Consider the following 40665-nt stretch of genomic DNA (forward strand, 5'->3'; position numbering starts at 1 on the left):
TGCGCATCGACAAAGCCCGGGGAAACCAGCATGCCGGTGATATCGATGCGGGCGTCGCAGGACGTGGCGTCGAGGAACGGCTCTACGGCGACAAAACGCCCGTCCGCGCCGACTATGATGTCGCTGACCGCTTGTGAACCATCGGCAGTGACGATTGTCCCGCCGGTGAGCGCAAAGGGCCGGCCGGGCGACAGGTGTGCGAGCGAGACAGTTGGATTATCACGTGCCATTTGTCCCCACTTTCTTGTAGTAGCGGAAAACTAAGCATGGAGGATTAATTAAAACAAATTCATTATTTCAATTGTTTGATAAAATATTCGCAATAATGGCGAGCGACAGAGTCGTTGGAAGCTGCAAGATATCAATTGAAATCAACGATATGAGACACTGGGCCAATTCGATGGGCATGGCACAGGCCCTTTCAGCTGGTCAGTGCCGATATTGCGGATCTTCCGCATCGAGCTGTCGGCGGATAGCGGCTAGATGGGCCCGGGCGGAGTCTGCGTCGCCCTCGCGCATCTGCCGGTAGGTGGCCTCGGCAATCGCCGGATCGACGGGGGAAACCGTGCGGCCCGTCGACATGGCGAGCGCCTGCACTTCGGCGGCCCGTTCGAGGTAGTAGAGGTCGTCGGCGCGAGCACCAGCACGCCATGGTGCTTCATGAAGACGATATCGGCATCCCCCGCGGCTTCCGCGATGCGCGCGCCCTCGCGATTATCGAGCGCCAGGCCGTTGTAGTGCTCATCTACGGCGGTGCGACCGTAGAATTTGAGGGCCGTCTGACCGGCCCAGATCAGCGGCGGACCGTCGATCATGGAGAGCGCTGTGGCATAGCGCATGTGCGTGTGGAAGGCGACCTTGGCGCGCGGCAGGCGGCGGTGGATTTCGGCGTGGATGTAGAAGGCGGTCGCCTCAGGCGCGCCGTCGCCCTCGATGACGGTGCCGTTGAAATCGCAGATCAGCAGCTTCGAGGCCGTGAGTTCGCGAAAGGCGTAACCGTAGGGATTGACGATGAAGAGATCGTCGTTTCCCGGCACGACTGCGGAAAAATGGTTGCAGATGCCTTCCTCAAAACCGTTGCGCGCCGCCATGCGGAAACAGGCGGCGAGGTCTTCCCTCGCGGTGCGGATGGCGGCGGTGGAAAGGTCGGGGCGGTTCGGCCGGTCAGGCACTTCGGAATGCGCGGCGCGGTCTGTCAAAGAGTGAGCCATGGGTGCTCCTGTCTGTGTGGCTGGGAGCGGCGGTTTGACCGGAACGCGCTGGCGTTGGGCTCCGCGCACAACAAGCTCCTTTGAGGCTGCTGCGCCCTGCCTGCCCGCGCACCGCGCAGTCCAGCAGCGCCACCAGATAGCGCGGAAATTTTTGCGAGGTCAACCTCGGAGCGGTCGCAATTTCGGGCACAAAACCGCAGCGTATTTGCTGGAATTGCCTAGTTTAGTGCACCGACTTGAGCAGGAAATCACGGAAGCGGCGGGCGGCGGGGGAGAGGGAGCGCGCCCGTTTCTGGATCACGCTGACCTCGCGCTTGATGTGTGGTTCGGTCGGCGTTCGCACAATGAGGCCCATCGAGGTTGCCAGCCGCACCACTGCCGAAGTCATTATCGCAACGCCGAGGCCGGCTTCGACCATGCCGATGATCGTCAGTGGCAACGCCACCTCCTGCATGGCCTTTTGGAGCGGCAGGACGATGCCGTTGCGAGCCAGTTCGTTTTCCAGCCGGTCGCGAATCGGGTTGCCGCGCTGCGGGCCAATCAGCTTGCGATCAACAAGGTCGGTCCAGCGCAACTCGGAAAGTCTGACCAGCGGGTCTTCGGAATGCAGCACTATGAGGAACTCGTCAGTCGTGAGCCGCGTGCCGACGAGTTCCGTGTCGTCCTCCGGCACAGTGCCGACGCCAAGATCCACCGATCCGTTCGCGACCTGCTCCAGCACGGTTTTCTCGGCCACATCGTGCAGTTCGACGGTCACCTCGGGATGCAGCCTGTTGAAATCGTTGATGAGCGGCGGCAGCAGAAGCGCCGCCTGCACGGTGCCCGCCGCGATCGAAACTTTCCCCCGTCGGAGCGCGTTCAGCTCGCGCGAGCTTTCCACCATGCCCTCGATGTCGGCGACCGCGCGGGCGGCAATCGGCAGGATGTCCATGCCCGCTTGCGTAAGGCGAAGAAGGCGGGTGTGCCGGTCGAAGAGACGGAGGTTGAGATTGTTCTCCAACTGCCGGACCAGTGTGCTGACGGCGGATTGCGAGGAGCCGAGCTTGTCGGCGGCCAGCGTAAACTGCCCGAGATTGGCTACGGTGACGAAGGCGCGAAGCTGTTTAAGCGTGATATCCATGCCAGGCAATTCATTCAGTTACTGGTTGAATTAATATTATTATGCTGGTTGTTTGCTGATTTGACCAGCCGCATGATGCTCCTCGTACGGCGTGCGGTGTCAACGACGAGGCCATGAAAGCCCCTACCGCGCCGGAAGCTGTTCGCTGGGAGGAAAGCGAATGACCAATCCCACGGTGGCGGATCCTGTAGAAAAAACGTATCCCATCCCGAGCCTCATGGCTTTGGGCCTGCAACACGTCCTTGTCATGTATGCCGGAGCGGTCGCCGTGCCGCTTATCGTCGGCAATGCGCTTCACTTACCCAAGGAACAGATTGCCCTGCTCGTCAGCGCGGACCTGTTCGCCTGTGGCATCGTCACCATCATCCAGGCGCTCGGCATCTGGAAAATCGGCATTCGCCTGCCCATCATGATGGGCGTCTCGTTCACCGCGGTGCCCTCGATCATCGCGACGGGCACCAATCCTGACCTCGGCATGCCCGGTATTATCGGGGCTGTCATCGGATCCGGCGTCTTCACCATTTTGGTCGCGCCGTTCTTCGGACGCTGGGTGCGTTTCTTCCCGCCGATCGTGACCGGCACGGTCATGTTGATCATCGGTCTCTCCCTGATGCGCGTCGGCGTGAACTGGGCGGCGGGCGGGCAGCCGATGATCAAGGGACCAGATGGCATGATCCCGAACCCCGCCTATGGCGCGCCCTTCGCGCTTGCCGTTGCGGCCGTCGTGCTGCTTTCGATCCTACTGCTCACCCGTGTTCTCAAGGGGTTCCTCTCGAACCTTGCCGTGCTGATGGGAATCGGCATCGGCTTTGCCATCGCCATTGCCGCCGGCAAGGTCGATTTCCATGGCGTGGCGGATGCCGACTGGGTGCGCGTCATTCACCCGCTCGCCTTCGGCTGGCCGATCTTCGAATTCTGGTCCACCCTGTCGCTCTGTGCCGTCATGACGGTCATGATGATCGAATCGACCGGGCAGTTCCTGGCCGTCGGCGAGATGACGGGGCGCAAGATCACCCAGCGCGATCTCACCCGCGGCCTGCGCACCGATGGCGTCGGCAACATCATCGGCGGCCTGCTGAACACCTTCACCTACACGACCTATGCACAGAATGTCGGTCTGCTCCAGATTACCGGTGTGCTCAGCCGCTTCGTGGTCGCCGCAGGGGGTGCCATCCTGATCCTGCTGGGTGTGCTGCCGAAGGTGGCCTTCGTCAGCGCGTCGATCCCGAGCTACGTCGTCGGCGGCGCCGCTATCGTGATGTTCGGCATGGTCTCGGCGACCGGTGTGAAAATCCTATCAAAGGTCGATTTCGCTACCAACCGGTGCAACCTCTACATCGTCGCGGTCAGTGTCGGCCTCGCCATGGTGCCGGTCGTTGCGGAAAACATCTTCGATCAACTGCCTGCCACGGTTGGAAAATTCCTGCACAGCGGCGTGCTGGTCGGCACCTTCGCGGCGGCATTGCTCAACATTCTCTTCAATGGCGTGCCGGCGAAGGAGCCGCAAGACACTGAGCAGCAGAGCGGTGTGCCCGCGGCCGACCCGCCTCAAATGGCAAGCAATACTAGTCCGGCGGCCTAGCGCCGCCGGAGCCCCGAACCCCATGAGGACTGCCATGAGGCGCTTTGAATATCATCGGGCGGACACGCTGGAGCAGGCGTCCCGCCTTCTCACCGATCTTGGCGATGACACCTTTCTGTTCAACGGTGGTACGGACCTTCTGGTCGAAATCCGCGAACGACTGCGCCGCGTGCGCAACGTCGTCGATATCAAGCAGATCCCCGGCCTCTCCGACATCACCTATGATGAGACCCGCGGCCTGACTTTTGGCGCGCTGGTGACCGTCGGTCGACTGGAGCGCCTGCCCCTGGTCTGCCAGCGTTATCCCAACCTGCGTGCGGCCTTCGCCTCGCTGGGCTCCATCCAGGTTCGCAATCGGGCCACCGTCATCGGTAATGTCTGTCGAGCCTCCCCGTCGGCGGACACGATCCCTCCGCTGATGGCCGACGGCGCCTTCATCCATATCTACAGCCGCACGAACATGCGTGTCGTGCCGCTTGCCGAATTTTTCACCGGCCCTGGCAAGACCGTGCTCGCCAGGGGCGAGATCGTCACCGGCATCACCGTGCCGCCCGCCGGCGACAACACCGGCAAGGCCTATCTCAAGCACGGCCGTCGCAAAGCGATGGAGCTTTCCACCGTCGGCGTCGCCGTCAGCCTTTGCATGGACGACGGCGTGTGCAGCGACATCCGCATCGCGCTCGGCGCGGTCGGTGCGACCGTGCTGCGGGCGCCGGAGGCGGAAGCCATGCTGCGAGGCACCCGGCTCGACGCGGCAACCGTCAAGAGTGCTGCCAACAAGGCGACGGAAGAGTGCACTCCGATCAGCAACGTGCGGGCCAGCGCCGATTACCGCCGCGACATGGTCGGTGTGCTGACCGGCCGTGCGATCAAACAGGCATTGGAGGCTTTCGCGTGAAACGGATCGTCGAACTCACCATCAATGGCGAGCCCCGCGACATGACGGTGGATACCTGCCGTTCGCTACTCGACGCGCTGCGCGACGATGTCGGCCTTACCGGCACCAAGAAGGGCTGCGACGTCGGCGACTGCGGCGCCTGCACCGTTATCGTCGACGGCGAACCGGTCAATGCCTGTCTGATGCTCGCCGTCGAGGCCGAGGGCCGGACGGTCGAGACCGTGGAAGGGCTCCAGCCCGGCGTCGATACGCTACATCCGCTGCAGGATGCCTTCATGCGGCACGGCGCCTCGCAATGCGGCTTCTGCACGCCGGGCATCCTGATGATGGCCAAGAAGCTGCTCGACGACAATCCACGCCCGACGAACGAGGACATTCGCTTCGGCCTCAGCGGCAATATCTGCCGCTGCACCGGGTACACCAAGATTTTCGACGCGATCAAATCCGCCGCGCTCGAGATGGAGGCAGCAAGATCATGAACGTGACGGCCCCTATCGAAGAGCGGGAATTCAAGATCGTCGGCAAGAGCGTCAAACGCGACGACGTGTTGGAAAAAGTGACGGGCGAGGCCGAATATACCGGCGACGTCAAATTGCCAGGCATGCTGCACGGCAAGATCAAGCGCGCCGCCACTGCGCACGCCCGCATCAAGAGCATCGATGTCAGCAAGGCGCTCGCCTATCCCGGTGTGAAGGCTGTGCTGACCCATGAAAACGTGCCGCGCGTGCTGCATTACGGCTCACCGCATCCGCGCTCTGCCTCTTGCACCAAGGACCAGTATATCCTCGACGACAAGGTGCGGTTCTGGGGTGAGGGCGTCGCCGCCGTTGCGGCCATCAGCGAAGAGATCGCCGACGAGGCGCTCGATCTGATCGAGGTCGAATACGAGCCCTTGCCGGCCGTCTTCGAGCCGGAAGACGCAGCCCAGCCCGGCGCGCCGCTGATCCACAATGTCGGTCCTGGCGGCAACCTGGTACTCGATCCGGTGCGCGTCAATCGCGGGGATATCGACGCCGGTTTTGCCCAGGCGGATTTCGTACTTGAAGGCACCTTCTCCGGCGGGCGGCCGCATCCGGCCTATATGGAGCCGAATGTCTGCATCGCCGACTGGGACGGCTCCAACAAGCTGACTTTCCGGACCTCGACGCAGACCGCCTTCATGGTGCGCGGCATCCTGGCCGAAGTGCTCGGCCTGCCACTCACCAAGGTGCGCGTCCTCGTCGACCACATGGGCGGCGGCTTCGGCGCCAAACAGGACTGTTTCCAGCACGAATTCCTTTGCGCACTTCTCGCAAAAGAAACGCGCCGGCCCGTGAAGATGGAATTCACCCGCCACGAGACCTTCGTCGCCGGCCGTTCGCGCCACCCCTGCAAGGTCTGGTTGAAGCAGGGCTTCAAGAATGACGGCACGCTCGTGGCGCGTGACATGAAGCTTGTCTATGACTCCGGCGCTTACGGCTCGCATGGCCCGGGCGTGACCATCGTCGGCACCAATGCCGCGACCTCACTCTATCGCTGCGAGAACGTTCGGCTAGAAGGTCGCTGCGTCTACACCAATACGCCGATCAACGGCGCCTTCCGCGGCTACGGCGTGGTGCAGAGCTATTATGCGCTGGACATCCAGATGGACGAGGCGGCTGAAAGGCTCGGCATGGACCCGGCGGAACTGAAGCTGAAGAACGTGGTGCGCGCGGGCGATATCGCCCCGTCCGGTCACCCGATCCTCGGCCACGGCCTGGAAATCTGCCTTCAGCACGGCATCGATGTGCTCGACTGGAAGAAGCTGCGCAACCGTGACCGCACGCCGGACCCGAAGCACCCCCATATCAGCAAGGGCTGGGGCATCGGCTGCGAAATGCATGGTTCTTCAGCCTATCCGGGCATCAAGGAACAGGGCAACGCGACCGTGAAGGTCAACGAGGACGGCACGGTGACGCTGCTCACGGGCGCTGCCGGTCTCGGCACCGGCGCGCATACGGCGCTGGCACAGATCGTTGCCGAAGAACTCGGCGTGCGCTTCGAAGATGTCGGCATCATCCATGGCGATACGGATGTCGTGCCGTGGGACATCGGCGCCTTCGCCAGCCACACGACCTATCTGGTCGGCACCGCTGCCAAGATGGCGGCCACCAAGGTGCGCGGGGCCGTTCTCGAGCGGGCTGCGATGAAGCTGCAAGTCACGCCCGGCGAGATCGACCTTTCCGAAGGCCGGATCTTCGTCACGGCCGAGCCGGGCCGCTTCATGACGGTTGCCGAGGCGATGGGTCCCTCGCGCGGCATCCCGGCCGCCAACATCGTGGCCAATGGCACCTACGAGCCGACGAAATCCTATTCCTTCGCCGCGCATTTCACAGAAGTGGACGTGGATACGGAAACGGGCATCGTCGAGGTCAAGCGCGTTATCCCGGTGCACGATATCGGCCGGGTCATCCACCCGATTGCGGCGCAGGGCCAGATCGAGGGCGGCATCCAGCAAGGCATCGGCCACACGCTGACCGAGGACTACATCATCGACAAGAAGACCGGCCGGTCGCTGAACGCCGGCCTCGTCGACTACAAGATGCCGCTCTCCATGGACATGCCCGATATCGAGACGATCATCCTCGAAGCCGCGCCCGATCCGGGCGGCCCATGGGGCGCCAAGGGCGTCGGCGAAGACCCGATCATCGCCATCGGCCCCGCCATCGCCAATGCCATCCACGACGCCATCGGCGTCCGCTTCCATCACTATCCGATCACCCCCGAAGACATCCTGAAAGCCTTGAGGGAGAAGGGCGCATGAACATGCATATCGAGCCGGCCAACAAGAAGCTCCCGATCACGATCCTCACCGGTTTTCTGGGATCGGGAAAGACGACGCTGCTCAACTACATCCTCACCGAGCGCCATGGCCACCGCATCGCCGTCATCGAGAACGAGTTCGGCGAAGTGGATGTCGACAGCGACCTCGTGCTCGCCTCCGACGAAGAGATCTTCCAGATGCAGAACGGCTGCATCTGCTGCTTCGTCGACGTTCGCAACGACCTCATCGACGTGATGAAGAAGCTTTTGAGCCACAAGGACAAGTTCGACCATATCATCGTCGAGACCTCTGGCCTTGCCGATCCGACTCCCGTCGCTACCGCCTTCTTCGTCGACCGCAGCGTCGCTGAGGAAGTCGAACTCGATGCCGTCGTGACGCTGGTCGATGCCATGCATATCGACCAGCATCTCTACGATCCCGTGCTCGACGGCAGCGACAACCAGGCGGTCAACCAGATCGTCGCCGCCGACCGCATCCTCGTCAACAAGATCGACCTTGCCTCCGAGGAAGCGCTCGGCTCGCTGGAGGGCTCGCTGCGCAAGCTCAACCAGACGGCGCCGATCCTGCGTTCAACCTACGGCAAGGTAGACCTGTCCAACATCCTCGGCGTCAACGGCTTCCGGCCGTCCTATGTACGCGAGCGGGCGGAAATCCTTGACATCGACATGGATGATGACCACGACGCACACGGCGATCATCACCACGAATGCCATGGCGCGACGTGCGATCATCCGGACCATGACCATGGGCACCACCAGGATCATCACCACGATCACGGCCATGATCGTGCTCAGGCAGCCACGCTCCGCCCGCACCACCACGATGCGACGGTGAAATCCCACTCCTTCGTCTATCCGCAATCCTTCGACGGCGAAAAGCTCGCGGGCTTCCTCAAGAATTACCTCAGCGAGTATGGCGACGACATCTTCCGCACCAAGGGCATTGTCTCAGTGGCAAACGACGAGCGCTTCTTCGTGCTCCAGGCAGTGCACAAGCTGGTCGATTTCCGTCCGGATCACTCCTGGGGCGAGGATACTCGCAAGTCGAAGTTCGTCTTCATCGGCCGCAATCTCGACCGTGACGGCATCGACAGAAACTTACGCGCATGCTTGGCGGCCTAGCCGCGCTTCTCCCGTCGCTTGATGCTTGGCCCAAGTCCTCCGTCTGAACCGCCGGCGCATCCTCCAGCGCGGGCGGCGGTGAATGCCCGTTTTTCAAAAAATGTTATAAAACAACCGCTTAGAGTGACTATTTTGTTGACAAAAAGCCCGCCCCATGGTTCCTTTGGCGTCGAGTAGAAGCACCGACAATTGCTCACCGTCTCTTGGAAGATGAGGCTGCGATGTCGATGCTGACTACGAAAGGAACATCCGCCGTTTGTGCCCCGTTTGAGGCCCCGGCCGTTCTTCTCCGTCATCGGCGTTTCCTGAGTTCGCGGATCCACGCCCGGTGTTTGCCGGCATGGCGTTCATCGCGCGGCCCCACATCGACCGGACCCTCTACGACAGGAGAACAAGAATGATAATTGACCTAAGCTGCTACCCCACCGACCTGGTGGACCTGGCTTGGCGCCACGATGGACCGCCCTTCACCGGCGACAAGCTTTTGAAGATGATGGACGGCCCGTATTATGTGAACGGCAAGCCGCGCCGCATCGACAAGGCGTTCATCCAGCCGCCGCAAGGCAACACCATCTACACCCACGAGGTCATGGACCTGGAAGGCAAAGCCGCCATCCGCCAGTACATGGCCTATACGGAAAAGATGGTGACGGAACATCCCGACCGTTTCCTCGGCTGCTTCGTCTACAACCCGCGCTACGGCACGCAGAACGGCGCCGAAGAGATCGAACGCTATGCCAAGGAATTCGATTTCAAGATGGTGCAGCTGCAGGCAAACATGCACGCCTACCGCCCCGACCGCGCGCTCGACTGGCTGCAGCCGGCCTTGAAGAAATGCGCCGAGCTCGGCCTGATGGTGAAGGTACACACCGGCGACGGTCCGTACTCGATCCCGACCGAGTTCTACCCGATCATCCGCGAGTTCCCGGAAGTGAACTTCATCCTGGCGCATTTCGGCGTGCAGACCGGCGGCGTCTACGTGTTCGAGCCGATGCAGATGGCGCTCGACACGCCGAGCGTCTACGTCGAATCCGGTTGGTGCCTCCAGTCACGGATCGTAGAGTTCGCTAAAGTGCTGCCCAAGCACAAGATCCTCTTCGGCTCCGACACGCCGCCGAACGAGCCGGGCATGTGGATCAACCTTCTGGAAGTGCTCTGCCACGAGCCACCCCAAGGCCTCAATCTCGATGAGGATACGCTGGAGGATTACCTTGGCAACAACACCGCCCGCATGATCGGCCTTGAGGCGACCAAGCCACCGGCCACCGTCGCGGAAGCCGAGGCGTATCTGCGCCAGCACGGCGTCGCGCTCGCAGCGTGAATTTGAAGGGAGTGAACAATGATCATCGATACCCATCTTCACCCGACCAACCTCGTGGACGAGGCCTGGCGTCATACCGGTGAGCCCTTCAACGGCGAGCGTATGCTCAAGTTGATGGACGGTCCCTACATGATCAACGGCAAGCCGCGCCGGATCGATATGGGCTTCATCCAGCCGCCGCCTGGCAATACCGGCTACCGCGACGGCAACCGCAAGGGCCGCGACGGCATTCGCGACTACATGGCCTATTGTGCGGAGCTTTGCCAGAAGTACCCGGATCGCTTCATTGGCAACTTCAACTACAACCCGCGCTGGGGGCCTGAAAACGGTGCGGCGGAGCTGGAATTCCACGTCAAGGAATACGGCTTCAAGATGTTGAAGCTGCACGCCAACATGCATGGCTATCGTCCCGACCGCGCATTGGACTGGCTGCGTCCGGCGATGAAGAAGTGCGCCGAACTCGGCGTGGTCGTGCTGATCCACACCGGCGACGGCCCGTACACGATCCCGACGATGTTCTACCCGATCATCCGCGAATTCCCGATGGTCAACTTCATCATCGGCCATTTCGGCATTCAGACGGGCGGCAACTATTCGTTCGAATCCTTCTGGATGGCCATGGACACGCCCAATGTCTATTGCGAATCCGGTTGGTGCTTCCAGTCGCGCATCGTCGAATTCGCCCAGCAGCTGCCAAAGAACAAGATCGTCTTCGGCACGGACAGCCCGCCGAACGATCCGGGCATGTGGCTGCGCGAACTGGAAGTGCTTTGCAAGGATCCGCCGCACGGCATCAACCTCTCGGAGGACGATCTGGAAGGCTATCTCGGCAACAACATCGCCAAGCTCGTCGACATCAACCCGTCGCCGCCGCCACGTGATCTGAAGGATGCTCAGGCGCGCCTGAAGGATTCCTACGCCGGTGTCGATCGCGCCACCGGCAAACATCTGGAGCTTGCCTGATTTGACTAGGGCGGCGTCTTTCGGGGCGCCGCCAACCCCCGCAGCATCGAGAGCGAGACATGACGCACCACAAGCAAGACGTCCGCCGCTTCCTGACCGACTATCGTGAAAAACATCCCGAGGACGTTATCACCATCGACCGACTGGTCTCGGACGATCAGGACGCGACGGCACTGATCTGGAACCTTGCGGACAAAGGCAAGCATCCGATGCTGCATCTGACCAATGTCAGTGGCATCGGCAGTCAGGTGCTCTGCAACATCTTCGCCTCGCGTGACCGTATCGCCCGTCTTCTCGGCTCGACTGCCGAAAACCTGCACAAAGCCTATCAGGCCCACTCCAACCGCCCGTTCACACCGGAGCTTCTGGAAAGCGGGCCAATCACCGAGGAGATCACTTCCGGCGATGCCGTCGATCTCCACGTGCTGCCGATGCTGAAGCATTTCGATACCGATCGCGCGAAATACATCACCAGCGGAATCATCATCGGCGAGCATCCGGAAACCGGGGCCGGCAATCTCAGCTACCACCGTGCGATGATCCATTCGAAGAATTCGCTGGCGACCTCGCTCCATTCGCGCGGGCATCTCTGGCGCCTGATGAACATGGCGAAGGAGAAGGGCAAATCCATGCCGGTCGCCATGGTGATCGGCGGCCATCCGCTCTTCATGCTCGCCGCCTCCGCGCGTCTTGCCTTCGGCGAGGACGAGCGCGACGTTGCCGGCGGGCTAATGGGCGAACCTTTGCAGGTCGTGCTGACGCCGAAGTACGGCATTCGCGTTCCCGCCCATGCCGAGATTGTGCTGGAAGGTGTGTTGGACCCCGAGGCTCATGTTGAGGAGGGGCCGTTCGGCGAGTTTACAGGCTACTCCTCCGACCGCTCGACCAACAACCTCTTCACTGTCGAAACCGTGATGCGCCGACGCGATGCCATGCTCGTCAGCGTCGCGGGCGGCAACTCGGCCGAACACCTCAACCTCGGCCGCGTGCCGCGCGAGGCGGAGGTGGTGGAGAAGCTGAAGGCCAGATTCCCCTCGATCACCGCCGTGCATTACCCGTCGTCGGGTACCCATTTCCACGCCTATGTCGCGATGAACCAGATGCGCGAGGGCGAGGCACGGCAAGTCATGCTCGGACTGCTCGGCTGGGATCAGTACCTCAAGACCGTGGTCGTCGTGGATGCGGATGTCGACATCACCCGCGACAGCGAAGTGCTTTGGGCGCTCGCCACCCATTTCCAGCCGCACCAGGACGTCGTCATCATCGAGGGTCTGCCCGGCAATGCGCTCGACCCGTCGGCGAGCGGCATCGGCACGACCTCCCGCATGGGCCTCGATGCGACGCGCGGACCAAACTTCCATGGCGTTCGCGCCCGGATCAGCGATGAGGCCTCGGCCCGCGCCGCGGCGCTCCTCAAAAGCGTGGGATAGGGCATGACGGCGCAGCCAAGACGCATGATTGTCGGCATTTCGGGAGCTTCCGGAGTGGTCTACGGAAAGCGGATTCTCGAAGTGCTGCGCGATCTCGAAATCGAGACGCATCTGATCATGTCACGGGCCGCCTGCATCACACTTGCGGCCGAGGCGGATTTTACGAAGCAGGACCTTGAGGCGCTCGCTACGACCACTCATTCCAACAAGGACATCGGCGCCGTCTGCTCATCCGGCTCCTACAAGACGCTCGGCATGATCGTAGCGCCCTGCTCGGTTAAAACACTGGCGGAGATTGCAACCGGCACGACGGACAACCTCCTATCCCGCGCCGCCGACGTTGTCTTGAAGGAGCGCCGCCGCCTCGTTCTCATGCTGCGCGAGACGCCGCTGCATCTCGGCCACATCCGCAACATGGCACAGATCACGGAGATGGGTGGTATCATATATCCGCCGGTTCCTGCATTCTATACCAGACCGCAAACCCTTGACGACATGGTCGACCATACCGTCGGCCGTGTGCTCGACCTTTTCGATCTCGACGCCGGCATCGTACGGCGCTGGCAGGGAGCTGGGGAGGTGGAATAGGAAGCTTCGGCGTCGCCCGCCAGATGGTTCTCGATGCGGCTGGTGCTTGGTCAGGGGTTCGACCTCATGCATGCCGGGCGAGCATTGCAGCGTCACGATACTGAAATTTTTTAGATGCGCCTACGTCGAAGGCTCTGTGTTCCCAAAATACGATGCCTCCTCGACATCGGGCGTTAGACCGGCGGCGCCACGACATTCCGGATGTCGGCGCCGCCGGTCGGTTCGACGCAGTGCTCGGCGGAGCAGGATTGCGTGTTCGCCGATTCGCGGGCAGGTCCAGCACTGCGCTACAGCAAGAATCTAAGGCATTCGAACCGACGCCAATCCTTGCTGCCGCTGCCGATGCGGCTGATGGCAGGGCTTGCGATCCTGAAGAACACATTCGGCCTGTCGAACAAGGAGCAGTGCGCCCGCTGGTTGGAGAACCCTTAATTCCAGTATCTTTGCGGCGAGGACTTCTTCCTGTCGCTTGGCATATAAATGCGTTTGCCTGGACGGCCTCGGCAATGCCAGACTCATCCAGTGCCGACGAGGCGCCCCAGTCAGGCGAGAATGCACCCGCTCCAGTCGATACGCGACCCACGTCCGCCGTGCGGTGATCTCGCCAAGCCTCCGACCAGCGCGGGCGATCTGGATGCCGATCTTGGCGCCACTCTCCTGACAAAAGGAGACAACCGACTGGAGAGAGGGTGTGATGATCTTCATATAGGCACAATCGGCCGATCTCTGCCGAGCTCTCAATGACTGGAACTGGGACTATCAAACCTTCTTCAACGAAATCGATCCCCCCGCCCCCCACTGCACTCCAGAGCACGAAGCCGCACATGAGGCCGAAGGGCGTAGTCTGGCCTTACGGGTTCAGGAGGAGCGCCGTGACTTGACCGTGTTCGTTGCCGAGCCCGGCGGCGATCTGGTCGAGATAAGCGCATTTACTCGGGGTAGCGGTAGGCACCTATAGCAGCTCTTATGTCCTAATCTTCAGAAGGAAATTGCATATGACCAGGCCGTTCTACCGACTTCCCGCTATTGCTCTGGCCGTAGTTTTTGGCGGAACCTTGGGGCAACTTGGCTCCGAGCCTGGCAATGCGGCCGCCGCAACACCTTTTGTCCCACCAAACAAGTTGCGGTAACTCGATTCAATCCTCGCATTCGCCGTTTCGGAGCCCCGTACAACCGATTCTGAACTCGTGGTTCCCGTTACAGTCGACACGCGGTTTGTCGCTTGCACGCGCTGCTATCATGCTGATGGCGAACGTGGCGAGCGAGGGAGACGATCATGGACCGCAGGCAGGAACGGCTTGAGAAACAAAAGCGCTATCAAAGGGGATACCGTGCTCGGAAAAAGCAGGAGCGCGCCCCGGAACGCGACGACATTGCTCGGGCGCTGCTCCACTACGCCATTGTCGAGAACCTGGAGCATGGGCGTCATCGCGAACTTGCCCGGCTGATCGAGTCCATCTCGGAACGGCTTGAGGAGCAGGGTTTTTGCGCGTCAGGCACACGGCAAGCTTGGCGCGATCTTGTGGTCCGATACGGTGAAGGCTGGAACTTCCAGCGGAAGCTGCACCTGATGGTCGCCAGCGATGACGAGGACGGTTCTGTTGGCTAGGTCGCCAGTCATCTTGAGGTTGTGGTTCGAGACTGAGCTTCAGTCCGATTATCCGTAACCCGGACCCGTCGCCTGCCTTCGTATCAAACGCCGTTGTCTCGTTGGTTGGCGTTCTCCCCATTACTCCGCCAAACAGCGTTTGAGATATGTGCGATTCATCCGCGCCAGCGAGGCCCGTGCTGCAGGCGCCCTTTGCGGGAGAGGTAAACATTGCCTGCGCTGTCCCGCGGATGGCCCTGGCTATCTGGACGCGCCCACGCCCTGCACCGTCAAAAGCACGTCCTGTCACCTGCTTTCGTCTCGCAGAGGCAGAAGCGGTCCCGTTCGTCTCTCTCGCCCAGGGTGAAGGGCGACGTTCCGGCCGCCAACGAAGGGGGCTTGATCGCGCCATGAGCAGCGGTTCGGATGTGTGTTCGAAACGCGGGAACGGGGCCGTAAAGCGGACCGGCAGGTTATTTCATGCTAAAAATCGACAGCAGACTCTCATGAGACGGAAACGTCCCAATCATTGAATCATGAATCTTGAGCTGAACGGCAGGCTCGCCGCTCCCACGGCCTTCGGGCTGATGCTGACGCGCGCCGACAGCGCTTCGATGTCGGGGAATTCCCGGCCGATGTCGTCGCACAGCGCCGTGGCGATCTTCTGCGGTGCATAGCTGGAGAGCACGACCGTCCTGAATTCGACAAACTGGGTCAGCGCGGAGATCGACGCTTTCAGGCGGTTGGAGCATTCCCCGAGCCATGCGCTGTAGGCCTCGCCGAGGTCAGGCCATTGCGGGCTGCTGCTCCAGATGATTTCGGACGGGCGCCCCCGCAGGGTCAGTTCGCTCTCCAGGCGCACAAGCCCATGATCGAAACTGGCGCTGGAATTTCCCTTGTAGATCTGATGGTTGAGGATGAGCCTGCTCTGCAGCCGTGCTCCGAGATAGAAGAACAGAAAGTCGTTCAGCGGCTTTGCGACGCCGAACATGCTTTCGCCGCCGGCCGCCGCGGTGATGTCGTTCTGCACGAAAACCGGCAGCTTGCTCTGTTCCTCGATCTCACCCTGCAAGGCCTTCAGCGAGGTGCTCGATCCGTTGCGGGTTGCGGCGATGGAGTCGACGTCGTCGGGAACAGCCAGGCCGATGCCGGCGACCCGGCTGCGCGCCTCGACCGGCAAGCTGCCCATGGCTTGTCTGATCGCGCCCAGCAGATCGCCGCTTTGCGGAAAGGGATTGGCGTCATCCGCCGGCAACTGGGTGTGGAAGCGCACGGTGCCGATGAAGTCGATAAGCGCGATGTCGATCCTGCGCCGGCTGAAGCCGACGCCAACCGCATAGGCGCCCTCCGGGTTGAGCGAAAGCGGGATGGTGGGGGGGCCGACGCGGCCGCGCTGCGCCTCGCCCTGCGAGACAAGGCCTTCCTGCTCGAGCGAGCGGACGATGACCGAAGCCGTCTGCGCCGACAGGCCGGTCTTCTCGCCGATTTCCATCCGCGAAATGCCCTCGTTCTGGAGCAGCAGCGACAGCACCAGCCGCTCATTGTAGCTGCGGACGCTCAATGCGTTCAGCCCGCTCGCACGATCGGCGATGCGCAAGGGGTTGGGTGGTGCGAATCTCATGTCAGGCAAGGGTCGCCCCATCGGTAAGAGCGCGTTGCCCGGCGGCGGTAAAGGCGCTCATGTCGAGCGGCTCCAGCCGATGGCATCGACAGCGCGGGCCAGCGCCGTGCCCAGCATCCTGTGGGCGTCCTCATCGATGTGAAAGCCGTCCGCCTCGCTGCAGGACACCACCGAGCCGGCATCGAAGAAGTGGAGTTCGAGCGAGTCGGCCAGAACCTCGAATTCGAGCGCGAGCAGGCGCGATTTCTCGGGCGCGCCGGCGAAGATGGACTTCCATTCCTTGACGTCGTCTTGCATCGGCGGTGGCGCCACGATCATGATTTCGGGCGTGGTGCCGCTCGGACCGGGCGCCAGTTCCTTGATGTCGTAGACGAGGCAGCCGATACCCATCGCCACTTCCGACGGCGGCTTGTTGAAGCGGATCTTCAGGTCGTTGGTGCCGAGCATGATGATGACGAGATCAAGCGTCGCATGGCTCTGCAGACAGGGGCGAAGATAGGTCCGGCCGTTCTTGTGCGCGCCCTCGATCGGATCGTCGTGGACCGTGGTGCGGCCGCTCAAGCCCTCCTCGATGACATACCAATTGGGGCCGAGCTGGGCGCGCAGTATTCCCGGCCAGCGCGCATCCGGACCGTAGCGCTCGAGCGGCCCCTTGCCGGGGATCTGGCCGTGCGTGTTGGAGTCGCCGTAGCACAAGACTGATCGCATGTTTCTTCCCGCCGGGACTGACCGCGCGCCGACGCGGGCGAGCGCCCTTCATGATGGATAGCGGAGCGGTGAAAGGCAAGCAAGGGAATAGTCATTCAACATGACTAACTATTGACAGGCCAAATCCGCTGTGCTTCTAAAGTGCCCGGAGGAGTTCTCGGCCGTCATCATCGTCCAGCCCTGGTTGGACCTCGACACGCAGGTGTTCGGGGGCGGAGATCTGCGTGCATCGGTCGGTTTGCGACGACGAGCATGCATCGGGAGAGCGTCTCGCGGCCCGTGCGCATCCGTACGGCCGGAGCAACCACAAGGAGGAGTTCAATGTTAGGATTGCTGAAAACCGTCGGTCTGGGAGTGATCTTCGCGTCCGCGCTTGCCGCCACGTCCCTGGCGCATGCCGAAGACGTCAAGCTGATGGACGGCGTGACGCCGCGCCCCGACGACACGCGCATGACCGCGGCCGGTGCGTTCAAGAAAGATCCGCCCTGGGTCATCGGGATGAGCGACTTTGGCGTCAACGCGAACACCTGGACGGTGCAGGTGGCGCACGAGGCCGAGAATGCCGCGGCCAAGGACAAGCGCATCTCGAAATTCATCCTGCTCGATGCCGGCTTCGACCAGAAGAAGCAGGTCGCCGACATCGAGGACCTGATCGCGCAGCATGTCGACGCGATCATCGTCCAGCCGGTAACCAGCACGTCGGCCAATGCCAGCATCGCCAAGGCGGTCGCCGCCGGCATCCCCGTCATCCTTCATACCGGCCGCATCGATTCGGATGCCTACACCACCGAAATCCAGGGCGGCGCCGAGCATTTCGGCAAGGTGATGGGCGACTGGCTGGTGAAGACCGTCGGCGACAATGGCAAGATCTGGGTGCTGCGCGGCCTCGCCGGTCATCCGGAAGACACCAACCGCTACAACGGCCTCCTGGAATCGCTCAAGGGCACGCATGTGCAGATTATCGCCGAGGAGCATGGCGACTGGCAGTACGACAAGGCCAAGAAGCTGTGCGAGACGCTCTACCTGAACAATCCGCAGGTCGACGGCATCTGGTCGTCCGGCGCCGACATGACACGCGCCTGCGTCGATGTGTTCAAGCAGTTCGGCACGCCCATTCCACCGATCTCGGGCGAGGGCAACAATGGCTATTTCGGACAGTGGATCACCGACGGCTTCAAGTCGATCTCGCCCGAATACAGCCCCGCCCAGGGGGCAGCCGGTGTACGCGCCGCCGTTGCGCTGCTCGAAGGCCAGCAGCTCTACAAGCGCTACGTTTACAACCCCGACGGCTGGGACAAGGACAAGGCGGCCAAATACTATCGCGACGACCTGACGGCCAATGTCTGGTGGCCGAGCGAACTGCCCGAGGACAAGCTCAAGGAATACTACGGCAAGAAGTGACGGCGCCGGGGCCGGCGGGGGGTGCCACCAATCCCCCCGACGTTCCATGTGTTGAAGCCGGTTCGTTCGAGGATTTCGTGACCAATCTTATCGAGATGTCCCATATTTCAAAGGCATTCGGCGGGAGCAAGGCGCTTCACTCCGTTTCCCTCGATCTTAAGGCGGGCAGCGTTCACGCCCTGATGGGAGAGAACGGCGCCGGAAAATCGACGTTGATGAAGATCCTGGCGGGCGTGCATCAGCCCGATTCCGGCGAAATCTTCATGAACGGGGAGAAGCTCGACCTGAAGTCACCGCGCGCCGCGCTGGATGCCGGCATCTCGACCGTGTTCCAGGAGCATTTGCTGCTGCCCAACCTGTCGATCGCCGAGAACATGTTTCTCGGCCGGGAGCCGATAGGCCGGTTCGGCGCGATCGACTATCCCGCCATGAACAGCCAGACGGCCAAGGCCCTTGCCGAACTCGGTCTCACGCTCGACCCGTCGCAACTCGTTTCCAACCTGACCATAGCCGAGCGGCAATTCGTCGAGATCGCGCATTGCATCCAGGCCGATGCCAGCGTGCTCATTCTCGACGAACCGACGGCGGCGCTCAACGCGGCCGATGTCGATGTGCTCAACCGCAACATCCGCCGGCTGCGCGATAAGGGAAAGGCCATCGTCTACATCTCGCATCGCATGGAGGAGATCTTCGAGCTCTGCGACACGGTGACGGTGCTGAAGGACGGCGCACTGGTCGGCACAAGAATGGTGTCCGAGATCACCACCGACGAACTCATCGCCATGATGGTCGGACGCGAACTCCAGGACCTTTTTCCCGATCGCACGGATGACAAAGGCGACGAGATCTTGCGCGTCGAGAACCTCAGGATCACCGAGACATCGCAGCCACTGTCGCTGACATTGCACAAGGGCGAGATCGTCGCCCTGGCCGGGCTGGAGGGGCAGGGCCAGCAGCGCTTCCTGCGATCGCTGATCGGCCGCTATCACCCCTTCGCCGGGACGATTTCCATCAACGGCAAAGCGCTGCAAATGCCGCTCCCGGCATCATCAGGCGTTCGCCATTTGCAGCAGCTGAAGGTCGGCTTCGTTCCCGAGGACCGCAAGGAAGAGGGGCTCTTCCTCGCCTTGCCGATCGCCCACAACATCGCCATCGGATTGCATTCAAGGCGATCCGAACTCGCGCCGGCGCGACCGTATCGGAACGTCATCGCCCGCATGATGGAGGTTATGAACATAAAGGCGGCTGGGCTGTCGACTCCGGTCGGCTCCCTGTCGGGCGGCAACCAGCAAAAGGTCCTGCTCGGCCGCTACCTGGCCGCCGATCTAGATCTTCTCCTGGTCGAGGAGCCGACCCGCGGCGTCGACATCGGCGCCAAGTCCGAGATCTACCACCTGCTGCGCGACTTCACCCGCAAGGGCGGCGCCGTGCTGGTGCTGTCGCGCGAGACGATTGAACTGATCGGGCTTTGCGACCGCATCTACGTCGTCCACCACGACACGATCGTTGCCGAAATGCCGGCAGCGCAGGCGACCGAGCACAAGATTCTCGACGCGGCCCTGACGGGCGGCTCCGCGCGCCAGCATTAGGGGCTGCCATGTATCGTTCGCTTTTCAACATCCTGAGCGGCCGCAACACACGGCAGGGCCTGTGGGGCCTGCCGCTGCTGGTCGCCCTGCTCATTTCGCTGTGGCTGACCGTTCAGACGCGCGAGTTCGCGACGACCGAGAACCTCTTCAACCTGGTTGCCCAGGCGATGCCGCTGATCATCGCGGCGCTCGGTCAACTCGTCGTCGTGCTCATTGGCGGGCTCGACCTGTCGGTCGGCTCGGTCATCAGCTTCACCACCGCGGTGCTGGCGCTAGGCCAGCCGGCGATCCTGCTGATCCCGGCGGTCTTCCTGCTGGCCGCGATGATCGGGCTGATCAACGGCCTGGCGATCACCCGCTTCAACGTCCATCCGATCATCGCGACGCTGTCGACGCAGTACATCGTGCTCGGCATCACGCGCATCCTGCGTCCGGTCTCCGGCGGCGCCGTGCCGGGGATCGTCATCGATGCCGTCTCGGGCAGTCTGCTTGGCATCCCGTATCCGGTTTTCTGGGGTGCCGTCGTGATCCTGGCGGCCTGGAAGCTGCTCTACGGATCGCGCTACGGGCTGCATCTGTTCGCGATCGGCGGCGGCATCGCTTCGGGCGCCGAAAGTGCCGCCCGCAATTTCGGTGTCTCCGACCGCCGCAACATCATCCTTGCCTATGTCGTCTGTTCCTGTTTCGCGGCCGTTGCCGGTGTTTTTCTGGCCGGGCGCATCGTTTCGGGCGATCCGAATGTCGGGCTGCTTTTCGAACTCGACACGGTCACCGCCGTGGCGCTTGGAGGCACGCAGCTCTCCGGCGGCATCGGCAGCTTGCACGGCACTGTGATCGGCTCGCTGGTCATGGCGCTGCTGGCCAATGGCATGAACCTCGCCAACATCTCGCCCTTTGTCCAGACCGCGATCAAGGGCGGCATCTTGCTGGCGGTGGTCGGGCTGCAATCCCGCAAGAAAATGGGGCTCTGAGCGATGGCTGCCGTACTCGCAAATCCGATTGCCCGGCGTCTGCTGCGCATACCGCCGTCCTATTTGGTCTTCCTGGTGCTTCTGGCCACGCTGTGGATCGCGCGGCCGAACATGCTCAACCTCAACATCATGGGCATCTTCATCAGGCAGATCGTTCCGCTCGGCATCCTGGTGCTGGGGCAGCTCGTGGTCATGCGGGTGAAGTCGATCGACCTCTCCGGCGGCGGCATCATCCTCCTGATCAACTACTTCATCTCGTCGGGCAGTTTCCCGGGCGCATCGCTGCCCTTCTTCGTGGCGCTGGCGCTCGCCACCGGCCTCGCCATCGGCCTGTTCAACGGCTTCATGATCGGCAACCGCCGGGTGTCGGCCGTCATCGTCACGCTGGCCGTCAGCATCATCCTGGTCGGGCTGGTGCAGTTCCTGTCGAGCGGCAATCCGCCCGGCGACGTGCCGAAGCTGTTCAACGACCTCTACAATACGAAATTCCTGTCGGTTCCGACGCCGGTGCTGTTCTGGATCCTGCTGACCGCCTTGGTGTGGCTGCTTCTGTCGCGGACCGTGTTTGGCCGCTACGTCGCCTCGGTCGGGGAGAATGCCGAAGCCGCTCATTTTTCCGGCGTGCCGGTCCAGCGCACGGTCATTCTGGCGCACACGCTGGCTGGCCTGATCGCGTCGATCGCGGCGCTGGTGCAGACCGGTTCGATCGCAGTCGGCAGTGTCCGGGTCGGTCTCGACCTGCCGATCCTGGCCGTCGCCGCGACCATCCTCGGCGGCGTCGTCTTCGGCCGTGGCGACGGTGGCGTCTGGGGTCCCTTCTTCGGCGCACTGTGTTTTGCGCTGCTGTTCGTGGTGATGACGGTGCTCGGCATCGACGAGCCGGGCAAGCTCATCGCCCAGGGCGTCATCATCCTCGGCGCGGCGATCTTCTACGGAGTGCGCGTGCGAACCACCTGACTGAAACAGTGAAAGGCAAGGCTGCGCCTGCCTTGTCCGGATCGATCAATCGCGCTTTCAGACAATTGGCAAACAGATGGAGAGACATGGATGTCACCACCAAAAAACATCATGTGCTACGGCGACTCGCTGACTTGGGGCTGGGTTCCGGTCAAGGAAGGATCACCCACCTACCGCTACCCTTATGACCAGCGCTGGACAGGCGTCATGGCGGCTACGCTGGGAGCGGGCTATCACATCATCGAGGAAGGCTTGAGCGCGCGCACGACCTGTCTCGACGACCCCAACGATCCGCGCCTGAACGGCGCCAGCTACCTGCCGTCGGCCATCGCCAGCCATCTGCCGCTGGACCTGGTCATCGTGATGCTCGGCACCAATGACACGAAATCCTATTTCCGCCGGACGCCTTACGAGATCGCCAATGGAATGGCGAAACTGGTCGGCCAGATCCTGACCAGCGCCGGCGGCGTCGGCACGCCCTATCCAGCCCCGACGGCGCTGGTCATCGCGCCGCCACCGCTGACCCCGATGCCCGATCCTTGGTTCGAGGGCATGTTTGGGGGCGGTCACGAAAAGTCCAGGGATCTGGCCAGGCAGTACAAGGCGATGGCCGATTTCATGAAGATCGACTTCCTGAACGCTGGCGATTTCGTCACCACGGACGGTGTCGACGGCATCCATTTCACCGCCGCGAACAACGCCGATCTGGGGCGCGCGGTCGCCGACAAGGTCAGGTCGATCCTCGAGCGGGGCAAGGTCAGCACCGCCGCCTGAAGCCGCCGCGCCGCCGGCTTGCGGCACACAGGCCGCGGAGCGCAGGTGTATCGCGACTTCCTCCCGCGATACACGAATGCGGGGCCGGACGGTGAGTTCGGTCCCGCATGGCTGTCTTTGTGTGCGGCGACATGCTCCGGCCACGTCCGCTTCCAAGCAGCAGCAACTCGTGCGTCGCCGGCCGATATGCGGCCGTTTCGAGGCCACCAGCGGTGCAGGCGCGGCGATTGGCGGCGGTCGTTTCAACCGGCCAGGCATCGAAGCACCTTATCTGTCCCGTTGGACCCCTCTGTGATCGCCGCACCGTTCTTCGCACCACCATAGTGCTCCACCTCGCTCCCGGCGCGAATTGGTCACACCGATCACTGCAGCTCTGGAGGCGGGCGTTCTCGTTCGGGTGCTAGAATGTTCCACTCAGGTTTCGACCGGCGTGTCGACGGTCGTGCCCCATTCCGCCCATGAGCCGTAATAGATCGTGGTGCTGCGGTAGCCCAGGAGCTGGTGCAGCGCGAACCAAGCCTGAGCCGCCCGGTTGCCGATCGTGCAATAGCTGACGATCTCGGCTTCCGGGGCGATATGATGTTCCGCCAAGACCGTCTGCATTTCGTCGATGCTTTTGAAATCGCATTGCGTTGTTCGCAGGAGCTCGATGGGAAGATGGACGGCGCCGGGATGTGCCCGGACCGCCCAGAGGGCTGACGAGCGCCCGATGGCCAGAAGCGTTCCCCGGTATATTCGGCGTTCGAACGCGTATCGAGGATCAGCGGCCCAGACCGGCCGATCGCCAGGTCATCCCTGGATGAACAAAACACGCGTTTGTCGGAAAGCAGATATTGCGAAGGCTGAGGGGCAGGAACGGCACTGGACCAGTCATACCCGGCCGTCCGCCACTGCTCACGAGGCCCGTCCAGCAGTTTGACGCGCTCATGCCCAAGCGACTTCAGCAGCCCGAGATGCGCTGCGTAGCCGTAGACCACGACCGTTGTCTCGACGGCTATACCCGACCGGCATAGCAGCTTCTGCATTTCGGTTGCATCGATCGGGCGGAAGTCGGCATGCCGAAGGTCGGCATAGGCATTCCACAGGATGGCGCCGGGGACGTGGCCACCATCGTAAGCCGCCGCGCTGACATCGATCTCCACGACGCGCAGCAGCGGGTCCTGAAGGTGCGCCGCGAGCCAGGCGGCATCGAATGCGCGAATCGAGCGAGTTCCTGATGGGTTCCATCTTTCATCTCCGGTATGGCGCTTGATTTCTATACAACCAACATGGGCCGCGGCGACGTGGGCGCCGGACCAAGGTACGGTCTGTAGTACTTGCGAGCGGGCGGTGGCGGCGTTATTGCAGGACGTTACCAGGCCAAACGCGTACGAATGCTTTGCCGGCTTGGTGCTGGGCCTTGCGCACGCTCTCAGCATCCAGAGCGTCATATTCGCAGATCATGCGGAGCCGGTCGGCGGCCAGCACACTGCGGCCCCATGTAACTCCGTACATCTCAAGGCACGGCTTCTCGCGGATGACGTCGGCATTAATGTCTTACGTCGCCTTCGACTTCGAGCAGGCAGCGGCCGGTATTGGCCAACTGCCGGCAGCGCATAAGCTCGTCGGTGCGCCGGCTAATCTCCTCGGCGCGCAATATTGCCTCCTGCGCCGCGAGTGTGTCGTTCGAGTGTTGGGTCCACCACGATATCATGTGCCACCCCAACACCGCATCGTCGCGAAGACCCATGAGCTCGGCCGTTTCAACGGCGCGCCTGATTTCGGCGAAAAGTTCGGGTTGCGGTCTGAGGCCAGGCCGCTGGCCGGCGAATACCTTCACCCTGAGCAGCGAGATGTGTGAATGGGCCCGATCGGCGCTGGAACCGAGTTGCGCGAGATGGCCGAGGCCGTGGTTGGCCGCGTCGATAGCCGCCGCCTTGGCGAAAAGCCGTAGACAGTGCTCGCCCGCCGCAATCGACGCTTCGACCGCCAGCATATGATCGCTGGCGGCACCGGCGTGGTATGCCAATTCACCCGCCAGCGTCTGGTCGCGTTGTGCCGCGCTGCCCAGTGCACGTGCGATTTGGCGGTGGATCAGTCGGCGGTGCGGCTGGGACAGGCCACGGTAGGTGGTTTGCCGGATCAAATCATGTGCAAAATCGAAGCGTCCATCGGCGGCTGGCCTCAGGAGACCGCGCCGTTCCAGGCGGTTTATCCGCTCGATCAGCTGTGGCTCGGGAAGGTCCATGGCGATGCCGAGAAGCTCGGGCTTGATATCCCTTGTCGTGGCGGAAGCAAAGACTATGAGATCGCGCTCCGGCGCATCAAGCCTTGCGATCCGATCGGCGATGATCGCCTCGATATCGCGCCCCACAGCCTGCGGCCGGCCGGCTCTGGCAAGTTCGACTAGGAACAACGGATTTCCCCCACTTTGCCGAACCGCTGTCGCCACTTCGTCCTCGCCGGCGTCGGCCGCAAAAAACTCTGCCGCCTCTTTCGCGCCGAGCGGTGAGAGCTGGACGCGCTGCAACGCATCGTCGTGTGCGATGGCGCTGAGAGTCCGTTTGCACCAGGGATTGTCTTCAATCTCGTCCGCGCGCGCAGCGCCGATGAAGAGCACGCGACCTTCCGAGCGTGTGGCTCGCAACACATAATGCAGCAAGGAAGACGATCCTTCGTCGATCCACTGCAGATCGTCGAAGATGAGCACAATAGGGCATCGCACGGTTTCCGCGCGGATGAGATCCGTAACTGCTGCCAAGAGGCGAGTTCGGCCGCCGCCATCGTCTGCCGACAAGTCGCCATCGGCACCGAATCGCGATCCAAGACGTTGCGAGGCCGGATCGACGACATCCGCGATCAAAGAGCCAAGCGCATCTGTCCAACTGCCATAAGGGCGTACCGCCTCTGCCTCGAAGCAGCGCGCGCCAATGACCTTGGCGCCTTTCCGTTTCGTCTCCTCGGCGACCATTTGAAGCAACCTCGACTTGCCTATGCCAGGCTCGCCGAGGAACAGCATCGCTGCCGGCGGCTTGCCCTGCAGCAACGCGCCAATCGAAGCGGTTACCATCTGTCGTTCGTCGAAGCGCCCGACCAGCCCGGCCACCTTGGCCAAAGGCAGGCGCGGGCCGAGTGCAGGCGATCCGGTCTGCGTGCTGGACCACGGCTGTCCACGCCGCGGCGCCGGCGGGCTCAATTCGCCGAGCAGTGGCGCGGCCAATTCGCGGCGCAACATGCTCCGCGCATATTGATAATGGTCTTCGGCGTCCTTGCGACGCCCAAGCGCGGCAAGCAGGTTGACGAGCCGGGCGTGAGCGCTCTCGGAGAGCGGGTCGGCGGCGACCATGGCTCGAACGTAGGGCAGCGCGCGCTCGGGGTTGTCGTCGAGCCGCTCGACGACAAGCGCCATACTTGGCGCCGCAATGCGTCCCAGCGCTCGCGTTCGGCCAAGCACCAGTGATGAAACCGGTAGCACGAGGGCAGATCGAGGCCGTCGAGTAATTCCCCCTGCAGCAGCGCTGCAGCGTTTTCGAGATCATCGAGTGCGGCTGCTTGCGCACCACCCAGCAGCAGATGGCCGAGGCTTTGTACATCAATCTGTGCGTTGCCCGCCAAAAACGTGACGTGTTCCCGATCTACACCGACAATTCCGTCGAAGGCTACCACATCCCTGGCACGCATCCCTCGTTCTACGCTGCCATCGACTTCGAGGCTTTCCAGACCACCGCCCATCCCGGTTATGTCCGGATGACCGCACCGCCGAAAGACGGTCTGTTCTATCGCGGCAAATGGCTTTGGATGTGGCCGAACTGGACGCTGTCGCTTTTCGATGGCGGCATGAACGTTAGCCGGATCAATCCGACCTCACCGCATCACACAGACCAGCATTACCATTTCTTCTTTGCCGATATCGCTGCTGAAGCATCCGAGAGCAGGGCGAAATCTGTGCAAGGCACTCTGGCCGTGGTACGCGAGGACTACACCATCTGCGCCGATACGCATCGCAACTATGCCGCAGGGGCGTATAGCTCCGCCCGCTGTCGGGGCGGCATGAGCGGGGAGTGCAGTATTTCCAGGAACGGGTCGCTGCGGCACTGGGGCTGTGACGGGCCCTGGCGTCATTGTCCGCCGTTGAGTGCTCCGGCTCGGCGCCGGCACGAGAGCCCCCGGCCAGTCGAGGGTATAGAGCGGGCACGGTAAGACGAGTTACGAGCGTCGCGGCAGTCGGAGCCCGCTCAATGCGGAGAGCAGATCGGCGAACGCGGCTTTGGCGACCAAGTTTAGCGGGCGCTTACCGGCCGGACCCTTGACGGCTGGAACGGGGCGGTCAGACTGCTCTCGCCCCAATCCAAACGTTCTTGCATTTGGAAGTCAGTATTGAATCTGAAGGGCCAACCAGGCACAGGGCATCAATCCAATGCCATTCCGCAGTTCGGCATCTAGTCTGTACGCGCGTTGGCGGAGAGGATTGCGCAGCCTGTGTGTTAGGTTCTAAGGACATAAGTCTCAGAGGATGACTCCGAGATGACCGGTTGCGTCAAATACGAATATGCCAAATGAGCGCTCCACTCGATTTGAATCGTGCAAACACGTATCAAACGACGAGGATCCATTCCTCGGAGCAAACAGTGTCCGACACAAACGGACCGTTCTTGACAGGAAGCGCTCGTGCGGTATTCCGACGCCTGGTGGAGGATGGCCCTTCGACCAGGCCGCAGATCGGAATGTCGCTTGGCCTTTCGCGGCCGACAATGTCGGCTGCGATTGCTGAACTCGAGCAACTCGGCTACGTCGAGATGGTCGGCGCGATCAAGGGGCCACTGGGGCGCAGCGCGGCCCAATACAAAGTCGGGCCAGGAGCCGGGCATGTCATCGCGGTTGATGCAGGTGCGACCCATGTGCGGCTTCGTGTCTCCACGCTCGACCGCAAGCAACTGGCCAACCGCATCCTGCGCTATCCTGAGAGCCAGTTGACCATCAACGAGGAGGTCAGCCGCGCCGTCGCATCCGAATTCGCTGTCATTCGTGCTTCGACCAAACGAAATTGGGGACCGCTGCGCGCTCTTGGGCTTGCAGTGCCGACGCGTGTTGTGGGACCGGAAGGCGACGTGGAAGGCAGCCGGCAAGACGTCGTGTTCCGTGCGTTCGATCCTCCCGCCGGTGTCGCGCTCGTCTTGGAAAACAACGTCAACTGTGCCGCAGTGGCCGAGCAGCATTATGGGGCTGCACGCGGCATCGCCAACTTTGCCTATGTGCAGATCGGGTTGAAGATCGGCATGGGCCTCATCCTGAACGATCAACTGGTACGGGGGCGCAATGGAGCCGCGGGGGAGATCGGCCATCTGAGTTTCCCTTTTGCACCGGGTGCGGAGCCGCTGCCGGGCGAGGTCGAGCACTATCTCGGTACCCAGGCCTTCATCTCGCGCGTGCAGTCGGACTGGACCACAGCGGCTGGACCGTCTCCGCGCGACACCGAGGAATTGCTCAAGCTTGCCGAAGCGGGCCACCCGGACGCACAGCGTCATGTTGCCCGCCACGCCTCGGACATAGGGGCGGTGGTCGCCGCCTGCGTCAGCGTGGTCGATCCCGGTCTGGTGGTCCTGGGTGGTGGCCTTGGAGCGTCGCCCCTTCTCTTGCCGGAGGTGCGCCAAACGGCGAACCGCCTTTCCTACCCGGTCGAAATCCACAGCACGCATCTGGCCGCAGACGCGACGGTTCTGGGCATCGAACGCCTAGCCATCGAGACCGCCCTGCCTCTGGTCCTGGGCGAATAGCCAACACGACCGCTTATTTCATTTGCGCTGCCGCAACAAAAAGCTTGACGGCGGCTCCTCCTCTTTTATTAGTTAAGGTGCCTAACAAATAAGAACCGTTTTGCGATTGTCAGGCGTCAACAGGAGGGAACATTGAGCACGCTCAGCAAATTTCGGTTCGGCCTTGCCGGACTGGCGGCGCTGGCCGCGATCGGAACTGCCGGTCGAGCGGCCGCGGAGGATGTTACGCTTCAGTACTGGGTTTATTCCGACTTTGGCGAAGGCGATGCGCTGCGGCTCCAGCAGGAGTTCATCAAGGAGTTCACCGCCAAGCATCCCGGTGTGACGATCGACATCGTCGCCAAGGGCGACGACGATCTGACAGCGGGTCAGGTCGCCGGTGCGGCGAGCGGAAACTTGCCGGATGTGTTCATGAACGCCCAGTCGGTGGGCGCTCAGCTGGTGGAAGTGCGTGCCTTGGACAACATCTATTCGAAATGGATGGCTATGCCCGAGAGCTTCCGGGCTCAATTCGATCAGGATGCGTTGAAAGGCTGCATGCCAAAGCCCGACGAGCTTTACTGCCTGCCCTATACCGGCTTCGGTTCCCTGTTGTTTCGCAACCTGACGGTGCTGGAAAAAGCTGGCGTCGACACGAGCAAGCCTCCGGCCACCTGGGACGAATGGTTCGCCCAGATGAAAAAGGTCAAGGACGCTGGAATGTATGCCATTCCGGACGAAACGCTGGTCTTCAATTCCATCGCCGAAATCTATGCTACTTCAGGTTCAACGGAGAGCTGGGGATTTGACTGGGCGAACAAGAAGACCAAGATCGATCCGGCGATCATGGCCAAGGTTTTGAAGAAATTTGTCGACATGAAGCCGCTCAGCAGCGGAACCAGCCGCAACGACCAGGCTACGAAGGACCTGTTCATCTCGAACCAACTCGCGTTTCATACTGTCGGCCCTTGGGTAAACCCGACTTACGAGGAGGCAGCCAAGGCCAGCGGGCTCAAATACGACTTCACGCTGATTCCTGGTGACGAACCTGGCAAAACCGGCGGCATCCGCAGCTACGAGATGGTCGGTGTCGCTCCAGGCCCTCACGCGGATCTGGCTTTTGAATTCGCCGCCTATCTCACCGAGAAGGCGCAGATGGCCCGCTGGGCGAAGCTTCTGTCACGCTATAACGCCAACGCGGCCGCAATGGCCGATCCAGAGGTCGCGGCACTCCCGCTGATCAAGGTTTCGGTCGATGCCGCCCACGGCGCGATGGATGTGGCGGCGCCCTATTTCGGCGGCTCGGTCCCGAGCTGCTACAACTCGGAGGTGATCGACATGGCCTCCGCCACGGCGGACGGCCAGCACACTCCGGAGGAGGGCGCGAAAGAGCTGGTCTCGCAGTTGAACGACTGTCTGGCCCAGTAAAAGCGCCTCACGCGTAAAGCGCCTGCGGCCGGATCGATCCGGCCGCAGGCTCAAACGGAGTGCCCATGCCCCTTCGCCGCCTCCTGCCGCACTACCTCATGATCGCGCCATTCATGATCCTGTTTGCGGTGTTCTTCCTTTATCCGATCCTCAGCGGCCTCTACTACAGCTTTCACGCCTGGAACGGGGTGACGAAGCCGGAGTATCTCGGCTTCGCCAACTACCAGAAGATCGTACTCTCGCGCGATTTCGCAACGGCGATGCGCAACCTCCTGACCTATGTCGCCATCACCGTCCCGCTGGGGGTTTTGGTGGCACTTGGCCTTGCGCTTCTGGTGGACAGTTTCGTCGGACGCTGGGCCAATTTCTTCCGCAACGCCTACTTCATGCCGGTTGTGCTGCCGGCGTTCCTGGCCGCCACCATCTGGCGTTGGATCTATGCGCCGAACTTTGGGCTGCTCAACATGATCATCGGCTGGTTTGGCGCGCAGTCGATCAATTTCCTCAACGACACCGGCACGATGCTTTACGCCCTGATTGCCGTGGATGTTTGGGTATCGGCAGGGTTCAATATGATCATCATCCTGGCCGGACTGAAGGAAATCCCGGCCGAGCTCTACGAGGCCGCACGCCTCGACGGTGCCAACAAACGCCAACAGATCGTCCACATCACCATTCCGATGCTGGGACCGGTGCTGTTCTTCGTCGTGACCTACGGCCTGATCTCAGCCATGCAGGTCTTCGACAAGCCGTGGCTGCTGACGGGATCGTCGTTCACCAGTTATGGCGGGCGTCGCAACGCGCTGCTCTTTCCGGTGATGGACATGATGGGCCGCGCTTTCGGGGGCGTCCGCTTTGGCGAGGCCGCGGCCTACGGTTTCCTGTTGACGCTCGCCATTGTCTTGCTGACGGCCGCCATGTTCGGCCTGCGCCGCCTGAAGGGGTGGGCATGACCGCTCAGTTCTCCCGCATCTCGGTCTGGACCGTTTTGAAATGGGCACTCGCCCTAGTCGTGACCGCCATAGCGCTGTTTCCGATCTGGTGGATGATCAATGTGGTGTTTTCCTTGCCGGGCGAGCCCGTATCGATCAATCCGCGCCTGTGGCCGACCTCGATCCCGGCCGGCGTCGAGAAAATAAGGCTGATTTTCACCGAGACGGACTACCTGCACGCCTATTGCATCTCGCTGTTGTACGCATTGCTGACGATTGCGGGCGTTCTGCTCATCGGCTCGTTGGCCGCCTTCGAGTTTGCGTTGTTCGAATTTCCGGGCCGCGGCCTTCTGTTCGGCGTCGTCATGCTGTCGCTTATGGTGCCGACCGCGGTCACAATCATCCCGACCTATCTGCTGACGTCGCAGCTAGGGTGGCTGAACACGATGCGCGGTCTGGTGGTACCTGGCCTTGCCTCGGCCTTCGGCTTGTTCATGCTTGTGCAGTTCATGCGCGCCGTCCCCAAGGACATGATCGAGGCGGCGCGGCTCGACGGCGCCAGCCATGTTCAGATCTATTGGCACGTCGCGTTGCCCTTGTGCCGCAATGCCCTCGTCACCCTGGCGATCCTCACCTTCATGCAGACCTGGGGAAACTACATGTGGCCCCTGATCGTCGGGACGAAGCCCGCGATTTACACGGTGGGCCAAGTGGTCGGCCTGTTCAACTCGCCACTGTCGCACCAGACAGTGGACATGGTGATGACCGCTAATCTTCTGGCCGCAATCCCGCCGCTGCTCTTCTTCCTGATCTTCCAGCGCAAGATCGTCGAAGGCATCGCGATGTCAGGAACCAAGGGCTGAGCGGAGAACGACCCATGGCATTTTTGGATATCTCGTCGGTCTCGAAGTCGTTCGGCGTGCACAGCGTCCTGGAGGACGTGAACCTTTCGATAGAACGCGGGGAGTTCGTGGTTTTCGTGGGGCCTTCGGGCTGTGGAAAGTCGACGCTTCTGCGCATGATCTCCGGGCTGGAGACGGTGACCTCCGGCGCGATCTCGATCGAAGGCGAGATCATCAACGATGTGGAGCCCGCGCGGCGCGGCGTGGCGATGGTGTTCCAGTCCTATGCGCTCTACCCACATATGACGGTTTTCCAGAACATTTCGTTCGGTCTGCGCATGGCCCATCGACCGCGCGACGAGATCGCAGCGAAGGTGCGGCATGCGGCTGCGATCCTGCGCCTGGACAAGCTTCTGGAGCGCAAGCCTGCGCAGTTATCCGGCGGGCAGAAGCAACGCGTCGCCATCGGCCGAGCCATCGTGCGCGAACCGCGGGTTTTCCTGTTCGACGAACCGCTATCCAACCTCGACGCCGAATTGCGCGTGCAGATGCGCGCGGAACTGATGGATCTGCACAAGCGCCTCGGCACGACGATGATCTATGTCACGCACGATCAGGTGGAGGCCATGACGCTGGCCGACAGGATGGTGGTGATGAATGGCGGCCGAGTCCAGCAGGCAGGCAAGCCGCTGGACCTCTATGACGACCCGGACAACCGGTTCGTCGCTGGTTTCGTCGGCTCGCCCAAAATGAACTTTCTGCCCGCCCGCGTTATCGACGCGGCACCAGGCAGGTTGCGCCTTGCCGTTGCCAACGCGGTTGAGGTGACCCTTCCCCTTTCGGTGCCCGGGCTCGCGGGCCAGGTCGAACTGGGCTTGCGCCCCGAGCATTTCTTGGCCGTGCCTGAGCGCGCCGATGAAGGCGGTCTTGAGCTGGAAGGCAAGGTCAAGCTGGTCGAGGAAGTCGGTTCGGAAAGCTACGTCCACATGGACTTGGGCGATGGAACCCCGGTGGTCGTGCGGGCTGCACGGGGCAGCGCGTCGATGAACGGAACCTTGCGGGCCAAAGCCGACCTTCGTCATGCACTTGTCTTCGCGTCGGACGGCCGACGCATTCGGGGTGGGAATGGATCTCGCGGATGAACCGGTCCGAGGATGAGACTGCCGTGATCGTCGGAATCGATATTGGGGGCACCAAGACCCATCTTCGGGTCAAATCCACGGCAGGCGGCGCGGCACGCGACATGGTGCTGCCGACCGGCGACTGGCGGGTGCGCAACTGGGATCGCGATGCCGAGCGGCTACTGGATCTGGCAGCGGGTCTGGCCGAGGGCACTCCGCTTGGCGCGATAGGCATAGGCGCCCATGGCTGCGACGACGCGGCGGAATGCCAGGCGTTTCATGCAGCCTTGTCGACGCGCACCAACACGCCGGTCGCGGTGGTCAACGACGCCGAGCTGATGCCCCTTGCACTCGGCCTAGCCGGGCAGATTGGCGTGGTGGCTGGCACAGGTTCGATCGCGGTTTGCCGGCCCGCGCCCGATCGCATGTTGGTTGCCGGAGGGTGGGGCTGGATCGTCGGTGACGAGGGCAGCGCCGCCGGTCTTGTGCGCGAGGCCGTGCGCGCCGTTGCACACCATTTCGATGCTGGCGGGGGCCGCGGTGAGCCTCTGGTCGAGGCAATTTTCGACGCGTTGCTGGTTCCTTCGGTTCCGCGTCTGGGCAGCTCTCTGTCGGAAATGCGGTCGGCGACGGCGGTGGGAAGCCATGCCGCAGTAATCTTTCAGGCAGCGGAAGCGGGATCGGCCCTTGCCGCGGGCGTCATCCGCGAAGGCGGGCGGGCTCTCGCTCATATGGCCGCGCTCCTGGATGTCCGCGGCGCCGGTGCCGCTCATGCGGTGGCCGGAGGCAGCGTTATCGCGGGGCAGCCCCTGTTGTGGAAGGCCTTCGCGGAAGGACTGGCCGAGGCTTCCGCAGGGCGCATAGCGCCGCATCTGTTCACCGGGCAACCTGTCGAGGGCGCCTGTCGTCTCGCCAGTTGCCTGATCGAGATACCTGCCGCGCGCGGAATACCCTCCGCACCGGTATTTTTGTGACCAAGAAAGGAAAGACTGTGAGTTATCGTTCCACCATCGCTCGCCAGCCCGAAGCCCTTGCCGATACTTACGCCGCCGTGCGCGACGAGCTAGCGGAGATAGACATGTCGTCCTTGGATCGGGCGGTCATCGGCGTGACCGGCATAGGCGCAAGCTATGCTGCGGCCGTCGTCGTGGCAGCCGAGCTTCAGACACGCAACCGGCGCGCATTCGCGATCCGCTCGGTGGACATGGCCAAAGGCAACGACCTTTGTGATGCGTTGATCGGCCTGTCCCATCGCGGCCGCAGTGTCGAGACGGTCGCCGCGCTGGAAAAGCTGCCAGCGGCTCGCCGCCTGGCCGTCACCAACAATCCCGAGAGCCCCCTGGCGCGCGCAGCGAACCTGCACGTACGGCTGGCGAACGGCTCTGACGCCACACCGTCGAGCACCGGCTACACCGCCACCTTGCTGGCCGCCGGTATGGCAGTGCAGAAACTCCTCGGCGTGCGGGATGACGCCTTCGCTGAGATTCCGTCCCTTGTCGGCCAGCTTTTGAGCGCCGCGGCCGCGAAGATGGATCGATTGGGGAAACTGTTGTCTGGCCGTCGCGCCATCGACTGCGTCGGCGCCGGTGCCTCGCTCGGCACGGCCGATGAGGCTTCGCTTTTGATCCGCGAGGCATCGCGGATCCCGGCCTCGGCCTACGATACCCGCCACTACCTGCATGGACCGATGGAGTCGATGGACGAGACCACTGCGGTGGTTCTGGTTGGTTCGGGGCGCGAGGTCGAACTGGCGCAATATCTGGAAAGCATCGGCTGCCCGGCACTTCTCGTCACGACGGCAGAAGGAATCGATGACGGCAGGCTTTTGACAGTCATCAAGGTGCCGCGATGCGACAATCTGATAGCGCAGGGGATCGCGGACATCATCGTCGCCCAACTCTTGGCAGCAACGCTTTCGGATGCGGCCGGACTGACAGACACCCAGTTTCGCTATCGCATGTCCGACACCAAGGTGCCCGAAGCGGCGTGACTCTCGTCAACTCACGAGATTGATGCACCTGATGTTTATTGCTTCGCCCGAAAGGGCGAGGCAAGCACCAAAGGAACTCTAGACTGTATCGCCGACGCGCAGATTGCTTTGTGCAACTTGACGCCGGAGGTTCGCACCTCAAGCTGTTAATCTGCTAGCGGATCGCGGCCGGCTCGATCGTGAGGGCGTCGCCGTTTTTTCACCCACCAGTTTGGCTTTTTCGCCACTGCTGTCCCACACCCGCCCCGGTCTGTTTCTTCGAGAAACCAAGGCGTTTATGCGATTTTTTCCTGCACCTGTGATCGACGTTAGGCCGCAGATGGATGTCAGCTTTCAGGAGGACGTAGTGCAAGGCGCAGCGACCGATATTGGGCGCAAAGCAGGTGTGGTTCGGCACCGGGGGTTGATCCGACTATCAGTGATCCCGACCCGTCGCCTGTCTTCGAATCAACCGCGTTATCCCGCCAAGTTGGTCGTCTCCCGATTACTCCGCCAAACGGTGTGATAGCGGTGCGATTCATCGGGCCCAGCGATACGTCAGCGCCGTGCCGCGCCGTCCCTCTTCGGCAGGGCAAACATTGCCCTCGCTGCCGCGTGGATTCGGTTTGTCCAAGGTTATTGCTGCTGGATAATTTCGGGCATTTCGAGGAAATTCATTTCCCTCGCTGCCGTTCAGTCTCGCACTTTCGGCTGCCTGCCGAAAGTGCGCTTGGCCTTTGCGAGTCGCTCGAAGTCGAGGCCATGGAAGACTGAGAAATCCACACTTTCCATCAGATCTGCTCGCGCCATGTTGCGGGCGCGAACTTCGCTGATCGCTTTGAAACCGTAGAGGTCGTGCTCGTCGTCGAGCTTGTGGCCGGCTTGAAGCTTGCGGTCGCGTGTATCCACCTTGTTGTCCCGCATCTGGTCGATGTTACCGCCGCGCAGTGAGTGGAAGACTTCCTTTCGCGTTGTGATAACGCCCGCCTTCTCGAAAAGGCGGTTCATATAGGAACTGGCGCTCTTGCTCGGGTCCGCAAGGCGGATGAGCTGCGGGAACAGGAATGAGTCACCCTGGCCCTTCGCCCATTCGATGAAGCCTATCTCGCGGAGGAAGTCATGAAGGATGAAGAATGTCGCGCTGGCGTCGGTCTTGATCGGAACGCGCTGCCAATGTCCTTCCCTATTCAGCTGAATGCCGGATGTCTGGGCGACCCAGACATCCGGATATTTCTCGCGGATGTCGTTTCCGGTGAGGTGGACCAGCAATCCGAGGCGGCGCCCCGTCAGGTGCCCGAGCAGCGGGAGCATTGCTTCGTCCAGCAACCCTCTCTCCACGCCTTTGTGGAAGATACGGCTGATCTGATTGGAACTGAGCGGCTCCGCTGACTCGCGCGGCGCCGCGGTATCCGGATAGAAGAGCTTCACGCCGGAGAGCGGGTCCGGGTAGTCAAGCTCAGTGATCTTGGAGCGGATGATTGTCTTGACGATGGTGACATAGCCATCCTCCAGCGCCGACCGTTTTAGGGGTTTGGCGGTAAGGTCGGCATTGGCGGCCAGGATTTCGCGCGCCGTCTTGTCCTTCGGCCTGTCCTTCTCTTTCGCCGGCCAATGCGTCAGGAGATAGACATAGGCCTGCAGGTCGGCCCCTGTATAAGTGTCGACCGGATGGTCGCCGATCAGCTCGATGAAGATACCCAGCCGCATCCGCGCCGTGCCGATATCTTTCTTCTCGCCCGACCTTACGGGCACGACCTTCGAAATAGTCCTCGGCGACGTCGCTCAGCAGCGGCTTCGTCGAAGGCTTGCGCTCGACATAACGGCGGTCAAGCTTGAAGGCCACGGTCTTTCTGATCGCACCGTTTTCGACCTGCCGCGCTAGCTCCGGATGGACGGCGGAGCTCGCGGAAGCTGGCGGAGCATGCGCGGGGACATAGGCCAACGGGCGAATGGCAGCCGCAGCAGGCGAGGCGCCGAGTGGCGTCGTGGCCGACTGCAATTCGGCCTGCTGGAGGGTGGAGGTGGAATTCGTCGGGGCCTCGCCCGCGATCTTGGCGACCGACTGTGGCTTCAGCATGTCAGCGTTTTCGATGATGAGCGGATTGCCTTCCGCGCCTTTCGCCAGCTCCCGGCCGATGCTCACCAGCCCTCGGAAGCCTGCGAATACGGCCTCCTGATGCGGCGGTGTTGGCGGAGCGGGTTGCGAGACCACAGAAAGCATGGCCTTGAGGTAACCCTTCACTTCCGCCGCTGTCAGTTCGGGACTGTCGTTGGTGAAATCTGGAGCACCGTCGCTATCCTGTTCACCGCATTCTTGATGTCGTTTTCCAATCGGGCCGTCCTGATCTGGTCGAAGCGGTTTCTGGCGAGCGCGGCCAGCAGTTCGGCCTGGACGCGTGCCTGCCGCGCGGTAAGCGGGCCTAGCCCCAAGCGGATAAAACGTGCACCCGGCCCGGCAAGGTCGCCAGGCAATCTAATCTGGAAAAGATAAACGGAGCCTGACCTGACGAGGTAGCGGCCGGGAGAGCCGTTGCCCCCGGCATCTCTGTCGTTTGGCGTGGGTGCATTTGCGGCCGCTGCCAGCGATGCGTCCAACGATACATTACGCGATACATTCAACGATACAGGCACCTGAAAAGACTCCCTTCGTGGGAGCCGCCAGGAGATTTTTTAGAGCGGGATCAGATGCTTGCGGGGAAAGTGGGTTAGAGTCTCGAAGGCCCTGGCGGAGAGGGAGGGATTCCCTTTCACCTCTATGATACTGAAAATACTAGTCTTTTCGCGCTTTTTGTTACACAGTTTGTTACACAGCTACAACTACGATTTATAACCGCTCTAAGCTCGCAGCTTTTGGGCTCGCCTGCCCAATCCATCCGATCTGTCGAAACCGATGGCTTGTAGGACACTCCCGCGTGTGTACGTTGGGGCTTGGGTCAGAAGGTGACCCACAGCAAAGACGGGAGCGCCGCAGCGCAAAAGATCTCATCGGTCAAGGAACAGATAGTGAAGTAGCCTGTGACAATCGGCGCCAGCATCACCTCCAAAGCCGACCAGGAAAAACCCGCAAAAAACGTCGCCCTCAGATACCCCGTCGGCAATGAATATGGGACCGAAGTTGCGCGGCAGATCGGGCGTTAGATGCCTTCATGACATCTGAACCTGAGCAGGCTCCTACGCCGCGAGCCGGCACATTTCCGAACGGAGTTTCGTCCGGCTGCGCAAAAAGGTGCCCTGTCGAGACTTACTTGTTGGCCAAATGGCTTAGCAGGGACGAACTCGTGAAGAGATTGATAATGCAACACTATCAGTCGTTGTGCTGATCCGACAGGCTGTGCGTTTTGGCACGAAAATCATGGCGAAAAGCGCACCGGCACTTTACTCTCCAAATTATGATTCGCCTCGATCCCGCGACCGCCAGCTCCTCTGCGCCGCCCTCCGTTCCCGCGTGGGCGATCACAAGCGCCGGCGCGCCGAGTGACGGCGACGCCGCCTTCCGGGCCGGCGCCGCCCTGGGTGCCCTCGACACGCTCGCCCGCGCGCAGGCAGCCTGGGCCGGCGCTTGGCGGCAGCGGCTGGCGGTTCGCTGCGCCGCCTCCAGCATGCGGCTCGCCGGCCGCGCCGAGGATGCGGCCGCCTTGCGCGATGCCTGGCATTTGCGTCCCCTACGTGCTGACCCCGGTCCCGCAGGCGCCGTCTTTGGCGCCTGGCGGCAGTTGGCCAGGCAGCCGCCCGCCGCTACGCCCGGCCGGCTCGGGAAGATACTCGACCAGCTTGGCCTCCATTGGGACGGCGCCGCGCTCGCCGACCTTTGCACGCAGATCGAAAAACTCGGGGTATCCCAGCGGTCGGCGCCATTCGACGCCGCGGCGATCGCCGCTGAGGTCGTCGCCATGCGTCCCGATGCCGAAGTCTTTGGCTGGTGGCTCGCCGACCTGGTACTGGCGCAACGCCTGGGCTGGCCGCAGCCCCTGCCGCTCCTAATGGCGCAGGGTTTTGGACCATCTTTCCGCACCGAGGCCGGCGGTGGCCGGCGCATCCGGCCCGGGGACAAGAATTTTGAGCGGGCGGTTTGCATCGCGCTCGTCGCGGCCGCCGCGGACGCTTGTCGGTTGGCCGCCGAGCTGTCGCGCCGGGCCGAAAAACTCCTGGCGGTGGCGCCGAAACTGCGCGCCAAAGGCGCCGGCGACGTAATCTTTCTGCTGCTCAGTGAAGACGCCGTGTCCGGATCGCTGACGACGGACAATCTGTCGCGCTTTGCATCGCGACGGCTGTTCGAACGGCTGCAGCAACTGGAGGTCGTGCGCGAGCTCTCCGGCCGCCCCACATTCCGGCTGTTCGGGCTGTAGCGATGAGCGAAGCGTCCGCCCGCCGCAAGCCAAACGATCAGCCGGCGCTGCTCGACACCGAACTGGAACATCTGCCGCCGGAGCTGCGCTGGTGCGAATGGATGGCCCGCGTCGAAGCGGTGATCTTTGCGGCAAATGAACCGGTGACACGTAGTGTCCTCGCGCGGGTGGTGGGAAAAAACTGCAATATCGAGCTGATCATCGACGACATTCGCGCCGAACTCGCCGGCCGCCCTTACGAGCTGGTCGCGGTCGCCGGCGGCTGGCAGCACCGGACCAAAAAGGTTTTTGGCGACGCCATTCACGCAGCCTTCGGCACGGCAGCGGGCGAGGGAGCAAAAGAACTGTCGCAGGCGGAGGCGCTTGTCTTGATGTGCATTGCCTATTTCCAGCCGATCACCCGTGGCGAGCTGTCGAGCTTTTTCGGCAAGGAGGTGTCACGTGACCTGATCGGCGTGCTGCGCGCTGAGCAGCTGGTCGCCTCGGGGCCGCGCAGCCCGCAGCCGGGCGCGCCCTACACCTATGTGACGACCAAAACTTTTCTGTCGCAGTTCGGGCTCGACACGCTGCGCCAGCTGCCGGATTTCGAGGCGCTCGAGGACGCCGGGCTGCTGTCGAAGGAGAAGCTGCTGGATCATCCCAGGGTTTGCAGATATCGACGATGATGGCGCCAGCGCCGCGCTCGACGAATAGATGATCCCATCACGGCGGGACACACGCGATCTCGCCGCTCGTCACATAGAAGATTGCGCCACGCACGCCGTCTGGTCTCGCCGGCTGGGTCCTTCGCGTGACGGAAGGGAGGTGGCGGCACGCGTCCGCTTGTCGATGAAGGATAAGCGAACAGGCAATTGATCGAGCCTGGTCGCACATGTCGATCACCATTGAGAGCTCTCGAAGGGAGAAAGTTCAATTGAACCACGTCTACCTTGAGCTTCTCGCGACGATTGAGGCGTTAAGATCCAGCCCATCGGGGCGACCATTCAGACGCTGATGGACAAGGTTCGCGACCTTTCACAGACGATCAAAGCCCTGAAAGACGATCTCCACCAGACAGCCGGCTATGGCCTGCTAAGAACCTAGCCAGCCGGCGAGTGCCCATCCCGGCCATTGTCAGCGAGGCGGCCATCCCAACAAGATCGCCTTGCCGCCACCGCCAATGGCGGATGCTGACAGCAGCGCCATAAGAACGCCAACGTAGATGGGGAAGATCATCCTCGGGCTATTCGTCCTTCCAAATGACAGTCTTCCCCCGAAAATCCCAATGAAATTTGAGGTTGGCTTTCAGTACCTCGGTGGGGATCCTCGGCTCGATCGCTGTGTGGAGAGCGTTATACGTTTCTCGGCAGAAGCTCGGCGGCGGGACATTCAGCTTGTACCCCGACGGGTACCTAAAATCTTGCTGAGAATTCATCAGGTCAAGGTTGTTGGCAATCATCTTCACGTTCCCAATCGGCGGCATTCCTAGGGCCACTGCGGCTTCGTAAATGTCCTCGATCTTGTGACCGAAGCCGAGCCGGAGACCGCGTTTCGACACGCCCTTTGAAGCTAGATACGCTTTCAAGAGGAGTTCTAGGTGTGAGCTTTCGAGAGGTTGTCCATTCGGACCGGACCGAGGAGACTGGAGTTACCACGCTTCAGCATCCATC

At 62.1% G+C, this 40665-nt stretch carries 36 protein-coding genes and 2 pseudogenes (1 of these 38 cut by a window edge); 27 read left to right on the top strand and 11 right to left on the bottom strand.

Annotated features, from left to right (window positions below; all coding sequences use genetic code 11):
* From LB556_RS16185 to LB556_RS16195, 3 genes and pseudogenes are all read right to left on the bottom strand, one after another.
* A protein-coding gene (locus LB556_RS16185; RefSeq protein ID WP_263485287.1) for an amidohydrolase family protein crosses the window boundary here: on the bottom strand, positions 1–230 show its 5' portion. The gene continues 1081 nt to the left of window position 1, outside the view; 230 of the gene's 1311 nt are visible here — the first part of the coding sequence; it begins with the start codon at positions 228–230; its stop codon lies off the left edge, out of view.
* A gap of 199 nt (positions 231–429) precedes the next feature.
* Positions 430–1211: pseudogene (locus LB556_RS16190) on the bottom strand (aldolase).
* Positions 1212–1434: 223 nt separating this feature from the next.
* Positions 1435–2331 (bottom strand): LysR substrate-binding domain-containing protein, encoded by an 897-nt coding sequence (locus LB556_RS16195; RefSeq protein WP_224568643.1) that lies wholly within the window; start codon positions 2329–2331, stop codon positions 1435–1437.
* A gap of 160 nt (positions 2332–2491) precedes the next feature.
* Between LB556_RS16195 and LB556_RS16200 the strand changes: the two genes are divergently transcribed.
* The 11 genes from LB556_RS16200 to LB556_RS16250 all read left to right on the top strand — a co-directional run bounded on the left by LB556_RS16200 (position 2492) and on the right by LB556_RS16250 (position 14646).
* Complete coding sequence (locus LB556_RS16200) at positions 2492–3913, top strand: nucleobase:cation symporter-2 family protein (RefSeq protein WP_224568644.1); 1422 nt, start codon at positions 2492–2494, stop codon at positions 3911–3913.
* A 34-nt stretch (positions 3914–3947) separates the two neighbouring features.
* Complete coding sequence (locus LB556_RS16205) at positions 3948–4811, top strand: FAD binding domain-containing protein (RefSeq protein ID WP_224568645.1); 864 nt, start codon at positions 3948–3950, stop codon at positions 4809–4811.
* Entirely contained in the window at positions 4808–5290 is a 483-nt protein-coding gene (locus tag LB556_RS16210) for a (2Fe-2S)-binding protein (RefSeq protein WP_224568646.1), read from the top strand. The genes LB556_RS16205 and LB556_RS16210 overlap by 4 nt, the downstream gene beginning before the upstream one ends.
* Complete coding sequence (locus LB556_RS16215; RefSeq protein ID WP_224568647.1) at positions 5287–7593, top strand: xanthine dehydrogenase family protein molybdopterin-binding subunit; 2307 nt, start codon at positions 5287–5289, stop codon at positions 7591–7593. The genes LB556_RS16210 and LB556_RS16215 overlap by 4 nt, the downstream gene beginning before the upstream one ends.
* A complete protein-coding gene (locus tag LB556_RS16220; RefSeq protein WP_224568649.1) occupies positions 7590–8735 on the top strand; it encodes a CobW family GTP-binding protein in 1146 nt (381 codons plus the stop codon). Before LB556_RS16215 ends, LB556_RS16220 begins: the two co-directional genes overlap by 4 nt.
* Positions 8736–9132: 397 nt before the next feature.
* Positions 9133–10056: an amidohydrolase family protein gene (locus LB556_RS16225; RefSeq protein ID WP_224568651.1), complete on the top strand. Its 924-nt coding sequence runs from the start codon at positions 9133–9135 to the stop codon at positions 10054–10056.
* Between the two features lie 18 nt (positions 10057–10074).
* Positions 10075–11019, top strand: coding sequence for an amidohydrolase family protein (locus LB556_RS16230; protein WP_224568653.1), 945 nt, complete (start codon positions 10075–10077; stop codon positions 11017–11019).
* Between the two features lie 59 nt (positions 11020–11078).
* A complete protein-coding gene (locus LB556_RS16235) occupies positions 11079–12449 on the top strand; it encodes a UbiD family decarboxylase (protein ID WP_224568655.1) in 1371 nt (456 codons plus the stop codon).
* 3 nt (positions 12450–12452) lie between these two features.
* Complete coding sequence (locus LB556_RS16240) at positions 12453–13037, top strand: UbiX family flavin prenyltransferase (protein ID WP_224568658.1); 585 nt, start codon at positions 12453–12455, stop codon at positions 13035–13037.
* A 201-nt stretch (positions 13038–13238) separates the two neighbouring features.
* The gene (locus tag LB556_RS16245) at positions 13239–13469 is read left to right on the top strand and encodes a hypothetical protein (RefSeq protein WP_224568728.1); all 231 of its coding nucleotides are present in this window, start codon (positions 13239–13241) and stop codon (positions 13467–13469) included.
* Between the two features lie 844 nt (positions 13470–14313).
* The gene (locus LB556_RS16250; RefSeq protein WP_224568660.1) at positions 14314–14646 is read left to right on the top strand and encodes a hypothetical protein; all 333 of its coding nucleotides are present in this window, start codon (positions 14314–14316) and stop codon (positions 14644–14646) included.
* A 505-nt stretch (positions 14647–15151) separates the two neighbouring features.
* On the opposite strand, the gene LB556_RS16255 is transcribed toward LB556_RS16250, so the two are convergent.
* Positions 15152–16246, bottom strand: coding sequence for an ROK family transcriptional regulator (locus tag LB556_RS16255; protein ID WP_224568723.1), 1095 nt, complete (start codon positions 16244–16246; stop codon positions 15152–15154).
* A 57-nt stretch (positions 16247–16303) separates the two neighbouring features.
* Positions 16304–16954, bottom strand: a complete 651-nt coding sequence (locus LB556_RS16260; protein ID WP_224568662.1) for an SGNH/GDSL hydrolase family protein — start codon at positions 16952–16954, stop codon at positions 16304–16306.
* A gap of 321 nt (positions 16955–17275) precedes the next feature.
* Here LB556_RS16260 and LB556_RS16265 point away from each other — a divergent pair, with 321 nt between their 5' ends.
* The 5 genes from LB556_RS16265 (at position 17276) to LB556_RS16285 (ending at position 22646) form a co-directional block, all read left to right on the top strand.
* A complete protein-coding gene (locus tag LB556_RS16265; RefSeq protein WP_140889226.1) occupies positions 17276–18355 on the top strand; it encodes a substrate-binding domain-containing protein in 1080 nt (359 codons plus the stop codon).
* A gap of 77 nt (positions 18356–18432) precedes the next feature.
* On the top strand, positions 18433–19944 hold the full coding sequence (locus LB556_RS16270) for a sugar ABC transporter ATP-binding protein (protein ID WP_224568664.1): 1512 nt from the start codon (positions 18433–18435) through the stop codon (positions 19942–19944).
* Positions 19945–19952: 8 nt separating this feature from the next.
* Positions 19953–20915 (top strand): ABC transporter permease, encoded by a 963-nt coding sequence (locus LB556_RS16275; protein WP_224568666.1) that lies wholly within the window; start codon positions 19953–19955, stop codon positions 20913–20915.
* A 3-nt stretch (positions 20916–20918) separates the two neighbouring features.
* Positions 20919–21872: an ABC transporter permease gene (locus LB556_RS16280; protein WP_224568668.1), complete on the top strand. Its 954-nt coding sequence runs from the start codon at positions 20919–20921 to the stop codon at positions 21870–21872.
* Between the two features lie 90 nt (positions 21873–21962).
* Positions 21963–22646, top strand: a complete 684-nt coding sequence (locus LB556_RS16285; protein WP_224568670.1) for an SGNH/GDSL hydrolase family protein — start codon at positions 21963–21965, stop codon at positions 22644–22646.
* Positions 22647–23060: 414 nt separating this feature from the next.
* Here LB556_RS16285 and LB556_RS16290 read toward each other — a convergent pair whose 3' ends face one another.
* The 4 genes and pseudogenes from LB556_RS16290 to LB556_RS16305 form a co-directional block, all read right to left on the bottom strand.
* Positions 23061–23381, bottom strand: coding sequence for a sulfurtransferase (locus LB556_RS16290; RefSeq protein WP_318011291.1), 321 nt, complete (start codon positions 23379–23381; stop codon positions 23061–23063).
* Positions 23382–23587: 206 nt separating this feature from the next.
* Positions 23588–23788: pseudogene (locus LB556_RS32005) on the bottom strand (hypothetical protein); the annotation flags it as partial.
* Between the two features lie 196 nt (positions 23789–23984).
* Positions 23985–24140 carry a nickel-binding protein gene (locus tag LB556_RS32010; protein ID WP_224568672.1) on the bottom strand — a complete coding sequence of 52 codons (156 nt, stop codon included), beginning with the start codon at positions 24138–24140 and terminating at the stop codon, positions 23985–23987.
* Between the two features lie 34 nt (positions 24141–24174).
* Entirely contained in the window at positions 24175–26034 is a 1860-nt protein-coding gene (locus tag LB556_RS16305) for an AAA family ATPase (RefSeq protein ID WP_224568673.1), read from the bottom strand.
* A 143-nt stretch (positions 26035–26177) separates the two neighbouring features.
* Between LB556_RS16305 and LB556_RS16310 the strand changes: the two genes are divergently transcribed.
* The 8 genes from LB556_RS16310 to LB556_RS16345 all read left to right on the top strand — a co-directional run bounded on the left by LB556_RS16310 (position 26178) and on the right by LB556_RS16345 (position 34691).
* The gene (locus LB556_RS16310; protein WP_224568675.1) at positions 26178–26825 is read left to right on the top strand and encodes an SRPBCC family protein; all 648 of its coding nucleotides are present in this window, start codon (positions 26178–26180) and stop codon (positions 26823–26825) included.
* Between the two features lie 356 nt (positions 26826–27181).
* Positions 27182–28399 (top strand): ROK family transcriptional regulator, encoded by a 1218-nt coding sequence (locus LB556_RS16315; RefSeq protein WP_224568677.1) that lies wholly within the window; start codon positions 27182–27184, stop codon positions 28397–28399.
* 132 nt (positions 28400–28531) lie between these two features.
* Positions 28532–29806, top strand: coding sequence for an ABC transporter substrate-binding protein (locus tag LB556_RS16320; protein ID WP_224568679.1), 1275 nt, complete (start codon positions 28532–28534; stop codon positions 29804–29806).
* A 65-nt stretch (positions 29807–29871) separates the two neighbouring features.
* A complete protein-coding gene (locus LB556_RS16325; protein ID WP_224568681.1) occupies positions 29872–30759 on the top strand; it encodes a carbohydrate ABC transporter permease in 888 nt (295 codons plus the stop codon).
* The gene (locus tag LB556_RS16330) at positions 30756–31601 is read left to right on the top strand and encodes a carbohydrate ABC transporter permease (RefSeq protein ID WP_224568683.1); all 846 of its coding nucleotides are present in this window, start codon (positions 30756–30758) and stop codon (positions 31599–31601) included. Before LB556_RS16325 ends, LB556_RS16330 begins: the two co-directional genes overlap by 4 nt.
* A 14-nt stretch (positions 31602–31615) precedes the next feature.
* Positions 31616–32722, top strand: coding sequence for an ABC transporter ATP-binding protein (locus tag LB556_RS16335; protein ID WP_224568686.1), 1107 nt, complete (start codon positions 31616–31618; stop codon positions 32720–32722).
* Positions 32723–32745: 23 nt separating this feature from the next.
* Complete coding sequence (locus LB556_RS16340) at positions 32746–33675, top strand: N-acetylglucosamine kinase (RefSeq protein ID WP_224568689.1); 930 nt, start codon at positions 32746–32748, stop codon at positions 33673–33675.
* A complete protein-coding gene (locus LB556_RS16345; protein ID WP_224568690.1) occupies positions 33618–34691 on the top strand; it encodes an SIS domain-containing protein in 1074 nt (357 codons plus the stop codon). Before LB556_RS16340 ends, LB556_RS16345 begins: the two co-directional genes overlap by 58 nt.
* Before the next feature lie 672 nt (positions 34692–35363).
* On the opposite strand, the gene LB556_RS16350 is transcribed toward LB556_RS16345, so the two are convergent.
* Positions 35364–36377 (bottom strand): hypothetical protein, encoded by a 1014-nt coding sequence (locus tag LB556_RS16350; RefSeq protein ID WP_224568693.1) that lies wholly within the window; start codon positions 36375–36377, stop codon positions 35364–35366.
* On the opposite strand from LB556_RS16350, the gene LB556_RS16355 reads away from it, so the two are divergent.
* The gene (locus tag LB556_RS16355; protein ID WP_224568695.1) at positions 36358–36552 is read left to right on the top strand and encodes a hypothetical protein; all 195 of its coding nucleotides are present in this window, start codon (positions 36358–36360) and stop codon (positions 36550–36552) included. The genes LB556_RS16350 and LB556_RS16355 overlap by 20 nt on opposite strands.
* Before the next feature lie 371 nt (positions 36553–36923).
* On the opposite strand, the gene LB556_RS16360 is transcribed toward LB556_RS16355, so the two are convergent.
* Complete coding sequence (locus LB556_RS16360) at positions 36924–37142, bottom strand: hypothetical protein (protein WP_224568696.1); 219 nt, start codon at positions 37140–37142, stop codon at positions 36924–36926.
* A 917-nt stretch (positions 37143–38059) separates the two neighbouring features.
* On the opposite strand from LB556_RS16360, the gene LB556_RS16365 reads away from it, so the two are divergent.
* Positions 38060–39016: a DUF1403 family protein gene (locus tag LB556_RS16365; protein WP_063169437.1), complete on the top strand. Its 957-nt coding sequence runs from the start codon at positions 38060–38062 to the stop codon at positions 39014–39016.
* Between the two features lie 2 nt (positions 39017–39018).
* Complete coding sequence (gene scpB / locus LB556_RS16370; RefSeq protein WP_063169436.1) at positions 39019–39681, top strand: SMC-Scp complex subunit ScpB; 663 nt, start codon at positions 39019–39021, stop codon at positions 39679–39681.
* Positions 39682–40665 lie beyond the last annotated feature (984 nt).

The organism is Mesorhizobium sp. ES1-4 (assembly GCF_020164745.1).
GTDB lineage: Bacteria > Pseudomonadota > Alphaproteobacteria > Rhizobiales > Rhizobiaceae > Mesorhizobium.

Excerpts from the sequence above, each read along its gene's own strand:
- LB556_RS16285 (WP_224568670.1), top strand. The coding sequence starts at position 21,963 with ATGTCACCACCAAAAAACATCATGTGCTACGGCGACTCGCTGACTTGG.
- LB556_RS16350 (WP_224568693.1), bottom strand. The coding sequence starts at position 36,377 with ATGCGGCTGGGTATCTTCATCGAGCTGATCGGCGACCATCCGGTCGAC.
- LB556_RS16230 (WP_224568653.1), top strand. The coding sequence starts at position 10,075 with ATGATCATCGATACCCATCTTCACCCGACCAACCTCGTGGACGAGGCC.
- LB556_RS16280 (WP_224568668.1), top strand. The coding sequence starts at position 20,919 with ATGGCTGCCGTACTCGCAAATCCGATTGCCCGGCGTCTGCTGCGCATA.
- LB556_RS16260 (WP_224568662.1), bottom strand. The coding sequence starts at position 16,954 with ATGCGATCAGTCTTGTGCTACGGCGACTCCAACACGCACGGCCAGATC.
- LB556_RS16200 (WP_224568644.1), top strand. The coding sequence starts at position 2,492 with ATGACCAATCCCACGGTGGCGGATCCTGTAGAAAAAACGTATCCCATC.
- LB556_RS16245 (WP_224568728.1), top strand. The coding sequence starts at position 13,239 with ATGTCGGCGCCGCCGGTCGGTTCGACGCAGTGCTCGGCGGAGCAGGAT.
- LB556_RS16265 (WP_140889226.1), top strand. The coding sequence starts at position 17,276 with ATGTTAGGATTGCTGAAAACCGTCGGTCTGGGAGTGATCTTCGCGTCC.
- LB556_RS16275 (WP_224568666.1), top strand. The coding sequence starts at position 19,953 with ATGTATCGTTCGCTTTTCAACATCCTGAGCGGCCGCAACACACGGCAG.
- LB556_RS16240 (WP_224568658.1), top strand. The coding sequence starts at position 12,453 with ATGACGGCGCAGCCAAGACGCATGATTGTCGGCATTTCGGGAGCTTCC.
- LB556_RS32010 (WP_224568672.1), bottom strand. The coding sequence starts at position 24,140 with ATGTACGGAGTTACATGGGGCCGCAGTGTGCTGGCCGCCGACCGGCTC.
- LB556_RS16330 (WP_224568683.1), top strand. The coding sequence starts at position 30,756 with ATGACCGCTCAGTTCTCCCGCATCTCGGTCTGGACCGTTTTGAAATGG.
- LB556_RS16335 (WP_224568686.1), top strand. The coding sequence starts at position 31,616 with ATGGCATTTTTGGATATCTCGTCGGTCTCGAAGTCGTTCGGCGTGCAC.
- LB556_RS16305 (WP_224568673.1), bottom strand. The coding sequence starts at position 26,034 with ATGGCGCTTGTCGTCGAGCGGCTCGACGACAACCCCGAGCGCGCGCTG.
- LB556_RS16325 (WP_224568681.1), top strand. The coding sequence starts at position 29,872 with ATGCCCCTTCGCCGCCTCCTGCCGCACTACCTCATGATCGCGCCATTC.
- LB556_RS16215 (WP_224568647.1), top strand. The coding sequence starts at position 5,287 with ATGAACGTGACGGCCCCTATCGAAGAGCGGGAATTCAAGATCGTCGGC.
- LB556_RS16235 (WP_224568655.1), top strand. The coding sequence starts at position 11,079 with ATGACGCACCACAAGCAAGACGTCCGCCGCTTCCTGACCGACTATCGT.
- LB556_RS16250 (WP_224568660.1), top strand. The coding sequence starts at position 14,314 with ATGGACCGCAGGCAGGAACGGCTTGAGAAACAAAAGCGCTATCAAAGG.
- LB556_RS16205 (WP_224568645.1), top strand. The coding sequence starts at position 3,948 with ATGAGGCGCTTTGAATATCATCGGGCGGACACGCTGGAGCAGGCGTCC.
- LB556_RS16220 (WP_224568649.1), top strand. The coding sequence starts at position 7,590 with ATGAACATGCATATCGAGCCGGCCAACAAGAAGCTCCCGATCACGATC.
- LB556_RS16225 (WP_224568651.1), top strand. The coding sequence starts at position 9,133 with ATGATAATTGACCTAAGCTGCTACCCCACCGACCTGGTGGACCTGGCT.
- LB556_RS16365 (WP_063169437.1), top strand. The coding sequence starts at position 38,060 with ATGATTCGCCTCGATCCCGCGACCGCCAGCTCCTCTGCGCCGCCCTCC.
- LB556_RS16315 (WP_224568677.1), top strand. The coding sequence starts at position 27,182 with ATGAGCGCTCCACTCGATTTGAATCGTGCAAACACGTATCAAACGACG.
- scpB (WP_063169436.1), top strand. The coding sequence starts at position 39,019 with ATGAGCGAAGCGTCCGCCCGCCGCAAGCCAAACGATCAGCCGGCGCTG.
- LB556_RS16195 (WP_224568643.1), bottom strand. The coding sequence starts at position 2,331 with ATGGATATCACGCTTAAACAGCTTCGCGCCTTCGTCACCGTAGCCAAT.
- LB556_RS16255 (WP_224568723.1), bottom strand. The coding sequence starts at position 16,246 with ATGAGATTCGCACCACCCAACCCCTTGCGCATCGCCGATCGTGCGAGC.
- LB556_RS16355 (WP_224568695.1), top strand. The coding sequence starts at position 36,358 with ATGAAGATACCCAGCCGCATCCGCGCCGTGCCGATATCTTTCTTCTCG.